The 53,152-nt window shown below is 32.8% G+C and carries 50 protein-coding genes (1 of these 50 running past the window's edge); 20 read left to right on the top strand and 30 right to left on the bottom strand.

Going from position 1 to position 53,152, the window contains the following annotated elements:
• Nucleotides 1–151: 151 nt before the first annotated feature.
• From ATO12_RS22860 to ATO12_RS22840, 5 genes are all read right to left on the bottom strand, one after another.
• Nucleotides 152–1,081, bottom strand: coding sequence for a DUF58 domain-containing protein (locus tag ATO12_RS22860; RefSeq protein WP_034247087.1), 930 nt, complete (start codon nucleotides 1,079–1,081; stop codon nucleotides 152–154).
• Nucleotides 1,082–1,220: 139 nt separating this feature from the next.
• A complete protein-coding gene (gene trxA / locus ATO12_RS22855; RefSeq protein WP_034247085.1) occupies nucleotides 1,221–1,538 on the bottom strand; it encodes a thioredoxin in 318 nt (105 codons plus the stop codon).
• Nucleotides 1,539–1,726: 188 nt separating this feature from the next.
• Nucleotides 1,727–2,413 (bottom strand): hypothetical protein, encoded by a 687-nt coding sequence (locus ATO12_RS22850; protein ID WP_034247082.1) that lies wholly within the window; start codon nucleotides 2,411–2,413, stop codon nucleotides 1,727–1,729.
• A gap of 264 nt (nucleotides 2,414–2,677) precedes the next feature.
• Entirely contained in the window at nucleotides 2,678–7,063 is a 4,386-nt protein-coding gene (gene dnaE, locus ATO12_RS22845) for a DNA polymerase III subunit alpha (protein WP_034247080.1), read from the bottom strand.
• A 216-nt stretch (nucleotides 7,064–7,279) separates the two neighbouring features.
• A complete protein-coding gene (locus ATO12_RS22840) occupies nucleotides 7,280–8,119 on the bottom strand; it encodes a DUF6252 family protein (RefSeq protein ID WP_034247078.1) in 840 nt (279 codons plus the stop codon).
• A gap of 343 nt (nucleotides 8,120–8,462) precedes the next feature.
• Between ATO12_RS22840 and ATO12_RS22835 the strand changes: the two genes are divergently transcribed.
• The 3 genes from ATO12_RS22835 to ATO12_RS22825 are packed head-to-tail and all read left to right on the top strand — an operon-like array spanning nucleotide 8,463 to nucleotide 10,290.
• Nucleotides 8,463–9,005, top strand: a complete 543-nt coding sequence (locus tag ATO12_RS22835) for a 30S ribosomal protein S16 (RefSeq protein WP_034247076.1) — start codon at nucleotides 8,463–8,465, stop codon at nucleotides 9,003–9,005.
• Nucleotides 9,006–9,019: 14 nt separating this feature from the next.
• Nucleotides 9,020–9,544 (top strand): ribosome maturation factor RimM, encoded by a 525-nt coding sequence (gene rimM / locus ATO12_RS22830; protein WP_034247074.1) that lies wholly within the window; start codon nucleotides 9,020–9,022, stop codon nucleotides 9,542–9,544.
• A gap of 32 nt (nucleotides 9,545–9,576) precedes the next feature.
• Nucleotides 9,577–10,290: a tRNA1(Val) (adenine(37)-N6)-methyltransferase gene (locus tag ATO12_RS22825; RefSeq protein ID WP_034247072.1), complete on the top strand. Its 714-nt coding sequence runs from the start codon at nucleotides 9,577–9,579 to the stop codon at nucleotides 10,288–10,290.
• Between the two features lie 110 nt (nucleotides 10,291–10,400).
• Here ATO12_RS22825 and ATO12_RS22820 read toward each other — a convergent pair whose 3' ends face one another.
• Nucleotides 10,401–10,718, bottom strand: coding sequence for a hypothetical protein (locus tag ATO12_RS22820; RefSeq protein WP_034247071.1), 318 nt, complete (start codon nucleotides 10,716–10,718; stop codon nucleotides 10,401–10,403).
• Between the two features lie 440 nt (nucleotides 10,719–11,158).
• On the opposite strand from ATO12_RS22820, the gene ATO12_RS22815 reads away from it, so the two are divergent.
• Nucleotides 11,159–12,337: an acyl-CoA dehydrogenase family protein gene (locus tag ATO12_RS22815; protein ID WP_034247069.1), complete on the top strand. Its 1,179-nt coding sequence runs from the start codon at nucleotides 11,159–11,161 to the stop codon at nucleotides 12,335–12,337.
• Between the two features lie 165 nt (nucleotides 12,338–12,502).
• On the opposite strand, the gene ATO12_RS22810 is transcribed toward ATO12_RS22815, so the two are convergent.
• The 3 genes from ATO12_RS22810 to ATO12_RS22800 all read right to left on the bottom strand — a co-directional run bounded on the left by ATO12_RS22810 (nucleotide 12,503) and on the right by ATO12_RS22800 (nucleotide 14,429).
• Nucleotides 12,503–12,745 (bottom strand): hypothetical protein, encoded by a 243-nt coding sequence (locus ATO12_RS22810; RefSeq protein WP_051576040.1) that lies wholly within the window; start codon nucleotides 12,743–12,745, stop codon nucleotides 12,503–12,505.
• Between the two features lie 351 nt (nucleotides 12,746–13,096).
• Nucleotides 13,097–13,843: a hypothetical protein gene (locus ATO12_RS22805; protein ID WP_034247067.1), complete on the bottom strand. Its 747-nt coding sequence runs from the start codon at nucleotides 13,841–13,843 to the stop codon at nucleotides 13,097–13,099.
• 1 nt (nucleotide 13,844) lies between these two features.
• Entirely contained in the window at nucleotides 13,845–14,429 is a 585-nt protein-coding gene (locus tag ATO12_RS22800) for an RNA polymerase sigma factor (RefSeq protein WP_034247065.1), read from the bottom strand.
• Nucleotides 14,430–14,655: 226 nt separating this feature from the next.
• Between ATO12_RS22800 and ATO12_RS22795 the strand changes: the two genes are divergently transcribed.
• From ATO12_RS22795 to ATO12_RS22785, 3 genes are all read left to right on the top strand, one after another.
• Nucleotides 14,656–15,333: a glycerophosphodiester phosphodiesterase gene (locus tag ATO12_RS22795; protein WP_034247064.1), complete on the top strand. Its 678-nt coding sequence runs from the start codon at nucleotides 14,656–14,658 to the stop codon at nucleotides 15,331–15,333.
• Nucleotides 15,330–16,544 carry a BaiN/RdsA family NAD(P)/FAD-dependent oxidoreductase gene (locus ATO12_RS22790; RefSeq protein ID WP_034247062.1) on the top strand — a complete coding sequence of 405 codons (1,215 nt, stop codon included), beginning with the start codon at nucleotides 15,330–15,332 and terminating at the stop codon, nucleotides 16,542–16,544. Before ATO12_RS22795 ends, ATO12_RS22790 begins: the two co-directional genes overlap by 4 nt.
• Nucleotides 16,545–16,705: 161 nt before the next feature.
• Nucleotides 16,706–17,494, top strand: coding sequence for a hypothetical protein (locus ATO12_RS22785; RefSeq protein WP_034247060.1), 789 nt, complete (start codon nucleotides 16,706–16,708; stop codon nucleotides 17,492–17,494).
• An 85-nt stretch (nucleotides 17,495–17,579) separates the two neighbouring features.
• Here ATO12_RS22785 and ATO12_RS22780 read toward each other — a convergent pair whose 3' ends face one another.
• Complete coding sequence (locus tag ATO12_RS22780) at nucleotides 17,580–18,149, bottom strand: TetR/AcrR family transcriptional regulator (protein WP_034247058.1); 570 nt, start codon at nucleotides 18,147–18,149, stop codon at nucleotides 17,580–17,582.
• A gap of 26 nt (nucleotides 18,150–18,175) precedes the next feature.
• Complete coding sequence (locus ATO12_RS22775; protein ID WP_034247056.1) at nucleotides 18,176–18,649, bottom strand: TspO/MBR family protein; 474 nt, start codon at nucleotides 18,647–18,649, stop codon at nucleotides 18,176–18,178.
• Between the two features lie 271 nt (nucleotides 18,650–18,920).
• Here ATO12_RS22775 and ATO12_RS22770 point away from each other — a divergent pair, with 271 nt between their 5' ends.
• The 3 genes from ATO12_RS22770 (at nucleotide 18,921) to ATO12_RS22760 (ending at nucleotide 22,007) form a co-directional block, all read left to right on the top strand.
• Entirely contained in the window at nucleotides 18,921–20,006 is a 1,086-nt protein-coding gene (locus tag ATO12_RS22770) for a diphosphomevalonate/mevalonate 3,5-bisphosphate decarboxylase family protein (protein ID WP_034247054.1), read from the top strand.
• Between the two features lie 145 nt (nucleotides 20,007–20,151).
• On the top strand, nucleotides 20,152–21,087 hold the full coding sequence (locus ATO12_RS22765; RefSeq protein WP_034247044.1) for a mevalonate kinase family protein: 936 nt from the start codon (nucleotides 20,152–20,154) through the stop codon (nucleotides 21,085–21,087).
• Between the two features lie 11 nt (nucleotides 21,088–21,098).
• Nucleotides 21,099–22,007 (top strand): geranylgeranylglycerol-phosphate geranylgeranyltransferase, encoded by a 909-nt coding sequence (locus ATO12_RS22760; RefSeq protein WP_034247042.1) that lies wholly within the window; start codon nucleotides 21,099–21,101, stop codon nucleotides 22,005–22,007.
• 56 nt (nucleotides 22,008–22,063) lie between these two features.
• Here the strand turns inward: ATO12_RS22760 and ATO12_RS22755 are convergent, their stop codons facing one another.
• Together ATO12_RS22755 and ATO12_RS22750 are read right to left on the bottom strand one after the other, a co-directional pair.
• Nucleotides 22,064–22,411, bottom strand: coding sequence for a hypothetical protein (locus ATO12_RS22755; protein WP_034247040.1), 348 nt, complete (start codon nucleotides 22,409–22,411; stop codon nucleotides 22,064–22,066).
• Between the two features lie 1,014 nt (nucleotides 22,412–23,425).
• Nucleotides 23,426–23,770, bottom strand: coding sequence for a hypothetical protein (locus ATO12_RS22750; RefSeq protein WP_051576039.1), 345 nt, complete (start codon nucleotides 23,768–23,770; stop codon nucleotides 23,426–23,428).
• Between the two features lie 451 nt (nucleotides 23,771–24,221).
• Between ATO12_RS22750 and ATO12_RS22745 the strand changes: the two genes are divergently transcribed.
• Complete coding sequence (locus ATO12_RS22745) at nucleotides 24,222–25,175, top strand: carbon-nitrogen hydrolase family protein (protein WP_034247038.1); 954 nt, start codon at nucleotides 24,222–24,224, stop codon at nucleotides 25,173–25,175.
• 51 nt (nucleotides 25,176–25,226) lie between these two features.
• Entirely contained in the window at nucleotides 25,227–26,111 is an 885-nt protein-coding gene (locus tag ATO12_RS22740; RefSeq protein WP_034247036.1) for a pseudouridine synthase, read from the top strand.
• Nucleotides 26,112–26,257: 146 nt separating this feature from the next.
• Here the strand turns inward: ATO12_RS22740 and ATO12_RS22735 are convergent, their stop codons facing one another.
• The 7 genes from ATO12_RS22735 to ATO12_RS22705 all read right to left on the bottom strand — a co-directional run bounded on the left by ATO12_RS22735 (nucleotide 26,258) and on the right by ATO12_RS22705 (nucleotide 33,137).
• Nucleotides 26,258–27,085 (bottom strand): alpha/beta hydrolase, encoded by an 828-nt coding sequence (locus ATO12_RS22735; RefSeq protein WP_051576038.1) that lies wholly within the window; start codon nucleotides 27,083–27,085, stop codon nucleotides 26,258–26,260.
• Nucleotides 27,086–27,098: 13 nt separating this feature from the next.
• Nucleotides 27,099–28,388 (bottom strand): mannosyltransferase, encoded by a 1,290-nt coding sequence (locus ATO12_RS22730; protein ID WP_240486171.1) that lies wholly within the window; start codon nucleotides 28,386–28,388, stop codon nucleotides 27,099–27,101.
• Between the two features lie 107 nt (nucleotides 28,389–28,495).
• Nucleotides 28,496–29,968, bottom strand: a complete 1,473-nt coding sequence (locus ATO12_RS22725) for a cellulose synthase family protein (protein WP_034247033.1) — start codon at nucleotides 29,966–29,968, stop codon at nucleotides 28,496–28,498.
• Nucleotides 29,968–30,660 (bottom strand): glycosyltransferase family 2 protein, encoded by a 693-nt coding sequence (locus ATO12_RS22720; protein WP_034247031.1) that lies wholly within the window; start codon nucleotides 30,658–30,660, stop codon nucleotides 29,968–29,970. The genes ATO12_RS22725 and ATO12_RS22720 overlap by 1 nt, the downstream gene beginning before the upstream one ends.
• Nucleotides 30,661–31,143 carry a toxin-antitoxin system YwqK family antitoxin gene (locus ATO12_RS22715; RefSeq protein WP_034247029.1) on the bottom strand — a complete coding sequence of 161 codons (483 nt, stop codon included), beginning with the start codon at nucleotides 31,141–31,143 and terminating at the stop codon, nucleotides 30,661–30,663.
• Between the two features lie 307 nt (nucleotides 31,144–31,450).
• Entirely contained in the window at nucleotides 31,451–32,908 is a 1,458-nt protein-coding gene (locus ATO12_RS22710) for a S41 family peptidase (protein WP_034247027.1), read from the bottom strand.
• A 37-nt stretch (nucleotides 32,909–32,945) separates the two neighbouring features.
• Entirely contained in the window at nucleotides 32,946–33,137 is a 192-nt protein-coding gene (locus ATO12_RS22705; protein ID WP_165583441.1) for a toxin-antitoxin system YwqK family antitoxin, read from the bottom strand.
• 268 nt (nucleotides 33,138–33,405) lie between these two features.
• Between ATO12_RS22705 and ATO12_RS22700 the strand changes: the two genes are divergently transcribed.
• On the top strand, nucleotides 33,406–34,671 hold the full coding sequence (locus ATO12_RS22700; protein WP_034247026.1) for a sensor histidine kinase: 1,266 nt from the start codon (nucleotides 33,406–33,408) through the stop codon (nucleotides 34,669–34,671).
• Between the two features lie 95 nt (nucleotides 34,672–34,766).
• On the opposite strand, the gene ATO12_RS22695 is transcribed toward ATO12_RS22700, so the two are convergent.
• The 3 genes from ATO12_RS22695 to ATO12_RS22685 form a co-directional block, all read right to left on the bottom strand.
• Complete coding sequence (locus ATO12_RS22695; protein ID WP_034247024.1) at nucleotides 34,767–36,368, bottom strand: 4Fe-4S binding protein; 1,602 nt, start codon at nucleotides 36,366–36,368, stop codon at nucleotides 34,767–34,769.
• Between the two features lie 55 nt (nucleotides 36,369–36,423).
• Nucleotides 36,424–37,731 carry an NAD(P)/FAD-dependent oxidoreductase gene (locus ATO12_RS22690; protein WP_034247022.1) on the bottom strand — a complete coding sequence of 436 codons (1,308 nt, stop codon included), beginning with the start codon at nucleotides 37,729–37,731 and terminating at the stop codon, nucleotides 36,424–36,426.
• A 247-nt stretch (nucleotides 37,732–37,978) separates the two neighbouring features.
• The gene (locus tag ATO12_RS22685; protein ID WP_165583440.1) at nucleotides 37,979–39,256 is read right to left on the bottom strand and encodes a T9SS type A sorting domain-containing protein; all 1,278 of its coding nucleotides are present in this window, start codon (nucleotides 39,254–39,256) and stop codon (nucleotides 37,979–37,981) included.
• 251 nt (nucleotides 39,257–39,507) lie between these two features.
• On the opposite strand from ATO12_RS22685, the gene ATO12_RS22680 reads away from it, so the two are divergent.
• From ATO12_RS22680 to ATO12_RS22665, 4 genes are all read left to right on the top strand, one after another.
• Nucleotides 39,508–40,218, top strand: coding sequence for a DUF547 domain-containing protein (locus ATO12_RS22680; RefSeq protein ID WP_034247018.1), 711 nt, complete (start codon nucleotides 39,508–39,510; stop codon nucleotides 40,216–40,218).
• Between the two features lie 106 nt (nucleotides 40,219–40,324).
• On the top strand, nucleotides 40,325–41,239 hold the full coding sequence (locus tag ATO12_RS22675; protein WP_034247016.1) for a hypothetical protein: 915 nt from the start codon (nucleotides 40,325–40,327) through the stop codon (nucleotides 41,237–41,239).
• A 43-nt stretch (nucleotides 41,240–41,282) separates the two neighbouring features.
• Nucleotides 41,283–42,284, top strand: coding sequence for a glycoside hydrolase family 113 (locus tag ATO12_RS22670; protein ID WP_034247013.1), 1,002 nt, complete (start codon nucleotides 41,283–41,285; stop codon nucleotides 42,282–42,284).
• Nucleotides 42,281–43,540 (top strand): POTRA domain-containing protein, encoded by a 1,260-nt coding sequence (locus tag ATO12_RS22665; protein WP_051576035.1) that lies wholly within the window; start codon nucleotides 42,281–42,283, stop codon nucleotides 43,538–43,540. The genes ATO12_RS22670 and ATO12_RS22665 overlap by 4 nt, the downstream gene beginning before the upstream one ends.
• Nucleotides 43,541–43,619: 79 nt before the next feature.
• Here the strand turns inward: ATO12_RS22665 and ATO12_RS22660 are convergent, their stop codons facing one another.
• Nucleotides 43,620–43,817: a hypothetical protein gene (locus tag ATO12_RS22660; RefSeq protein WP_034247011.1), complete on the bottom strand. Its 198-nt coding sequence runs from the start codon at nucleotides 43,815–43,817 to the stop codon at nucleotides 43,620–43,622.
• Nucleotides 43,818–44,119: 302 nt separating this feature from the next.
• On the opposite strand from ATO12_RS22660, the gene ATO12_RS22655 reads away from it, so the two are divergent.
• The 3 genes from ATO12_RS22655 (at nucleotide 44,120) to ATO12_RS22645 (ending at nucleotide 46,313) form a co-directional block, all read left to right on the top strand.
• Nucleotides 44,120–44,533, top strand: coding sequence for a nuclear transport factor 2 family protein (locus tag ATO12_RS22655; protein WP_034247009.1), 414 nt, complete (start codon nucleotides 44,120–44,122; stop codon nucleotides 44,531–44,533).
• Nucleotides 44,534–44,690: 157 nt separating this feature from the next.
• The gene (locus tag ATO12_RS22650; protein WP_081802142.1) at nucleotides 44,691–45,668 is read left to right on the top strand and encodes an alpha/beta fold hydrolase; all 978 of its coding nucleotides are present in this window, start codon (nucleotides 44,691–44,693) and stop codon (nucleotides 45,666–45,668) included.
• 162 nt (nucleotides 45,669–45,830) lie between these two features.
• Nucleotides 45,831–46,313: a hypothetical protein gene (locus ATO12_RS22645; RefSeq protein WP_131248884.1), complete on the top strand. Its 483-nt coding sequence runs from the start codon at nucleotides 45,831–45,833 to the stop codon at nucleotides 46,311–46,313.
• Here the strand turns inward: ATO12_RS22645 and ATO12_RS22640 are convergent.
• From ATO12_RS22640 to ATO12_RS22615, 6 genes are all read right to left on the bottom strand, one after another.
• Nucleotides 46,303–47,016 (bottom strand): TIGR04283 family arsenosugar biosynthesis glycosyltransferase, encoded by a 714-nt coding sequence (locus tag ATO12_RS22640; protein WP_316932941.1) that lies wholly within the window; start codon nucleotides 47,014–47,016, stop codon nucleotides 46,303–46,305. The genes ATO12_RS22645 and ATO12_RS22640 overlap by 11 nt on opposite strands.
• Nucleotides 47,017–47,266: 250 nt before the next feature.
• The gene (locus ATO12_RS22635) at nucleotides 47,267–48,016 is read right to left on the bottom strand and encodes a DUF547 domain-containing protein (RefSeq protein WP_081802141.1); all 750 of its coding nucleotides are present in this window, start codon (nucleotides 48,014–48,016) and stop codon (nucleotides 47,267–47,269) included.
• Between the two features lie 380 nt (nucleotides 48,017–48,396).
• Nucleotides 48,397–49,305: a DUF547 domain-containing protein gene (locus ATO12_RS22630; RefSeq protein WP_034247003.1), complete on the bottom strand. Its 909-nt coding sequence runs from the start codon at nucleotides 49,303–49,305 to the stop codon at nucleotides 48,397–48,399.
• Nucleotides 49,306–49,503: 198 nt separating this feature from the next.
• Nucleotides 49,504–51,009 (bottom strand): hypothetical protein, encoded by a 1,506-nt coding sequence (locus ATO12_RS22625; RefSeq protein ID WP_034247002.1) that lies wholly within the window; start codon nucleotides 51,007–51,009, stop codon nucleotides 49,504–49,506.
• 175 nt (nucleotides 51,010–51,184) lie between these two features.
• Nucleotides 51,185–52,303: a pyridoxal phosphate-dependent aminotransferase gene (locus tag ATO12_RS22620; protein ID WP_034247001.1), complete on the bottom strand. Its 1,119-nt coding sequence runs from the start codon at nucleotides 52,301–52,303 to the stop codon at nucleotides 51,185–51,187.
• 101 nt (nucleotides 52,304–52,404) lie between these two features.
• Nucleotides 52,405–53,152: the 3' portion of an inorganic phosphate transporter gene (locus tag ATO12_RS22615; RefSeq protein ID WP_034246999.1), read on the bottom strand. It continues 371 nt past the right edge of the window; the window shows 748 of its 1,119 coding nt (coding positions 372–1,119); its start codon lies beyond the right edge, outside the window; the stop codon is at nucleotides 52,405–52,407.

Below are 53,152 nucleotides of genomic sequence, written 5' to 3'. Positions count from 1 at the left end.
CGGGACTCGAACCCGCGACCCCCTGCGTGACAGGCAGGTATTCTAACCAGCTGAACTACCAGACCAAAGCCTTATTGCGGATGCAAATATACACCTCATTTTATTACCTGCAAATGTTTTTTTTGTTTTTTTTGTTTTTGAAATAGATGTATCATGTAAATTTCTGTCTTTCAACAAAATAAGTTGTCAGTATTTTATCAAAATCTTTTGTAGTATCAGCTTCAACATATTTTATACCATATTGGGCACATTTCATTTTTAGATCATAAAAATAAGAAGACACTGCTTTTTGATAATTGTCTTTTATGTTATCGGCATATACATTAATATGATCACCTGTTTCTACATCTACAAATCGAGTAGGTCGATTGCTGAAATCAAAATTTAACTCTTTCTCACTGTCAAATGTATGAAAAAGAATAACCTCGTGTTTGTTGTATTTAAGGTGTCTAAGAGCTTCAAATAGCTTTTCAGGATTAGAGGTGGCTTGTAGCATATCTGTGAACAAAAAAATCAATGATCGACGATGTATTTTTTCGGCAATCAGGTGTAGAAACTTAAACGTATCTGTATTCTTACTTTTGGATATACTCGTTATCGTTTGATTTAATTGGTTAAGTAACATTTGATGATGTCTCTCGCTACCTTTTTCGGGAGCATAATAATCATATTTATCACTATAAATACTTAATCCAATAGCATCACGTTGTTTTTTAAGAATATTCATTAAACAGGCTGTAGCTAATACCGAAAAACTAATTTTGTTTAAAGAATCCAAGTGATGCTCCTTTACATAAGGATAGTGCATAGAAGAAGAATTGTCGATAATAATATGACACCTTAGATTTGTTTCTTCTTCATACCGTTTGGTAAATAATTTATCTGTTTTGGCAAAAAGTTTCCAGTCTATGTGTTTGGTGCTCTCCCCATTATTATACACTTTATGTTCTGCAAACTCTGCAGAAAAACCATGAAAAGGACTTTTATGCATTCCAGAGATAAAACCTTCTACAACCTGTTTGGCAAGTAACTCAAGGTTAGTGAACCCTCCGGTTTTATTAATCTCTTTTTGAATGTCCATAGGTAATATTCTTTTATAAAAAACGAAGATCTATATCCTTAATATGTTAATGATAACAATATACGTATTACAAAATTAGTATTCATAAAAAAAGGTTTGACATATAGTCAAACCTTTTTAATTTTTTAATAATATTCTTCTACAAAAGAGAATCTAATGCTTCTGCATATACATTCTTAGGAGAAACTCCTACCTGACGTCCTACTACTTCTCCGTTTTGAAAAACCAATACTGTAGGAATATTTCTTACACCGTATTTTGCGGCAAATTCTTGATTCGCATCAACATCTACTTTACCAACAACGGCTTTTCCATCATATTCTTCGCTAATTTGTTCGATGATAGGGCCTACCATTCTACATGGACCACACCAAGCTGCCCAAAAATCAACCAATACAGGTTTGTCACTTTTAAGTACTACCTCATCAAAAGTAGCATCTGTTATTTCTAGTGCCATAGTTATTTTATTGTTTAAAAATTCTTATTTATTTTAATATTCACAAAATTAGTCAATAATTCTACCAAAGCTTACATCAGTAATATTTGTTTTGACTATTGGGTTATTTGATTTTCTGATACCAAATATAATATGAAAGTATTACTTTATAACAAATTACGTCTCAAAAATGATTGGAATAAGTTTAATTATTTTAGAATTTTAAGTTGTTTAGATAGATATTGTATTGAAACCAGATGAGAAAGTAATACAATAGGAACTACTACTGATGCTAACCAAACGAATGGAAAATACAACAAAGCAACATTGGGCTGATCAAAACCAAACTGCTGAAACTGGAAAGGAAAGGAGAGTATAGCATTTACCACTATAAATAATAATAAGAATAAGCACACCAAATTCCATCCTAATAGAAATTTAGGAGAGGCAATTTTATGTATATATCCAAAATAGTATACAAATGGAGCTGTTATTCCTGCAAAAATATCAAAATTTCTACCCGAAAAAGTCATGAGCTCTGGTATGGATTGGTGTAAAAATAACCAGTATAATACGAACTCTATCGGTATTCTTATACTATGAAGTAATGTGAGTATTTTAATATTAAGCTTACTAATAAATGCTTTTCCTTTTTGTGTAAAAAACAAGGAAATGATAAATAATACTGGTGGAATAATAGCTAAGCTAAAGCGAGGAGGTAGTGAAGTGTCTAAATAAAAAGATGAATATCCTAATATCGCTTGTATACTTGCCCATATTATAATAAGAGACAAAACTATTTTTGAACTATGTGATGCTTTATAAAATAAAAAAACAGTAAGACACGTGGTGATCATAAAAATAATTGAAATATAAGGAGCTAAATTTTCTAGCATAACAGAGTTTTATGCCTAACAAAATTGCTATGTATGATATAGTGTTATGAGCAATTGTGTTTGGTGTTGTTTAAGTATATGTTTTTATTACTAAATATACTCACAACAAATGTAGTAGGTCCCCAAATCAAAGTTCTTGACTTATGACAAGAAAAGCAGAAAGTTTCTAATGATTTTGTTGAAATAAGAAAATTATGTTTGACTTAACAGTTTTTTTGCACCTGTTTTTTTATTAATCACGAGCTACTTCTGTATATAAATAGTTTAATTTAACTTATAATATATAGATTCGTCCTCAAGAGCTATGAGTAATTCTTGAGAAATATTTACTTTTTGTTTTCGACTAGGCATGTGCAGCTTTAATTGTTCGGCCATTTCGTAGATAACAAAATTAAGTGTATGATTTCCAGAATGCTCTGTTAGTAGTTCTTTTAGATTGTCTATTCTAGAATCAGAAAGCTCATTAATATCCATCTGTATTGTAAGCTTTCTTGCATAGGTTTCCATCACATCGTGTAGCAGTTGAAAACTATTAAATTGTATCCTGGGATCTCCTTTCTTACCAGTATCACGGTTTACCCAGCCTTCTTTAATAAAAGCTTTTGCGTATACAAATGTACTTTTTACCAGGAAAGGGCGATGTTTTAAATATTCTTCACCAAAAATTCTGAATTCGTGTGCTGTATTATAATCTTCGATCACAAATGTAGCCCAACCTTTACCGTTTTTAGATGTGCGATGTTCTACGTTAGAAATTACTCCTCCAAAAGAAATTTCGCGATTAATATTGCTTTCGAGATCTGCAAAATTGAGCAAAGTGCCATTACAGAAATATTTCATTTCATATTTAAAGTCGTCTAACGGATGGCCAGAAAGGTATATGCCTACTACTTCTTTTTCGCGTGCTAATTTTTCCATTGTTCCCCATTCTTCGCAAGGTGGTACAACTGGCTCTGGGATTTGTACATCGCTCGACTCTCCAAATAAACTAACTTGCGAAGAATTTTCACTTTCCTGAAATTTGGACCCATATCGTACTGCTTTTTCTAAGAAAGTGACTCCATCTCCTTCTTCATGAAAATACTGTCCTCTATGAGTTTCAGAAAAGGAATCAAAACCTCCTGCTAAAGCTAAACTTTCAAATGCCTTTTTGTTAGCGGCTCTAAGATCGATACGTTTCGCAAGGTCAAAAATAGATCTGTATGGCCCGTCTTCTTTTCGGTTTTCTACTATGGTGGCTACAGCACCAGTTCCTACTCCTTTAATAGCTCCCATTCCAAAACGAACAGCTCCATCTTTGTTTACAGAAAATTTACGGTAGGATTCATTTACATCGGGGCCAAGTACATCTAGCTTCATGCGTTTACATTCCTCCATAAAGAAAGTGACTTGTTTAATGTCATTCATGTTGTTAGAAAGTACGGCTGCCATATATTCTGCAGGATAATGCGCTTTAAGATATGCTGTTTGGTATGCAATCCAGGCATAGCAGGTAGAGTGAGATTTATTAAATGCATAAGCAGCAAAAGCTTCCCAGTCTTTCCATATTTTTTCTAACTTATCTTCTGCATGACCTTTTTCTGAAGCTTGTTTTATAAACTTGGGCTTCATCTTATCAAGTACGGCTTTTTGTTTTTTACCCATTGCTTTACGAAGTACATCGGCTTCACCTTTGGTGAAATTTGCCAGCTTTTGCGAAAGCAACATCACCTGCTCTTGATATACTGTAATTCCGTAAGTTTCTTTTAAGTACTCTTCGCAAGCTTCAAGGTCATAAATGATTTCCTCGGTACCGTGTTTTCTATTAATAAAACTAGGGATGTATTCTAATGGACCAGGACGATATAAGGCATTCATTGCAATGAGATCTGCAAAAACTGTAGGTTTAAGTTCCTTCATGTATTTTTGCATCCCGGGAGATTCATATTGAAACACCCCAACAGTTTCTCCTCTTTGGAAAAGAGCATAGGTTTCTTCGTCATCAAGAGGGAAATTTTCGGGATCTAATTCTACTCCATGCTTTGCTTTTACAATCTTAACAGTATCCTTAATTAAGGTTAATGTTTTTAACCCCAGGAAATCCATTTTTAGTAGTCCTGCATTTTCTACCACAGAGTTATCAAACTGTGTACAGTACATGTCAGAATCCTTAGCTAATGCTACAGGGACAAATTTGGTAATGTCGTCTGGTGTAATAATAACACCGCAGGCATGAATCCCGGTGTTTCTCACCGAACCTTCTAATACCCTGGCCTGGTTAAGTGTTTCTGCTTCAAGATCACTACCTTCGGCAATATTAAGGAGCTCATTAACCTTTTCTAATTCATCACTTCTAAATTTTTTCTTTAATATAGCTTCATCTACACCAAAAATCTTTCCGAGTTTCGACATATTAGGGATAAGCTTTGCAATACGATCTGCATCACCAAGAGGAAGGTCTAGTACTCGTGCCGTATCTCGTATAGAAGATTTTGCTGCCATCGTACCATAGGTAATGATCTGCGCTACCTGATTGGCACCGTATTTTTCAATTACATAATCCATAACACGACCTCGACCTTCATCATCAAAATCAATATCAATATCGGGCATACTTACACGATCTGGATTTAAGAAACGCTCAAAAAGTAAATCGTATTTAATAGGGTCGAGATTAGTGATCCATAAGCAGTAGGCTACTGCTGATCCCGCTGCCGATCCACGACCGGGGCCTACAGAGACGCCCATATCCCGGGCGGCGCGAATAAAGTCTTCTACAATCAGGAAATATCCCGGATATCCGGTTTTTTCAATTACTTTTAATTCGAAATCCAGACGTTCATCTATTTCAGGGGTAATTTCATTATAACGAATTTTTGCGCCTTCATAGGTGATATGTCGTAGATATGCATTTTCTCCTCGTTTGCCACCATCGATTAAATCTTCTTCAGATTGAAATTCTTCTGGGATATCAAAAGCTGGTAACAATACATCTCTGGCAAGCTCAAAAGGTTCTATTTTATCTACAATTTCCTGAATATTTATGATGGCTTCAGGTAAGTCTTTAAAAAGACCTTTCATCTCTTCCTGAGATTTAAAATAATATTCCTGATTAGGTAATCCATATCGATATCCTCTACCACGACCAATAGGGGTAGCTTGTTTTTCTCCATCTTTTACACATAAAAGAATATCATGGGCATTAGCATCTTCTTTTTCGCAGTAATATGTGTTGTTAGAGGCAACGAGTTTAATGTTGTGTTTTTTGGCAAATTGAATCAATACCTGATTTACTCTATTTTCATCTTCTTGATTATGACGCATAATCTCGATATAGAGATCATCTCCGAATTCCTGGTGCCACCATAGTAAAGCTTCTTCAGCTTGTTTTTCTCCGATATTAAGTACTTTGCTAGGAACTTCTCCATACAAGTTTCCGGTAAGAACAATGATATCTTCTTTATATTGCTTGATAACTTCTTTGTCAATTCTGGGGACATAATAAAACCCATTAACAAAAGCGGTAGAAGACATTTTAGCCAGATTATGATACCCGTTTTTATTTTTGGCTAACAGTACTATTTGATATCCGTTATCTTTTCTGGATTTATCGGTGTGATTTTCACAAACAAAGAACTCACATCCTACGATCGGCTTCATTTCTATACCTTCGGGCTCTTGTCCATTTTCTATTGCGTCAGCATTAGCTGCTTTTACAGTTTTATTGTGATTAGAGACTCCCTGAACAAAATGAAAAGCTCCCATCATATTGGCATGGTCTGTCATGGCAACAGCATTCATCTTATGTTGTGCAGCTACTTTTATTAAATCAGGAATACTGGTTGTTGATTGTAATACCGAGAACTGAGTATGATTATGCAGATGAACAAAGTTAACTTTATCCAGAGCTGCAATATTATCATCGATCTCTTGTTGGGATAAATCAGAATCTCCTTGTTTTGTAAGTGCTTCCTGGATTTTTTGAGAAGCCTTTTTGAGATTGATGTGTTTTAAACCTATTACCTGAATCGTTTGAGGATTCGCCTCTGCAAAATTTTGAAAATAATCTGGCGCTACATCAAGTTCTTCAATGGTAAAAACTTGTTTACGGATCAATTCGAGAAAACATCGGGTAGTAGCTTCTACATCGGCGGTAGCATTATGTGCTTCGCCAAAAGCAGTACCAAATAGGTGTTGATGAAGTTCTGTAAGTGTAGGGAGTTTAAATTTACCTCCACGACCTCCTGGGATTTGACATAGTTCTGCGGTGACTTCGGTACAGGTGTCTAAAACAGGAAGTTCCTGTAAATTGTTTTCTAGGCCAAGACGATAGAATTCTGCACCCATAATATTTACATCAAATCCAACATTTTGTCCGACAACAAATTTGGTTTTGGATAGAGCAATATTAAATTTTTCTAATACTTCTTGTAGTGTAATCCCGTCTTGTGTTGCTAACTCAGTCGAAATACCATGGATTTTTTCTGCATCATATGGGATATTAAACCCATCTGGTTGTACCAGGTAGTCTTGATGTTCGATACAGTTCCCCATAGCGTCGTGTAACTGCCATGCGATTTGTATACATCTCGGCCAGTTATCGGTATCGCTAATAGGGGCATCCCATCGTTTGGGTAACCCGGTGGTTTCAGTATCAAAAACTAAGTACATAAAAAGAGGTGTTTCAAGAAAATTATCCCTTACAAAGGACTTTCAAAAATAACCAAAATGATACTTCGATTTTCGAAAAGTTATTCAGAATTATTAACTATAGTTATAAGTATTATCGATATAAGAAGGTAAGGGTATGAAAAAAGCGATCATTTTATAAATGATCGCTTTTTATGAGCAAAGTCGAGTAGGGTAATTATTTAGGGGTAATAAATATTAATAACCAAAATCAAAGGAGCCTTGTGATATTTGAGAGCCACTTCTGGTTTCAAATTCAAAACTTCCACTAATACATTTGGTTTCGATATCGTGATTTGTAATAATAAGAGTTCCTGACAATGCAGAGGACTTATCATTATTTACTTCGTAAGAAGCACTATAGTTTCCAGATCCAGTTAGTGGGTATGTGCCTGGTGCTACATTGGCCATAAATACAATATTAACTTCTTCGGTTTCATTGGTTGCAGTAATAAGGATAGAAGCATCATCTACGCCAAATAATTTAGCGGTATGATTATCAGTAATCATTTCTGTGTTATTTACCAAAGCAGTTAAAGATGCATTAAGTAAACAAGGGTTAATTTCCTGAGGTACTTCTTCCTCAATTGTACCATTCTCTAATGGTAACCTGTAAAACCATCCATTATTAAAATTTACTGGATTACCATTGTCATCTTTAAGATCTTTAAAATGAAAATTACCAGAAATTTCATTATTATATATTTCTGTTATGGATACTTCACCTTCGGTTTCTCCATCTTTAGAAATAAATTTTGTTTGATTTTTTTGAAAACTAACCTTACTTATAGTTTGAAGAGCTGTCTTATATGTTCCAACATTAGTAGATGTAGTTGTAAAGCTTATAGATTTATCTCCCGAGCTACCTGATATTACTAGTGTCCCGTCATCATAAATAACAGCTTTTTTAATAGATGATCTAAATAACTCACCATCAATTTTTGCTTGTAAAGCTGGTGTGTTTATTTCGATATCTGTAGAGCATGAAGTTAAAAAAAGGCAGATTACTGCCATTAGAGGGGTAATTTTTTTAATCATAGGCTTGGGGCTTTAATATGATTTTCTTACGGAAAAACCGTAAAAATATGTTTACACCTACAAACATATAATGAAAATATGAGGAAAACAACTTTTTTATCGAAAAAAAGCATATTTTATCGATGAAATACACAAAAAGATAATTTGTTACTTGTAAAACCCGGGATTTTGAAGTGTTTTTGGTTATAAAAACAGAGTTTATGAACTTGCTTTTTATACATTATTTATATAAATGATTATTTTACAGAGAATAAACTTTTATTTGTTGATTCTAATTGATTTAAAATAGCTACCTTTGCGCCCTTAATTATGAACAGGGTCGAGTACCCAAAAATTAATTTATATGCCTGTTAAAATTAGATTACAGAGACATGGTAAAAAAGGGAAGCCTTTTTACTGGATCGTAGCAGCAGATGCTAGATCAAAAAGAGATGGTAGATTTCTTGAAAAATTAGGAACTTATAATCCTAATGTAAACCCTGCAAGTATTGACTTAGATGTTGATGGAGCTGTAAAGTGGTTACAGAATGGTGCACAACCTACCGATACTGCAAAAGCTATCTTATCTTATAAAGGAGCTTTACTGAAAAATCACCTTGCTGGTGGAGTAAAGAAAGGTGCTTTAACAGAAGAGCAAGCTGAGGAAAAATACCAGGCTTGGTTATCTGAAAAAGAAGGATCTGTTGATGCGAAGAAAGAAGCATTAGCAAAGGCTGAAGCGGCGGCAAAAGCTAAAGCTTTGGAAGCAGAGAAAGAAGTAAACGCTAAGCGTGAAGCTGCGGCAAAAGCTGAAGAAGCAGAAGCTACTGCTGAAGCGGAAGAAGCTGCTACAGAAGAAACTGCAGAAGCAGAAGTAACAGAAAAGGCTAGCAACGAAGAAGAATAGTTGCATTATTGACGATGAAGAAAGAAGAATGCTTCTATCTAGGTAAAATCGTAAGTAAATTTAGTTTTAAGGGCGAGGTATTGGTTAAATTAGATACCGATGAGCCCGAAAGTTATACGAAAATGGAATCAGTATTTGTTAATTATAACAATAATCTGGTTCCATTTTTTATTGAAAGATGCTCACTACATAAAAGTGATTTACTACGTATAAAATTTGAGGATGTAGATTCTGAAGAAGATGCAGACGATCTCATGAAAGCAGAACTGTACTTACCGCTTACATTATTGCCAAAACTCGAAGGAAATCAGTTTTATTATCACGAAATAATTGGTTTTACTATTGTTGATACTGGTTTTGGAGAAGTAGGAATCATTAAAGCTATTAATGATACAACAGCTCAAGCTTTATTCGAGGTTGATCGTAATGGTGTCGAGATTCTTATTCCTATGAATGATGAATTTATTGATGAAATTGATAGAAAGTCAAAAACGATTACAGTTCATACTCCCGAAGGACTTATTGATTTGTACCTTTAATCTTATTTTACATCCCGATAAATATTAATAGTATGACTAAGCCTTTTGTATTTAAAGACTTTATGGTTCATCAAGATCGATGTGCCATGAAAATAGGTACAGATGGAGTTCTGCTTGGAGCCTGGGTTCCTATTAATGATGCCGTAACTTCTATTCTTGATATAGGAACAGGAACAGGAATAATAGCTTTAATGGCAGCACAACGTTCTCATGCAGAAGTGATCGATGCTATAGAAATCGATGCTGATGCTTATGAGCAGGCTGTAGAAAATTTTGAGGCATCGCCCTGGGGAGACCGACTGTTTTGTTATCATGCTTCTTTTCAGGAGTTTGTAATAGAAATCGATGATCAATATGATTTGCTAATCAGTAACCCTCCATTTTATGCAGAGGATTATAAAACGTCGGATTCTAAACGAGATATGGCTAGATTTGAAGATGCTCTTCCTTTTGAACATCTTGTAATCGGAGGATCAAAACTGTTATCGAATAAGGGGTTATTTGCAATGATTATACCCTACAAAGAAGAAACACGAGTTATTGATATTGCTGCACAGGTAAGTTTGTTTCCGCAAAAGATTACTAGGGTAAAAGGAACACCAACTTCAGAAATAAAAAGAAGTTTGTTATTATTTGGTCGGGATCAAATAAATTTTGAAGCTAATGAATTGGTTATAGAAACAAAACGGCATCACTATACAGATGCATATATAAATCTTACCAAGGCGTTTTATCTAAAAATGTAGTTCATAAAAAAAAAGGAAGATTTACACCTTCCTTTTTCTAAATTCAATCACTCTACAGTTTAATTTATATCACCAATAAATTAAACCTTTTCTTATATATCATTAAAGGTTTATCCCTTTTTAGAGATCCATTTTCCATCTGCATCACAAAAAACTTCCATTTCCTTGTCACCTTGTTTCAATATTAATCTAAATTCTGAAGCATCTTCTTTAGCTCCAGCGCTTTTGATAGTTGCGCCAGCATAATCTTTTGCAACTGCATCAAGAACAGGTTGAGGTAAGTTTTCTATAGCTAGATCTATATATTTTTCCTGAACAGGAGTAATTACTTCTGTGTCATCATTAGAAGCTACTTCCTGAGCATTCATGTTTTGAGTTCCTATTAATAATCCAAAAGCTAATACTGGTAATAAAAATAAATTTTTCATTGTTGTTATAATTTTAGTTTTAATAAATTTTAATTCTATATGAATGTATATATAGAATAATTATGCCAGAAGAAACAAGGGATGTTGTATTGAGCTTAAGATGTTGAAAAACAATTAATTACAAGTTTTTTAAGTTAATATTTTCTCTTTTATGGGCTTTGTTTGTGTAGAAAAAAGAGGGGGAACTGCGGAAATTATACACAAGTTTTTTAATAAACAGATACGGTTAATTTTAACTTCTGTAAAAAACTAAATTGGCTTTGTCATCAAAATGAATACAATAAAGTAACGTATTTGGATGTCTTTTTGATCAAAAAATATTAAATGTAATAGTAGAATGGTCAATCTCTTTAAAAATGTCAAAAAAATTGCTTGCTTTTTTAGCATTACCTACATTTGTTTTGCACTTATATGCAGTAATTTAGAAAATATTTTAAAAAATGAAACCAGATTTATTCCAGGCACCAGATTATTACCAGATTGACGAATTATTGAGTGATGAACATAAAATGGTTCGCGATGCTGCTCGTAGTTGGGTAAAACGCGAAGTATCTCCTATTATAGAAGATTTTGCACAGCGAGCAGAGTTCCCTACACAGATTATTAAAGGACTTGCAGAGATAGGGGCTTTTGGACCTTATATACCCGAAGAGTATGGTGGTGCTGGACTAGACCAAATTAGTTATGGTTTAATTATGCAGGAGATAGAGCGAGGAGATTCTGGAGTGCGATCTACATCCTCTGTGCAATCTTCATTGGTGATGTATCCAATTTGGAAATATGGCTCTGAAGAACAACGCAAAAAATACTTGCCTAAGTTAGCATCTGGAGAATTTATAGGATGTTTTGGTCTTACAGAACCTGATCATGGATCAAACCCTGGCGGGATGACTACCAATTTTAAAGATAATGGAGACCATTATTTACTTAATGGCGCTAAACTTTGGATTTCTAATGCGCCTTTTGCTGATATTGCAGTGGTTTGGGCTAAAAATGAAGAAGGTAGAATTCATGGACTTGTAGTAGAACGTGGTATGGAAGGATTTACGACTCCAGAAACACATAATAAATGGTCACTTCGTGCTTCTGCAACAGGAGAACTAATCTTTGATAATGTAAAAGTGCCAAAAGAAAATATATTACCAGGTAAAAGTGGGCTTGGAGCACCACTGGGATGTTTGGATTCTGCACGATATGGTATCGCCTGGGGGGCAATTGGTGCTGCTATGGATTGTTATGATACCGCTTTAAGATATGCCAAAGAACGTGTACAATTTGATAAACCTATTGGAGCAACACAATTACAACAAAAGAAACTGGCAGAAATGATTACCGAAATCACCAAAGCACAATTATTAGCATGGCGATTAGGAGTGTTGCGTAATGAAGGTAAAGCCACTAGTGCGCAAATCTCTATGGCAAAACGTAATAATGTAGAAATGGCGATTAATATTGCAAGAGAAGCCAGGCAAATTCTTGGCGGAATGGGAATCACTGGGGAGTATAGTATCATGCGTCATATGATGAATCTCGAAAGTGTAATTACCTATGAAGGAACACACGATATACATTTACTGATTACAGGGATGGATATCACCGGGATGCCTGCTTTTAAATAAGAAGCGCTGGAATTTCTTATATCGATATAACTGAGTTAATCTGAACCAGCCAAAGATCATTTGGCTACCCTCTTTCAAATGACTTCGACTGGTTCAGTGTGACATCTAATTATAACATGTCCATTTTTTGTAAAGAATGACCTAATTTAGTAGATCATGATTTTATCATCCTACAGAAGAGTGTAATTCCTTTGTGCTTCTTTCTTTTATAAAGAATCCAAATTTAAAACCTACAGATTTTACATAGACATAACTTTGTAGATCGATGTCATACTCTAAAGGAGCATTTAGTTCCTTCATGATGTTGATGATACGATAGAGTTTTGTTTTTGAAATTCCCAATCGTTCTGCTAGCTCTACAGGGTTTCCTGTAGCTTTTAAACGAATTAGTTGGTCGATTCGATTCATAAGCTCAACGTGTTTGATGATAACATTCATAATTATTTCTTTAGAGTGAAGATTGAATTATTAGATTAATCAATATATATGGGGTTCATATATTTATGTCACGACATATAATTTTGTTACCTCGCATATCCTATTTTTTTAACGGATACTTTTTTTAGTTTGATTGGTTATAAATGTTTTGTTCTGAGTGCTATAGTTGTGAATACGATGTGCCGAAAAACAAGTGCTTTGACTGTAGTATATAGTGTGAGAGAAAAGAGACTAGTGTTTTTATAGAGTTGTGTTGGTTTTGTTTTAGAGCTCTTTCTGGTCGTCTGTACGGTTCAATATAAATTGATATGTTATAAAATATTACCTGTTTTTTTCTAAGGCTTTAAGTAGTTTTGTAGCTTTATCCTTATAAGCCCCATTATAAGTAATAATTTCCTTAAGAAGTGGAATACTTTTTTTAGGAGTATTTAATTTTAAATAGGTGAGCGATAAATACCACTTGGCAACTTCATAATACTTACCGTTACTATTAATGTCTTTAAACGAAGAAACAGCTTTTTCTTCCTGATTAATATTTAAATAACTATTGCCCAGGTATAACCGTAGTTGGTTATCTAAATTTGGTTGTTTTTCTAACATAACAGCGACAGAATCATAAGCACCTTTGGCATAGTTTTTTACAATGTTCTGCATTTCTTCATTATTAGTATTACCTCTCATTGCATCTTCTACAGGAAAGGGCTCATAATAGGCGCCATACAAATCTTGAGTATTGTTAAACGAGTTGATATAGGTATACCATAATAACATTCCTACACCCAATAGTATAGCAATAGATGCTGCAATTTTCCAATAAGGAGCAGATATCGAAGTAGAGGTGGTGTCTTGTTCTTCTTTGATGGTAGTGCTAATCTGCATTAATTTTTCTTTGAAATCTAAAGTATCCTGATCGCTTAAGGTTTTATGCAGAGCTCTGTGCTTTTCAACTTCTTCATGCAGTTCTGGATTAGCAGCTAATTCTTTTTCAAAAGCAATTATTTCTTCTTCAGGTAACGTATGTGAAAGATACCCTTCTATTTTATCGAATATTTCTGGAGTTCTTTCCATACTATAATTCTTTTTCAGGGTTTAGTTGTAATTCTTGATAGGCATGATCTTTTTCGATCATTTCTATTAGATATCGTTTACATTCAAATTTTTTCTTTCGGGTATATCCTTCAGAATATCCTGTGATATGTGCAATATCTTTCATGCTATTTCCTTGAAAAAGTAAGCTCAGTACTTCACGACACGTATCACTTAGTTTTAAGAAGTGCCTGCGATACACATGCTCTCGTTCTTTATATTCTATGTCTTGAATCACTGTAGGAGTAATTATTTCTGCATCTTCAGGTAATTTTTCTGTGATGATCATTTTTTTGTTTTTTCGTAATCGGTTTCTCCACATATTTTTACAAATCCCATAAAAATAGGTTCGTAATGAAGAATGTAACTCCAGAGAATCTGTTTTTAATTTCTGATATACCAAAATCAACGCATCCTGAAACACATCTTCGGCATCCTCTTCATTACCAGAATTTTGTAGAACGTATTGCCTTATATAAGGCAGGTTTTTTCTATAAAATGTAGTAATGACAACCTCATTTCCGGTAACGATACCTTCCAAAATTTTGTGATCCTCGGTAGTATTCATAGGTTCATGTACTATAATAACAGATTGTTACCTTTGGGTGATGTTAAGTTGTCGTAAAAATAACAATTTTAGTTTCTTTGGTATTAATATAATAACATATAATTAAGGTTGTAAAATAATAAATACACTCTTTGATGTGCTTAAGGGAGCATAGATAACAATTATAATGGTCTAGACAGAAGCTGTATTGAACCTGTAGAAAGACTGAAAATTAATTAGATAACTCATGAAAGTATTCGGACATCGTGGTGCAGCAGGTTTAGTTGCCGAAAATACAGTAGAATCAATCGCTGAAGCTTTGCTTTATAAAGTAGATGGAGTTGAGGTAGATGTACATTGCTGTAAAAGTGGAGAATTGGTAGTTATTCATGATGAAACTCTGGATAGAACTACCAATGGTACAGGAAATGTATCAGAGTTTACTTTGCAGGAGTTACAACAGTTTGAAACAAAAGAAGGATTTATGATACCTACATTGCGTGGAGTGCTGGATATGATCGATGGGCAATGTGAACTTAATATAGAGTTGAAAGGAAAAAATACGGCTCTACCCACGATTAGATTACTAGAAGAATATATCGAAAATACAGATTGGGAATACGATCATTTTATCATTTCTAGTTTTGATCACTCTCAGTTATTCGAACTAAAAGCAGCTACTTCTAATTTTAAAATAGGGGTGTTAACTGAAGAAAATATAACCCAAGCTTTAGCTGTAGCAGAGAGGTTAAAAGCATTTTCTATACACCCTCCAATTTTCTCATTAACCCAGGATGAGGTAAATCTTGCCAAAGATCGGGGATATCACATATACGTATGGACTATAACTACAACAATGCAAATTGAGCAATCAAAATTATGGAAAGTTGAGGGTATCATCACAGATTTTCCGAATTTTGCATGATGAACTATGATTTAATAATTGTTGGTGGCGGTGCAGCTGGTTTTTTTACAGCTATTAATGTAGCAGAAAATGACCCAAAACTAAAAATAGCTATTCTGGAACGAGGAAAAGAAGTACTGTCCAAAGTTCGAGTATCTGGTGGTGGGCGATGCAATGTTACTCATGCAGAATTTATTCCTAATGAATTAAGTAAAAATTACCCAAGAGGAGAAAAAGAACTCAAAGGTCCTTTTCATACATTTATGACAGGTGATACGATGGAATGGTTTGATCGTCGTGGAGTAGCACTTAAGATAGAGGATGATGGTAGGATATTTCCGGTTTCAGATTCTTCAGAAACGATTATCAATTGTTTTCTGTCGGAAGCAAAACGATATGGGGTTGAAATTTTAAAAAACCATGCTGTTAAAAATTTCTATCAAGAAGATAAACAATGGCTTGTAGAAACCAGTCAGGGAGATTTTAGGACTACCATGTTAATGATTGCTACTGGGAGTAATCCTAAAATCTGGAAGATAGTTCAGGATTTAGGACATCAGACTGTTGATGCGGTTCCTTCGTTATTTACCTTTAATAGTAAAGATTCAAGAATTGTAAATCTACCTGGTGTGGTAACAAATGCCTCGGTACAAGTCAAAAACTCGAAGCTATCGAGTGAAGGACCACTGTTAATTACACATTGGGGGATGAGTGGACCGGCAATTCTAAAACTTTCGGCCTGGGGTGCTATAGAACTCAATGCATGTCAGTATCATTTTGAAATTATAGTGAATTGGCTTCAGTACTATTCACAGCAAGAGGCTTTTGAAGAACTTAAAGCGTTAAAAAATAAATATCCAAAACAGCAGATAAGTAAATACACTCAATTTGAATTACCAAAAAGACTTTGGCAGAGTTTGATTTTGGCTTCAGAAATAAGAAATGATACACGCTGGGCCGATGTAAGTAAAATGCAACTTAGAACATTATCAGAACAGCTTACACAAGGGGTTTTTGTGATAAAAGGAAAAAGTACATTTAAAGAAGAATTCGTAACTGCAGGAGGGATTGATCTTAAAGAGGTTAATTTTAAAACTTTTGAAAGTAAGAAGTATCATAATTTATATTTTGCAGGAGAAGTATTAAACATAGATGCGATTACAGGAGGGTTTAATTTTCAGAATGCCTGGACCGGAGCTTTTATTGCAGCAAAAGCAATCACATCTGGGTAGTTTTTGAAAAAATAAAGTATAATCCCATTGTCAAAAACTTCAAGAAAACAGTAATTAAGGTATTGGAATTAAGTAATTTGAGATAAATAATAGTGCGCTAATATTAGCGATTCTGAGTAATTTTTCGTATCTTAATAAGGTTTAACTAATACCCCACCACTATGAAAAAAATTACTTTTATTCTTACCCTTATATTTTTATTTAGTAGTGTTCACTTGGTTAAAGCATTTAATGAGAATGATCCCATAAAAGAGTTATTAGTGGATTATATCAATAAAATGAATGCATTAACCCAGGGAACCCAAAAAGAAGATGTACTGAATTTGTTTGACGAAAAATATAGAGGGAATACTGTCTATGTTAACTTGTCTGGAGCTTTAGTGAGAAAAAATTACACCAAAAAAGATGTTTCTTCTCAATTAAGTGATATTGTTAATGATAATAATTATCAATTTAGATTAACCATAGATAAAGTCGTTTTTCAAAGTCAAAAAGAAAGAGCAGGAACTATTTCTGCAGTTATTAGTTTTGAATCATTTGTCGATAAAAGACTTGCCGAAAAAGGTACTATGTTAATGGATGTGGTTGCTATACGTGTTAATGGCGGATGGAAGATCGTACAAAATAATATGGTTCGGGTCTCTGAAGCAAAAGATATAGGAGAATGTGTTTGCTATTTTTATGAGAAAGGTACAACTAAGTTTATTGCCGAAGTATATTTCCCATCTGGCCTCGAATATAGCCAGGAACTTAATGCTTTTCAAGTAATGATAAAAGACAAAAAACGCATTATTAAATCTGATAGTAAAGAGTATTATTGGAATGAAGATACAGGAAAACTTACTTATAAAGGAAGATTAATAGGGCAAACGAGTAACTCTCGAAAAGCGGTAGAATTTGCACTAAAGAACCTGTATAAAGACTCTTGTGTAAATATTGTATTTAATTAACTGTATTAAACAAGTTTAATACTAACTTAAACACATCCTTCTGAAAAGTAGGATGTGTTTTTTGTATTGTTTCTATCTATTTGTATTAAATAATGGTTTGATCCTTCAAAAAACCTCTCCAGGAAATCTCTATAGCTTGATTGATATGTTTTTCCTGTAATTTTACTTGCTCATTCTCATGAATCTTTACCAGCGATACTACATTACCAAAGAAGAGTTCTTCCATAATTAGGGTGTTATAGGATTTAAAGACCTTTTGTTTTACGCCCTTTTTAAAATAGCTTTCGATTTCGCCATAGTATTGCCTTGCTCTATCCTTTAAGGATTGAGGGATTTCTGGGGAACGCGCAATCTGTTCAGAAAATATAAAAGCAAGAGGATTATTAACAAAATAATAGAACAGATTAAGCCACATTACGGTAAATTGCTTCTTTATGTCGTCTTCTGGGGTATTACGCATAACAACAGTGCCAAAATCCTGGGTAAGCATTAAATAGAGTTCTGTAATGATCTCTTCTTTGTTTTTAAAATGGTGATATACAGTTCCGTTTGCTACGCCTGATTCTTTGATAATTTGAGAAAGAGATGTGGCATGGATGCCTTGTTTAGTTATTAATTCTAGAGTAGTCTGTAAGACTATTGCTTTTTTACTCATAAAAAATCATATTCCTTATTCCTGGTTTAATTTAGTTGCCATATGCCAAAATTTAAAGCAGTCGCAAAAGCAACCCAAACAACATAAGGGATAAGTAGGTAGGCAGCGGTAGAATTTACTACAGTAAACCATTTAATGGTAAACAGCAATAGGATAAATAGGGCAATTATATCCAATAGTGCAATCAATGGGTTTTGTAGTCCAAAGAAAAAAATAGACCACGCAGCATTGAGTAACAATTGAAATCCAAAGTGATATAACGCAGTTTTTACCCATTTATGATAAAAGCCTTTGCTCCAAACAATTCCGGCTGCAATTCCCATCATAATATACAGCAGAACCCACATTGGTCCGAAGATCCAATTTGGTGGAGTAAAAGAAGGTTTATTTAAAGCAGCATACCACGTATTAACAGAAGTTTGGGTAGCAATACTACTCAAAAATCCGATCAAACCACATACCAATACCGCAATACCAATACGAAATAACTTTTTTTTCATTGAAACAAGTTAGCGCAGTACTAAAATAGCAATTTATTTTTACTACCAATACGCTTAAACCCGCTTTATGCATTAGAATTTTAAAAGTATAACAAGTATTTGTACTTTCTTAATTTTGGTATTGCACGATTATCGATAATCCTGAATTAAATTAAAAAATAAAATAAAGTAATAATGGTTCATATAATTTCGATCCATACCAGATTTTCTAATGTATAAAACAGATTAAAATATAGGATACACTTATCTTTGCTTAAAATCATTGTATACTATGTCGGATTATCCAGAGTTTACCTTACCTATAGTTTCGAAATTACCCGAAGAAGGTATAATCGCTTGTACCTCACCCAGTAATATTGCTCTAATTAAATATTGGGGGAAAAAACCTGTGCAATTACCTGAGAATGCATCAATTAGCTTTACGTTGGACACTTGTAAAACAACAACAAGTTTAGCATATAAAAGACGAGATAATGCAGGAGGAGGTTTTGATTTTGAACTCCTTTTTGAAGGAAAACCTAAACCAGATTTTAAACCTAAGATTCAAAGTTTTTTCGAAAGGATTCAAGAATATCTTCCTTTCCTGAAGCAATATACATTCAGAATAGAAACCAGTAATACATTTCCGCATAGTAGTGGGATTGCATCATCAGCTAGTGGAATGAGTGCATTGGCATATTGCCTGATGCAGTTAGAAAAAAAGATAAACCCAGATATTTCAGATTCAGAATGTCTTCAAAAATCTTCTTTTTTAGCTCGTTTGGGCTCGGGGAGTGCATGTCGAAGTATAGAAGGACCAGTTACCGTTTGGGGAGAACATTCAGATATAAATGGGAGTAGTGATGCATATGCAATACCGTTTCCGTTTCCGGTTCATCAAAATTTTAATGATTATCAGGATACAATCTTGCTAATCGATAAAGGAGAAAAACAAGTAAGTAGTAGTGTAGGTCATAACCTAATGTACGGTCATCCTTTTGCAGAAAAACGATTTGAACAAGCAACGAGTAATATTACTAAATTAAAAGAGGTATTAATTTCTGGAGATTTAGATACCTTTATCGAGATAGTAGAAAGTGAAGCATTGACACTACACGCAATGATGATGACTTCTTTGCCTTATTTTATATTAATGAAACCCAATACGTTATCTGTAATTCATAAAATCTGGGAGTATCGGGCAACAACAGGATCAAAAGTTTGTTTTACTCTAGATGCTGGAGCAAATGTTCATGTGTTGTACCCAAATACCGAAAAAAATCAAGTTTTAGATTTCATTACCAACGAGTTAGTTGCGTATTGTCAGAATGGACAGTATATTTGTGACAAAATAGGATTAGGTGCAAAAATAGTGTAACTTTATCCTGGTAAGGCGACAAATTAGATATAATTACTTATAGAGATGATAAAATTAACCCGATTAAAAAAATCTTTAATCATACAAAGCAATGATTATTGTAATCGTTAAGGTTTTTATCTAATCTCTAAAACAATATAAATAAATGAAAGGACCGTTATTTTATTCTAAAATACTTTTGTTTGGAGAATATGGTATTATTAAAGATTCTAAAGGTCTTTCTATACCTTATAATTTTTTTAAAGGTGCATTAAAAGTGTCAGAAACTCCTGATCAGGAGGCTATACAATCTAATGAAAACCTTAGAAATTTTGCGACCTATCTCGAAGAGATTCAAGATAAAGGAATTGTAAAATTTGATTTCGAAAAACTTCATTCAGATATCAATTCTGGGATGTATTTTGATAGTAGTATTCCTCAGGGATATGGAGTAGGAAGTAGCGGTGCATTAGTAGCGGCTATTTATGATAAATACGCAGCTAATAAAATTACAGTGTTAGAAAATCTTACCCGAGATAAATTATTAAAACTGAAAGAGATTTTTGGACTTATGGAATCTTTCTTTCATGGAAAGAGTTCTGGACTAGATCCTTTAAATAGTTATCTTAGTTTACCTATTCTTATTCATTCTAAAGATGATATCGAACCTGCAGGAATTCCTTCGCAAAGTGTAGAGAATAAAAAAGGCGCTGTTTTCTTATTAGATAGTGGTATTGTTGGTGAAACTGCACCAATGGTAAGTATTTTTATGGAAAACATGAAGCAAGAAGGGTTTCGTAGTATGCTCAAAAATCAGTTTGTAAAATATACAGACGCCTGTGTAGACGATTTCTTAAAAGGAGATGTTAAATCACTATTCTCTAATATAAAAGAGCTATCTCATGTGGTTTTAGATAATTTTAAGCCGATGATACCAAAGCAATTTCACACTTTATGGAAACATGGTATAGAAACCAATGATTATTATCTTAAGTTATGTGGCTCTGGCGGTGGTGGTTATATTTTAGGATTTACGCAGGATTTTGATAAAGCACAGGCTTCACTTAAGGATTATAAGTTAGAGGTAGTCTACAATTTTTAATAAGCATTGTTATGCTTACCAGAAAAAATAAACTCATTTTTCTCAAACTATTGAGTTTATTTTCTGTAGTTAGAGGATATAATATCCTGATTATTGTATTTGCGCAATATCTTACCTCAATATTTATTTTAGCACCTCAGATCAGGTTGCGAAATGTTCTTCTGGATCCAAATCTATTTGTTATTGTATTAGCTTCTTCCGGTGTGATAGCAGCAGGGTATATTATTAATAATTTTTATGATAAAGAAAAAGATTTAATCAATAGGCCGCAAAAAACCATGCTGGATCGATTAGTGAGTCAACGTACAAAACTCACAGGATATTTTGTCCTTAATTTTCTCTCTGTAGTATGTGCCAGTTATGTTTCTTTTAGAGCAGTTGTTTTTTTCTCTTTATATATTTTCGGGATATGGTTTTATTCTCATAAACTAAAGAAATTTCCTATTGTTGGAAATATTGTTGCTTCTCTATTAGCAATAACTCCATTTTTTGCTGTATTTATTTATTATAAAAACTTTGACGAAGTTATTTTCGTTCATGCAACATTTTTGTTTTTAATGTTGATCATGAGAGAAATGATTAAAGATTTAGGAAATTTAAGAGGAGACTTGGCCCAGAACTATAAAACAATACCTATTGTGTATGGAGAGTTAGTCTCAAAAAGAATAGTTAGTATTTTGATTCTGGCTTCTTGTGTTCCTATTTATTTATTGCTCACCCGATATGAGATAGGATTTATGTATCTGTATTTTTATGCGTGTATTATACTCCTTTTTGCCTTTTTATTTGGTTTATGGAGATCAAAAGGAAGAACACATTATGTTTGGTTGCACAATATTTTAAAACTTATTATTGTCGCAGGGACATTTAGTATTATTCTAATTGATGTACATATGATTCTGGATAGAATTCTCTGGTAAAAAAAGCAGCTGTACATATATACAACTGCTTTATTAATCATGTTTAAGAAGAAAGTTTATACTCCTTCTGACTTTAAGATTTTTAAAGAAATCTTAAATACTTTGTTCCCTATGTTTGTTATTTTTGAATCTACTTTTTTGTAGTTTAGTCTTGATTTTACGAAACTTTCTACATCAAGATCTTCAGAGTCTACAGTTAATACTACAATCTCTCCTTCGCCGTTTAAAGTAAATTCGATATTTGCCTTAAGTTGCTGCTTGTCTAATTTAAATTCTGGGTTTTCTAAGAGAGTGGCAATTTGATTTCTTAATTGTTGTTCAGAATTAATAAGGTTGTTGTTTGAAGCAAAAACTTGCATTGATCCTAATATGAATACTGCAAATAAAACGGTTAACTTTTTCATTTTTTGTGGTTTTAAATTAAGTTTATAAAATATTGGTTACTATGATATTGCATGTCAAATGTAGAGTCGAATGTTTTGTTATTTTGATTTTTAGCGTTACTATAATGTTTCATAATTGTTAAGTTAAGGTTAATTGCAAAGGAATTTAACATTAATTAAGCTTTACAGAATAAGTACTTTTTTACGCTTCTTTTTTGGGAATGGATATGAAATGGATTGTTGATTAGTAAATCTTTAATATTTGTACTATAATAGTATTGATTCTTAATTTTTTGATGGATTTTTAATGTTACCTTAATGTTAAGTTGTGGTTTTTCCGCAAGACAATTTTGGTATTTAATGCATTGAAAATCAATTTTTTATATGTTAATTAATTGTTAACTATATGTTGGGGATTTCCTAAAAACCGGATTGTCGATGACATAGATATATTATCATTAAAACACTTTAATGAAAAATCAATTACTCATTCTTACATTGACCCCAATCTCTAATAAGGTAAAAGCTGCTGTTAAAAATCGAAAATTATATTATCCTGGCGGTTTATAAAGAAGCAGAACTTATTGTTTTTGAACAGTGATTATTATCAAGCTATTTGTTTTGGATATCACTAACAGATAGAAAATATTCGACAGTAAGATTCAAAAAGAAATTCATCCCCATTATGTCTAGAATTCGATTGTTATAGAAAATTGTGGATACCATGCATGAACTTACTGCGAAATATAATATTGTAATTTATTTTGAGAACATAGAATGATAGATGGATCAGGGAGGTATTTTTGTTCATGCAACATTTTTGTTTTTGATGTTGATCATGAGAGAAATGATAAAAGATTTAGAAAATTTGAGAGGAGATTTAGTTCAGAATTATAAAACGTTACTCTATTGTGTATAGAGAATTAGTCTCAAAAAGAATAGTAACTATTTTGATTCTGGGCTTCTAGCGTTGATAAAAAAAAAGCAGCTGTAGATATATACAACTGCTTCCTTAATCATGTATGGGCAGAAAGTTTATACTCTTTCTGGCTTTAAAATCTTTAAAGAAATTTTAAATACTTTGTTTCCTATGTTTGATATTTTTGAATCTACTTTTTTGTAGTTCAATCTTGATTTTACAAAACTTTTTACATTAAGATCTTCAGAATCTACAGTTAAAACTACAATCTCTCCTTCACCGTTTAAAGTAAATTCGATATTTGCCTTAAGATGTTGCTTGTCTAATTTAATTTCTGGACTCTCTAAAAGAGTTGCAATTTGTTTTCTTAATTGTTGTTCAGAATTAATAGGGTTATTTAAAGCAAAAATTTGCGTTGACCCTAATACGAATACTGCGAATAAAATTGTTAACTTTTTCATTTTTTTGTTTTTTAAGATTTGAGCTTGAACTATTATTTTGTTTTAATTGTACAGGGCAAATGTAGAATCGAATACTCCAATATTTTTGTTTTTTATTTTATTAGAATGTATTACAATGATTACGATTATGTTAAAAGGCATATGTTTTAACGTAAATTAAACTTTGCAGAATAAATACTTTTTATATGTTTACTTTTTAAGAATGGATATAAAATTGGTTATAGAATAGTAAATCCTTAACATTTGCATGATAACAATGCCGATTTTTAGGTTTTTAATAGAATTCTAATGTTACCATAAGGTTAAATTAAGGTTTTACCATATCACTTTTGTGATGTTTAATGTGTTGCAAATCAATTTTTTAGATGTTAACTATTTGTTAATTATATTTTGAAAATCTTTTAAAAACATGTGATCATTAAGAATAAATATATACCATTAATACATTTTCATGAAAGATCAATTACTAACAGTTGCATTGGCTCAAATCTCTCCGGTTTGGTTAGATAAAACAGCTACAATTAAAAAAATTGAAAATTCTATTGCTGAGGCAGCTTCTAAAAAAGCAGAACTTATCGTTTTTGGAGAATCGTTATTACCAGGATATCCGTTTTGGGTGTCATTAACAGATGGTGCAAAATTCGATAGTAAGATTCAAAAAGAGATTCATGCGCATTATGCTCAGAATTCTATTGTTATCGAAAATGGAGATTTGGATACCATATGTGAACTTGCTGCCGAATGCAATATTGCAATATATTTAGGAATCATTGAACGACCGATAGATCGGGGAGGACATAGCTTGTATGCGTCATTGGTATATATTGATCAAAAAGGAGAGATTAAATCTGTACACCGTAAACTACAACCTACGTACGAAGAACGATTAACCTGGGCACCGGGAGATGGTAATGGATTGCTGGTACATCCATTAAAGGCTTTTACCGTTGGAGGATTAAACTGTTGGGAAAATTGGATGCCATTACCCAGAGCAGCATTATACGGACAGGGAGAAAATCTACATATAGCAGTATGGCCTGGTAGTGATTATAACACCAAAGATATTACTCGTTTTATTGCCAGAGAATCTCGCTCGTATGTGATTTCGGTTTCTAGTTTGATGCGAACAGAAGATTTTCCTAAAACTACACCACATTTAGATGAGATTTTAAAGAAAGCTCCTGATGTTTTAGGTAATGGAGGCTCATGTATTGCAGGTCCTGATGGAGAATGGGTAATGAAACCTGTATTACATAAAGAAGGCTTGTTAATCGAAACGTTGGATTTTAGCAAAGTGTTACAAGAACGTCAGAATTTTGATCCTGTTGGGCATTATTCGAGACCAGATGTGACCCAATTACATGTAAATAGAAAGCGCCAAAGTACAGTTCGGTTTGATGAATAATAGATGTTGTACCTATGCTATAAACAATTATCTTTGCACAAAATTTAAGATATGAGTCGCGGAGATAATTCTGGTAAAGGGAAAACTAGCAGAAGACAGGAAGGAAAAGGAAAGAGTAGATCGAATGCAAATGATAAAGGTAAATCCAATTATGGAAATAAACCTTATGTAAAGAGTAAGTCATTTGCAAAAAAGGCTAGTAATACAGCACCAAAAAAACTCACTGATTCTGATGAAATAAGACTTAATAAATATGTAGCTAATTCTGGGGTTTGCTCAAGAAGAGATGCCGATCTATATATTAAAACAGGAAGTGTATGGGTAAATGGTAAGCCAGTTACCGAAATGGGATATAAAGTAAAACTTACCGATGAGGTTAAGTTTGATGGACGACTCATTACTCCTCATAAAAAAGAATATGTGCTCCTTAATAAACCTAAAGGTTTTGTAACCAGTACTAGTCCCGAGAAAACGAGAACAGTAATGGATCTAGTGGCAAATGCCTCTAAATCTGTATTAAAACCAGTAGGTAGACTAGAAAGAAATACAACCGGATTATTACTTTTTACCAACGATGTAGATTTAGAAAAGAAACTAACACATCATAAAAGTGGAGTTCGTAAGATATTTCATGTAGAATTAGAACGTAACCTAAAATATGAAGATCTTCAGAAAATAGAGAATGGAATCAAATTAGAAGAAGGTTTTATAAATGTAGATGAAATCTCTTATATAGAAGGTGCGTCTAAAAATGAAATAGGAATTCAATTGCAATCTTCTAAAAATGGAATTATCCATAAGCTTTTTGAACACCTTAATTATAGTGTAGTCAAATTAGATAGAGTGATCTTTGCAGGATTAACCAAAAAAGATTTACCTCGTGGCCACTGGAGAATACTTACAGAACAAGAAGTGATTAATCTTAGGATGATGTAGATGGACTTTTAAAATAAAGGAAATCTCTAATAAAATAACCTCTTTATAATTTAGACCTCACAGATCTCTAAGATCTGTGAGGTCTGGTTTAATTTTACAAAACTTGTTTTTAAACTAAAGAGAACCTGCCTTGAGATACATCTTTATTAATACCGTTCTAACAAATTCTTGAGCTCATCATAGTATTGTTTTGTGATATAGATACCATTATGACCAGCACCTTTGATCATTGTATGTTTGATTTTTTCTGGATATAAGGCTTCTAGTCGTTTAGAATTTTCTTCTGGTTTAATTAGAAAATCATGAGTACCATGAAAAATCTGAATAGGACAGGTTACTTCTTTTAAAAATTTATAAGAAGGTATCTCATAATTGATAAGCATTTTGGGCACCGGAGCAATACTTGCTATAAAATCATTCCAGGCATAATAAGGAGCTTCGAGTATAAGGAGTTTAGGTCTGTTTTTTGCTGCAGTATAGGCAGCAAACCCTGTTCCCAGAGAAAAGCCTAAAACAATAATGTTTTTTTCGTCATATCGTGTCTTTGCATAATCATAGACTTTTTGCGCATCGTTATATAGTTCTGATTCTTCTTCGTAAAAACTGTCGCTTTTTCCGTAGCCTCTGTAATCAACAAATAGAATATCAAATTTGTTTTCGGTATATAAAGAAGCACGTGTTCCCCATTCATGAATTGCTCCGGCATTACCATGAAAATATAGGATAAGGCCTTTGCTAGTAGTATTGGTTTTAAAAAGCAAAGCATTAAGAGTAATGTCCTTTTCTACGTTGATATTGATCTCTTCAAAAGGTTGATCAAAAGAATAAACGTAATCTTTTTCCAATGTTTTTGGGTTAAAGAAAAAACGCTCTTGCCTTAGGTATAAAAACAAGTATCCAGAAAGAATAAGAATAACAATAAATACTATAAATCTTGCGAATCTACGACCTATTTTCCTGAAATTAATTTTCAAAATTGATATGCTTTTATAAGTTGTTTTCTAATGTATTATGAATTCTGTTTTGGTAGGCCTTTATAATCTCTTTACTAAAGATAGTAAAAACAATAAGATACTCTAGCCCTACCATCCATAGGTTTTCTTTAAAATCAGGATGAAGATACGCAGTGTAGCTAAGAATAACTACAAATGACCAAACGATAGGAAATCTGTAATTTGTAAATATACAAAGTGATAATGGTACGGCGATATACCAGGGATGTACTGTAGTTGATAAGAAATAGTAGACGCAAATACCTAAAAGCATACCTGTAATTAGCTGTGGAGTACTTCGGTTATTTTTAAAGAAAGTTAAGCCTAAAAGAACCACTATGACCACCAGGGGTAAAATTTTACCGGTAGTTTCAATAATATTCCATCCTACTACTTGATATCCAATCCAGCGAATAATAAAATAAATACTTGCATTAAATTCGAAAGTCTGAAACCAAAGGGTAATTGTTTTGCTAAAATTGGCTAAAAATTCTCCTGATAAGAAAGGAGCAAAAGTTAGAAAGCATGTGCCTATAACAATACTATAAAAACCCATTAGTTTTGGTAATCCTGTAATAAGACCAGATGTATTGAAACTCTTTTGTTTATTAAGAATAAATTTCTGAAAAAATAAAGGCAAAAATAATAGAGGGATTAGTTTCACTGAAACAGAAAGTGCCAGTACAACTGCGGCCCAGTACCAATAACCTTTGTGCAAAAGATATAATGACCATATGATAAAAAATACCATAACTGCTTCAAAGTGAAGGTTACCGGTAAGTTCTATAATGATAAAAGGATTAAGAATATACCAGAAGATTCTTTTTTCGGGAAGATTAAATAATTGTAATAATTTTCTTCCGAAGAAAAATGTACCGATATCTGCTAAAATGATAAGTATCCTAAATACCATTGCTGACCCTAAAATACTTTTACTGGCAAATAAAGCTGCAATAAAATAGCAAAACTGACTTACGGGAGGATAATTAGTATAATGGCTTCCGTTAAGCGTACCCATACCGGTGTACAACTCTTGCGCTTGTGCAATTGGAGCATCCCCTTGTGCTATCCATGCCTCGGGAAGGGATAAGTAAGGATTAAAACCTTCGAGGAGCATACGCCCATCCCATATAAATCGATAAAAATCCTGCGATAAATTGGGTATAGCAAACAAAAATACCATCCGAAATAATAATGCTGTAATGGCCAGTAGTTTCCAATTACCAGGATTGAGTTGAATGATTTTATAAGAAACAAAAAATAAGGCAGCCCAAAGACTGATCATTTTAGTAAAATCTGTGCGCTCTAACTGATAAGAAAAACTCCAGTAAAAAAGTAACCCAGCAACAATAAGTAGAATGGAAAATCGGTTATATTTCCATTGCTGAAACATTAAAATTTAGATGTTACAGATTTAAAGAATACAAATCCAAATCCGAGAAATAACATAATATGAAACAAGAATAGCCCAAAATCCTGGAGCTTAAAAGCGCTATATAAGGCAAAACCAAAATATCCCATGAGTAATGCTTCTATAATAGTGTTTCCAGAGATATTCTTGCTTACATACTTATTTCCTTTCCAGGAATCTTTTAGCGTATTGATATTAAATTTTGGAGTACGTATAAATTCACTCTTTTTTCCAAAATGCCCTTCGAGAACCGCCATAGAATTATGAACAGAGAAGCCCATCGCAATAGAGAAAAAGGTGAAGAACATTTTTATATATTCCATAAAATTCCAGAATCCTTTACCATGAATCTTTTTAAAAGTAAACCAATAGCAAAAGAAAAATATAACTGTACTTAAAGCAAAAAATGCAATTACATTAAAATACCAGCTAAATAATGGATTACTATTCTTAATATACATTACTGGGACGCTTAACACAGCAACCAATAGCACTAATAAGAACATACTACTATTTAGTAAGTGAAAAAAGCTATGAAACTTAGTTTTAAAAGGAACGGTTTTATCTCTAAGCATTTTCCAGTATAGTTTCTGAAAGTTCTCTGCAGCACCTTTATTCCATCTAAACTGTTGTGATCTGGCTGCACTAATAACTACTGGTAGTTCTGCAGGAGTTTCTACTTCTTCGAGGTATTTAAACTTCCATTTTTTTAATTGTGCTCTATAACTTAGATCAAGATCTTCGGTTAATGTATCTCCCTGCCAGTTTCCGGCATCTTCAATACAGGTTTTTCTCCAAACACCAGCTGTACCATTAAAATTAATGAAGTGATCTTTATAATTACGACCTACCTGCTCCATAGTAAAATGAAAATCCAAAGCAAATGCCTGAATTTTGGTAAGCATCGAATAATCTCTATTAATATGTCCCCATCGGGTTTGTACCACACCTATATTTTGATCTTTAAAATATGGGATGGTTTGCAATAACCAATTCTTACCAGGTAAAAAATCTGCGTCAAAAATAGCTATAAACTCACCTTTGGCAATCTTAAGCCCTTCTTTTAGCGCTCCGGCTTTAAATCCGGTTCGATCTTCACGACAAATGTGTTTTATATCTAGACCTGTTTGTTGCAGCTTTTCTATATGTTTTGCTGTAGTAATAACAGACTCATCTGTAGAATCATCCAGCACCTGAATCTCGAGTTTATCTTTTGGATAATCAAGTTCGGCAATATTATCCAGTAAACGATCCATTACATATAACTCGTTAAATACTGGTAGCTGAACCGTTACATGCGGAATTTCTTCTTTTTTAGAAAAATCAAAAGTTGGCGAAGTATCAGCTTGTTTTCGAGATTTTAGATAGTTGAAAAGCAAATTGAGCTGTGCCAAACTATACATAAATATGATTAGTAAGGCTAATGTGTAGGTTATGATGATAGCAATATCCATTACGTAAAGCTATATTTAAAAATCCAACTTAAAATCTTAACGCCTGCAAATATAGCACCTTTTATGGTTCCTGAAACTTTTGAGACGCCAATTCTCTTTTTGTAATGCACTGGGACTTCGGTATAATTATAACGTTTTTTTAACACTTTTAATTGCATTTCTACTGTCCAACCATAAGTTTTATCAACCATCTCAAGGGCTAATAGTTTGTCATACTTAATGGCTCTAAAAGGCCCGAGATCTGTGAATTTTGCACCAAAAAAAAGTTTCATTAACCCTGTGGCAAGCCAGTTTCCGAAAATTTGAGGAAATGTCATAGATCCAGATTCACGTAGATGCTTGACTCTAGATCCGATAACTAAATCAACATTTTGCTCTATAATTGGTGCAACTATTTGGGTAAGTTCTGCGGGGTAATCACTATAATCACCATCTAAAAATACAATGATATCTGGTTTGGTGTCTTTTGATGCTATGTACTCCATCCCTTTCAAACATGCATAACCATATCCTTTTTGCTTTTCTTGTAGTACTGTTGCTCCCGCTTTTTTGGCAACATTTTCGGTTTGATCTGTAGAACCATTACTTACCACAATAATTTCAGAAACGATATCAGGTATTTCTTTGATTACATGTGCTATGGAATCTTCTTCGTTAAAAGCAGGTATGATTACGTTTATAATGGGAGGCATTTATAAGGAAGCGTTAGGATTGTCTCTTTTAAAACTAAAAATATCAGTCCATTCACCGGTTTTTTTATCATTGATATAGCGTTCGGCTTTAAAAAGTTTATTGTTTTTATACAATAGACAATACCCTTCTTTTTTATTATTTTTATATTGATATTTTCGAGTTATTTGGGCTGCAATATCGTAAATAATCCACCATTTCTCTGCTTTATCGTTTACAAAATGCCCTTCTTTCAATAATTTACTGTTTTCTGAGTAAAAATACCAATACCCATTTTTTTTATTATTTCTGAAATGTCCTTCTTTTGATACTTTTCCGTTAGGATAATAAAAATGCCAAAAATCTACTTTGTACTCTCCTGATTTCCATCCTTCAGCTTTAAGTACACCATTAGGATAATACTCATAATGATATTCTTTTTGAGCTATGATTTGATTTCCAGAGAAGGAAAACATAACTAAAAGGATACAAAGCTTTTGAATCATGGTTACAATTGTATATGAACTCTTAGACGAAAGTAAATGCCCATACTAACATTTTTTTAAAATTATTTGATAAAAAGACTGCATCAGAGTTAGACTCTGGATATAATCATTATTATCTTAATATTTGAAATGCTTTGTTACGGTTTCATAGATTTACAATGATGAGAACCTATGCATATTAGTTGTCATGTAGACTTTGTATAGTGTTGAATCTATATAAACTGATGATTTCGAGGTGTTGTTTTGGGGCCACACCATAGAATCAGACTTTTATTCTAACTCTATGATGTGATAAATACTACTTGTTTTAATGCAAATACGTATCAAATAAAAATTGTATTTCGGGATCTTTTTCTAAAAGAGAATACTCTAAATATTTTTGTATAGGAATTTTGTTGTCAGGTATAATTCCATGTTTTGATGTTGTGTTCTTGTCAAAAAATAATTCTGTTATAGGAATTCTTACCTGTAACTTTGTTTTTGGGAGTTTATAAGTTAAAAAATACCCTGCAAAGGTTGAATTTTCATTACCTCCGGTTTCTTCTCCGATAGTTTTTCCTCTATTGTGATCTTTAAATAGTTTAGCAAAATAAACAGCAGCAGAAAAAGTTTGTCCACCAACAATTAGGTATACATTACCTTTAAAATTGTCTTTATCTGCTGGGAAATTTTCTAAAACTCCTTCTTTTAGTCGATCATTACCAATATAGAGGCTGTCTTTTGTTTCGTTAAATCTTTGATACAAGAAGTTTTCAAAACCTCGTACTTCATCTTCCCCGGCAGGATTGCCATAATCATTAAGCAAGTTTTCTTTTTCAATTTTAATACTAGAAGCTCTATAATTAAATACATTTTTAAAACTAGAATCCGTAATAAATGAAAATAACAAAGCAGCTATATTGGGATTACCTCCTTCATTATTTCTTAGATCAATAGCAATGTTATTGTACTTTTCTTTATTAACTCGCTTAAAAAACTTGCTAAACTCTTCATATGCATAAGTTTCTGTAAGATCGAAAGAATTTACAGTGAGCACACCAATTTTTTTCTCTTTATAATAATGAGGGTGTATGGTACTCTCTTTTTCTAATTTATTAATAGGTAGAATAGATAGTTTGTCTATTCTGTATAGTTCGTAATAATCGATAGAGGATAAGGTTATCGTTTTTACGTCTTTGGTCTTTATATCTAAATATTCAATTTTAAATGTTTTTGGGTTTCTCTCAATAAGATTAGAGAAGTATAAAGGGAACGAAGAGGTAAGTTCTGACGCTGTTTTGGTCACACTATAATTATCTCCATGAATATGTTTATTCATTCTGTCTACTAATTCTTGTGTAGTAATATTTTGAATCCTAGTTATTTCTGTGCCATAAGGAAGTATTTTGCTTTTTATATTGGTAAATATTCTATGGTCTTTAACAAATACAGGAAAAGGAAAAAAAGATGAGTTTTCGATCATGTCGTAGGTAAATTCATCAGGAGGACCATATGCCAAATGCCCATCACCAATTCTATTAATACATTTTAGGAAATTAGGATATGAAGGCGTTTTTTTTAAGAGAGTTAGAGCCTGTTTTTTTTCCTTTAATTGCTCTTTTTCAGAGATTATTTTATAAGGATTTGGATGTTGCTTTTTTATAAGTTGATTTAGTACAGACAAATCAGACAGGTAATCATCTGATGTTAATTCGTCTATTTTTAAGGTTTGCGAAACGCAAGGAATAAAACATAAAAAAAGAAGTAAGAACAGAGAGTTTTTCATAGGGTATAATACATGTTTAAATTAGTGAGAGGAATCCTCAAGAATTATACCAATACACATTTTTTTTATTATTTCTGAAATGTCCTTCTTTTGATACTTTTCCGTTGGGATGATAAAAATGCCAAAAATCTACTTTGTACTCTCCTGATTTCCATCCTTCAGCTTTAAGTACACCATTAGGATAGTACTCATAATGATATTCTTTTGTAGAAACCATATGCTGTGTCAAAACCGGAAATATTAATATAGATATGAAAAGTTTAAATATCACTTTGCACTCTTTAATTTTATACTTAGACGAAAATAATTGCTAATCCCAACATTTTTTTTTGGGAGGATAAGAATTAAAGCATTTTTTAGCTAAAAGATGTCCGTGTTAAGTGTTTATGGTAGTGGGTATTATGATTTTTTTTAGTATATTTAACTATAGTGCAAAAATCTTTTCGTAATCATCTCTATCTTAAAAAAAGGCTGTTTATAATCAAATGATTATATATATGGATAAAGAAATAGAAAGAAAATCTTCTTATTTTCCGTTTGATGCAGTATTAGCACCTGTTTTTCTTATTGTAGTCGGTATTGCTTTTCATGGGCTTATAGAGTTTAGTATTGAAGAGTACAGTATATATTTTTTTAGGAACGTTATTCTCATTTTTGGGATTGTTATTTGCTTTTTATTATTTAAAAACAATATTGTAAATAGACTTTTTGTTTTAATTTTTACAACATACTCCATCATGTTAGCAATTATAGCTACTTTCTGGATCGAGTATTATATACCTAATCATAATTTTGAAGTACTATTTCTTAAAGTAGAATTAGTTATTGTTTTACTGATCTTTACAATTGGCATATTAGTGCATTTTAAACATATCATAATTTTAATAGGAATAAATATAGTCTTAGCTTTCTTATGCTACTTTACGGTAGGAAAAGATTACTCTAAAGAAAACTTTATCTTCTTGGTTTTTCTAGTATCTTCTTCTGGATTGATGGTATATTTCTATCAAAAAAACTATATAGATTTAAGGAGAAAAGTAAAAAACATCAATCATCTTCTTTTAATTAAGAATAAAAATTTAAAAGAAATAAATCAATCCAAAAACCAACTTTTAAGAATAATAGGACATGATTTAAGAACACCTTTTCATCAACTTAAATCATTGGCAGAAATGATACAGGAAGTAGATAGTGAAGAAGAGAGATTAGAAATAGAAAAATTGATAAAAGAATCGGCAGATAAAGGATATCAATTATTAGAAGATTTATTAAGCTGGAGTATTTATGAAGATGAATCCAAAATATTGTTAGAACAACAATCTCTGTTTGTTATAGTTGAAAACGTATTTAAATTTTCAGATCAAGAAAGAAAATCAAAGAAAATTGATTTAATAAACAAAATCCCAAAGAATTTAAACCTTATGCTTAATACTATTATGATGGAGACAGTGTTAAGGAATCTAATATCTAATGCAATTAAGTTTTCAAATATAGAATCTAAAATAGAGGTTTTATGCCAGCAATCGGATACCAGGGTAAAAGTTTCTGTCATAGATAATGGTATTGGAATGACAAGAGAATACATAGAGAAACTCTTTTTAGAAGAACAAAATATATCTATGCCAGGAACCAATAATGAAGCAGGAACAGGTTTTGGATTGAGTATTGTAAAAAAACTGGTTGAAAAACAGAATGGAGTTCTAGAAATAGAAAGCAGCCCTAATAAAGGTACAGCAATACATATGTTTTTTTATTTAAACTAAAAGAAAAATCTTAAGAAAGATAAAACCATACTGTTTAATACCATTTTGAGCGATACCTAAATAGTTAGGATCGCTCAAAATGATAATAGAATACGTTATTTTTTATTTACAAAATCCATTAAGTCTACATCATTACCTAATAAAATCTCATTAGAATTGATACGGCCGTCTAGTGCATCATTTTCAAGCTTTAGTACTCCACGTGGGCAAACTGCAGAGCAAACCCCACAGCCAACACAGCTGGATCGTACTATGTTTTCACCTTTTTGAGCATAGGAACGTACATCGATTCCCATTTCGCAATAAGTAGAACAATTACCACAAGAGATACATTGCCCTCCATTAGTGGTAATTCTAAATCTAGAAAATAAACGTTGTTGAAATCCAAGGATTGCTGCCATAGGGCAACCAAATCTACACCATGCACGGTTACCCAAAATAGGATAGAAGCCAGTACCGATAACACCAGAAAATATAGAACCAATGTATAAACCATAGGCCGATCTAAGACTTCCTGATTTAATAAAAAACACTTCATTTGTAGTACCTGTATAGTGCATTACCAGAAATGAAATTATAATTACAAAGTATCCAATTGCACCATATCTGGCATCTTTACCTAGTTCTTTTCTTTTAAAAATCATCACTATTGCAAAAACAAGAGTTAGAAAAATAGCCGCCCCTGCAAGAAAAGTACCTCGGGTTAACCAATATTTATTCGGATCACTTCCCAAATATGTATATATCATTGCTATGGTCATCACTACAGAAAAAACTAAAACAGTATGTATTAACCAACGCTCTATTCTCCATGCGCTCATTTTTTTACTGGATAATTGTCTAAATGAATCTCCTGCAGTCTCTGCTAATCCACCACAGCCGCAAACCCATGAGCAATACCATCTTTTTCCAAATTTGTAGGTTAAAATAGGAGTTATTACAAAGATAGATACCACTCCAAAAATTAGCATTCCCAGCCCAAGATTTTGTGATGATAAGAGGCCATCAATAGACCATCCATCAAACAAATAATAATTAAGAGGCCATACACTTTTTAGGTCATAATAAGGAAGATTATAATCTGGACTAGTATTTAGTCTTGCCATAAATTCTGGAATCAGGAATGCGAATCCAAGTTGAAAAAACATTACAGAAACGGTTCGTATTTGCTGGTAGCGATTGTGCCTGTATTTTAGAATAAACTTATACCCAAAAGCAATGATGGCTACAGTATAAAGAGTTCCGTATACAAACCATTGGCTGGCAGGGTTACCACTTAAAATTCTACTTAAAGGATCGAATAAAGCCACTAATCCCGTATTGGCTTCACCATTAGTACCTAATCCCAGTAGTTCTGCTTTAAAATATAACACAATATAAAAAGCAGTTAGTCCTACCCCGGTGAGCCACCCTAAAACACCTCTCGAAGAGATAGACTTAAACCAGACTCCATCATTTTTGATTCCTTCTAGTTTTTTTAAGTATAAGTCGTTTGCAAATAATAGGGTACCTGCTGTAATTAGTACCAGAGAGAGGACTAAAAACACTCCTTGATTTGGGAAATTAGTATTAAAAATGGCAAGGACTAAAATAAAGAGCCCAACCAAGCCTATGGCTAAAGCTATTTTTTGCTGTATTGAAACCCCCTTGGTATTAGGATTTGCAAGAGACATGCTATGATCTAATTTATTACTCATCGTATATTTTTTTTCAAACCTTGAAGGTTTTCAAAACCTTCAAGGTTTATGTTTTTTAAACGGTTTTGGTTTGAAGCTGTGATTTGTTATAAGCCGAAAGAATATCAGACTCATAGGCCGAATAGAATTCTGGATCAAAATTGGCTTCAGCAAGATGTTGCATCACATAATTCACATCTCTTTTTTCGGTAAGCCAACGATCAAAAACTTCGTGTCTCATTCTGATTCCGAATGTATTGATTCCTAAAAATTCTGAGGTTTCTTTATGATAGGATACTGTAATGCACTTGGTATCATCCTCGTGTATCCAATGAAACTGCTGTTCATATTCTTTGGGTTTACCAAATACCCAACCATAGGTTTGATATTCGATATCAAGAAATTTGGCACTATTAAACCAATGTCCGGGTTTGTATTCGGTTCTGTTTCCGCAGATAGTTTGTGCTAATGTTTCTCCCATCATACGACCGGTATACCAAACGGCTTCAATAGGACGGCGATTTCCTATGGCTTCATGTTGTTCTGCACAATCACCAATAGCATAAATATTAGGGATATTGGTTTCGAGAAATCTATTCACTTTTACACCTCGACCCAGTTCGATACCAGAATCTTTTAGAAAGTCTACATTAGGAGACACACCTGGGGTTAATCCAACGACATTGCAATCAATAACTTCTCCTGTTTCTTGTACGACTATAGCTTTGACTTTGCCGTTATCATCAGCAACTATTTCTTTTAGGTTTACGCCTAGTCTAAGATCAATATGATGATTTTGGATATGTCTATTAATCATCCCGCTTTCACCGGCAGGTAGGACGGCATTCCAAAAACTATTTTCGCGTACCAAAAATGTAACTGGTATATTACGAGAATGAAGCATTTCTGCTAATTCGATACCGATTAATCCTCCTCCAACAATTACGGCACGTTTGCACACTTGATTATTGGGGGCATGTTTTTCTAAATTTTCAAGGTCTTGTTTGTGGTACATACCCATAACCCCATCGAGATCCTGACCTGGCCAACCAAATTTATTAGGTTTAGAACCTACTGCAATAATCAGTTTGTCATAGCTCATAGTTTCTCCACTCGCAAATACAAGCTCATTAGCCTGGTGATTAACTTCGGAAACAAAACCATTTTTAAGTTCGATTCTGTTTTTTTTCCAAAACCAGTTTTCATAAGGTTGCGTATGTTCAAATTTCATATGTCCCATATAAATGTACATAAGAGCAGTACGCGAAAAGAAATAATCGGTCTCGGCAGAAATGATAGTAATTCTCTTATCAGACATTTTACGTATATGCCTGGCAGCAGTAACTCCTGAAATTCCATTTCCGATAATTGCAATGTGTTCCATAAACGATAATTGTAGGTTGTCAATATTTACTAAGAAGTGAACACTTCGGTCAGTAAGTCGTATATAAATATAAGAACTTAAATAGCTGGATTAATTTAGAATGAATCTAAAAACTAACGGTTTTGTAAGGGTTACCACTTTATATCGAACGAGGGAGATGTGTTTTTGGTAAAATAAAAAACTGCCTGAGAAAAGCTTCTCAGGCAGTTTTACTTTTTTTGTTTACCCTGTATTTATAATACTTCTTTTATTGCTTTACTATTTTACGAGTGATCACTCGATCTTTGGTTATTATTTTTATAGTATACAATCCTGTTTTGTAAGCACTCATATTAATAGAAACTACACCTTTGTTATTTGGGATATGTTTTTGGGTACTACTTCTCCCATTATTTAGAGATGTTAATGCTATGGTTACAGATGATTTTTCTACCTGGCCAGTTTGTATGTACAGTATGTTTTGAACTGGGTTAGGATACGTTGTGATCTCTTTTTGATAAAGACCTTCTTTTTTTGCTGTTCTGGAAATAACTCTGGATTTTTCTGGGCAAAATTCTGTTTCAGGATCTTTTAGCCATGTAGCTCCATTTGCAGGATGTCCTACGATACAATCAATAGAATTGTATCGAGCATTCATATAATCTAATTTACTGTTATTGGATGCTATCAGGTTAGTTAGATTATTGCTGTTACATGTTAAAATCTCCAAAGTAGTGTTTTTACTTACATCTAAACTCTTTAGCTTATTACTATGACAACGTAATTGTTTCAATTTAGTATTCTTACTTACATTTAGACTTGTTAGATTATTAAAGGAAGTATACAAGTAAACTAGTTTAGTGTATTTGCTTGTGTTTAAGCTTTTTAATTTGTTATTAGAACAATATAATCCCTCTAATTTAGTACTGTTATTTATATCTAATTGTGTTAATTTATTATATTGGCAATTCAACGTTTTTAATTCTTTTTGTCTGCTTAGTTTTAGTTCGGTTATCCTATTGTTATGACAATTCAGTTCTTGTACTTTCCTACTGTTAGGTAAAAACAGTTTGCTTAACTTATTATAGCTACAGTCTAGTAAAGTTAAGTCACGGCTGAGTATTGTTAGTGATTCTAGGTTATTTCGGCTACATCTTATACTTTCTAATTTAGTATTTTTGCTAAGGTCTAAATCGGTCACTTTATAGTTTTTATAGAAAAACAATGCTATTAATTTTGTGTTTTTACTAAGATCGATTTCTCTGATTCTAGTTTTGCTAATTGATAAGCTATTAATGTTTTTAAAAGCTTCTATACCTTTAAGATTAGATATTTGACTTCCGGAGACAAATATATGCTGCGCATATGCCTGGGCTTCGCTAACTTCTATTTTGCCGTTGTTATTGGTGTCAATATTATGATCTTCGAGTAATGCTCTTTTAAATCGGGCATCAGGAATAATAACTTCCTGCGCTTGTAAGGAGAGGGTAAGTGTTACTAATGCAATACAACTACACACCCATTTTTTTTGTGTTGGTACTATCATGATTTTGGTTTTTTTGTTGAACGGCGAATTTAAATAGGTGGGCGATGATGTATGTCCTGATTTCTTGATTATAAAAGAATCAGGATACATTTATGCTTATAGTTGGGAAGCTATTTGGAAAAATAAAATCTAAAATTGTTTGTAAGTTGATGATTTTCCATTCGACTGAATGCCCATTACCAAGGTAAATTTTAACAATTTAAAATACGATAAATTCAGTTTTTTGATAGAACTGATCAATAAGGTAAAGGATGAAAAAAATAACAATTCTATTAGTTCTTCTCTCAATTCAATTTGGGTTTTCGCAAAGTAGTACAGCATTTTTTACTAAAGCAGATAGCTTTTTTAAAACCTATGTATCTAATGGGAGAGTGAATTATAAAACCATAAAAAAAGACCCATCTTCGTTAGAAGAGTTATTAAAAATAGCTGCGAATGTAAAGGTTACAATAAGTGATGTTAAAACCTATCAGGCTTTTTATATTAATGCGTATAACTTGGCAGTAATAAAAGGGATAGTAGATAAATACCCAACAAAATCACCATTAGATATTAAAGGGTTTTTTGATAAAACTACGTATGTATTAGGAGGCAAAAAAACAACACTTAATGATCTGGAAAATAAGATCCTTCGCAAAAATTTCCCTAAGGAAGCTCGATTTCACTTTGTGTTAGTTTGTGCAGGTCTAGGTTGTCCCCCTATTATCCCCTCTGCTTATAAACCGTCAACATTAGAAGATCAATTGCAACGACAAACAGTAAAAGCTTTAAATAACCCTAATTTTATTAAAGTGAAGGGAAATAAAGTACAATTATCACAAATTTTTGAATGGTATAAGGTAGATTTTACTCAGAATGGATCAGAAGTAGATTTTGTAAATAAATTCCGAAAAGAGAAAATTCCGGCAAAAGCCAAAGTATCATATTACTCCTATGATTGGAGCTTAAATCAAACTAAATAATCACAATTATTTCAAAATAATCTTTAACAATAAATAAGAATTTTTATCAAAGTTTTTTATATCAAAGCTGCTTTGAAAGAGGATACTTATGTAAAAAAAAGCAATAATGAAAACCAAAAGAATACTAATAACAACAATAAGTCTTTTTGTACTAGCTATAGGATTTGCGCAGGATGAGGATTCAGGAAAATCAAATATTCAAGAGTTTACACCTTCAAAACTTTTAAAGAAAGGGCAATGGGATATTAAATTTTTTAATAGTATATATACACAAACAGAACAAACTGATTCGGGATCTAAATCGGTAACTATAGACAGACAGACTTTTTTTACAAATACTACCGAAATATTTACGGGGATTAGTAAAAATTCGAGAGTAAATGTTGGACTTATCTTTCAGGTGAGAGCAAATACGTATGGAGGAGCAGGAGCGTTGGAAGTATTGAGCTTTAAAGATAATACTACAGATGCAAGAAGTGGACTTACTACAATAGCACCGTCAATACGAATACAACCTTTTAAAAACATAGCAAACTTTTCTTTTACCAGTTCATTTTATATCCCTGTATTTGAAGATGTACCAAATGCACCTTATTTAGATAAAAGAAGTTTTTTCTGGGAGACTAAATTTTTCTATGATAAAACTTTTGGAGGTAACAAATGGCAGATTTTTACAGAAGCAGATTTCGGATATAATTTTGGAGAAAAGTCAGCAGATGCTGATCCGGCTAGCGAAAACGTATCAGAGCGATTCGCAAATAATAGTTTGTTTGTACCATTAAGTGCTTTTTTAAGTTATTTCCCAAGTTCAAAATCTACAGTTTTTGTAAATGCCCAACAGGCTTTTTTGTTTGATTTAGGAAATGATTTTGATCAGGATTACACCCAGTTAGGATTTGGAGGTAAATATCAGCTTACTAAAGTTCTTAACCTGGAAGCATCTTTTGGTAAGATCGTTAGAGGAAATAATTTTCAGGGATTAGGGCAAACATTTAGTCTAGGTTTAAGAGCGTTATTCTAGAATACTAGTATAAAAATTGTATTTTCAGCAGTAAAAAAATAGCATGAAAAATATTTTTCTACTGTTGTTAGCCTTTATTTTTTGTACGTGTGCTGGACAAGGACCTAAGATTAATGGAATTAGTTTTGTAGGTGCTCCAGAGGAGATTACTGCTGCAGAAATTGATCCTGTCGTAGAAGTTAATGCCAATTGGGCTGCAGTGATGCCTTTTGGATTTATAAAAAATCTGGAAACCCCAACTGTAGTTTTTAATATCGAGAGGCAATGGTGGGGAGAGCGAAGAGATGGAGCTAAAAAAACGATTGAGTTATTGCATGACAGAGGGATTAAGGTAATGCTAAAGCCTCAAATTTGGGTGTGGAGAGGAGAGTTTACAGGAAATATCAGTATGAAATCTGAAAAAGACTGGAAAACACTCGAAAAGTCATACGAGGATTTTATACTGCTTTATGCAGTATTGGCAGAAGAAATGCAGGTTCCTATACTTTGTATCGGCACAGAGTTGCATACGTTTGTTCAGACAAGACCCGAGTTTTGGAATCAATTAATTACTAAAATACAATCGGTTTATAAAGGAGAATTAACTTATGCAGAAAATTGGGATCAGTTTGATAAAGCACCCTTTTGGGATCAATTAGATTATATAGGTGTAGATGCGTATTTTCCGGTTTCACATAGTAAAACACCAACGGTAGAAGAGCTTAAGAAAGGATGGCAAAAACATAAAAATAATATTATCACAATACAAACCAAAATGAAGAAACCTGTTTTATTTACAGAATACGGTTATCGAAGTGTTCATTTTACAGGAAAAGAACCCTGGGATTCTAGCCGTTTTGATGGTAAAATTGATCTCGAAGGGCAAAATAATGCATTGACCGCTTTGTATCAGGAATTCTGGAATGAACCCTGGTTTGCAGGAGGATTTCTGTGGAAATGGTATCATAATCATAATGAAGTTGGAGGAGAGCGTAATAATCGATTTACGATACAAAACAAACCTTCAGAACAACTAATAAAAGAGTTTTACTCAACAAAAAAATGAATTTTTCTAGACTAGTTTTTTTCATATTTTTTACCACTTGTGTTGCTTTTGGGCAAAACAAAGTGGTTTCCGAAATTCGTATACAAGGAAATAAGAAGACCAAAACCTCTGCTATAACCAGACTCACTAATATTGAGCAAGGTAAGGCTTTGGATTCTTTACAGATCGAGAAAGATATTAGAAGATTAAAAAGATTACCTTCTATAGCACATGCCTATTACGAAGTTTATGAAAAAGAAGAAGGCTATGAGGTTGTTTATGGAATAGAAGAGAATTTTACGATCATTCCTTCTGCCAATCTCTATACCACCAATAATGATGAGTTTGCTTTTAGAATAGGATTGTATGAGTTTAATTTATTTGGCCAAAATATAGTTCTGGGAGGATTGTATCAAAATGATATTTATAGCTCTTATGGAGCAAATCTAAGAGCACCATTTTTGTTTAGCAAGAAATTAGGAGTAGCCTTTAATTATAGTAATCTTACTACCGAAGAACCTGTATTCCTCGAAAGTGGTACTGCAGATTATAAATATAATAATACCTCCTATGAAGTATTAGGACTGTACCAATTTAATTTTCAGAATCGTATTGAGTTGGGGGTGAATTATTTTAATGAAGATTATACGTACAAACGTGGAGCTACCGAAGCAGGAGTGCCCCAAGATTTTGATGTAAATAAGCTATTATATAAGCTAATATACGAATACGATAACCTGGATTATGATTATCAATATGTATCGGGATTTAAAAGTACATTAAATGCACAATATGTGGTGAGTACCGAAAACGTCTTACCCGATTTTCTTATAGGGTGGAATGATTTTTTATACCATAAAAGAATAGGTAAAAAAGGAAATTGGTCTTCTAGACTACGATTAGGGTTAGCAAGCAATGATGATTCTCCATTTGCACCGTTTGCAGTAGATAATAACCTTAATATTAGAGGAGTTGGTAATACTATTGATCGAGGAACGGGAGTAATTGTCCTTAATACCGAGTATAGACACACATTGTATGAGAAAGATTGGTTTGTATTACAGAGCAATGTCTTTGTAGATGGGGGAAGCTGGCGTAATCCCGGAGGAGATTTTGGAGATTTTGGAGATTCTCAAAATTTTAGAATATATCCTGGTGTGGGCTTACGTCTTATGCATAAACGAATTTTTAATGCCATTTTTAGAATTGATTATGGGCATGGAGTTACAGATGATGCTACCAAAGGATTTGTGTTTGGGATCGGGCAATATTTTTAATACTCTGGTTTTATCTAATATAGAAAAGGGCTTGACTTTACATAAACCAAACCCTATTACTTAATTGGATAAGTAGTTACTAAAAATCATTTAAGCATTGATGTACTAATGGAGATCCCAGACAACAGCCATTGGGTAATGAACCACCACCACAAAAGGCACATCTTTCAGGGGGGTATGTTGGGCAATTTCCTATGTGACGACCTCCATAAACAGATTGTTGTTCATTTTTACTTAGTTTATGAGCACCACTTAAATTCAAAATGTTTTTTAACATAATTAAGGTTTTAAAAATATAACTCTCCCGAACAGTTAAAGACATTCAGGTATATGTCTATTCTAACAAGAATTTTTTTGATATTATTTATTGGCTTAAGATTATATTTAGCTTTTAAAAAAGTTAATTTTCTATTCAAAATCGTCTTTTTGTACCCATACGCACGTATTCGTTAAAAAGAAGTTAATTAATTACCGAACGTTTGGTAAAAAACTATGTATTTCTATATTTGTACTCGTATTAGAAGTTAAATACGAAGTTTAGTCATAGAAAAATATAAACAACAAAAAAACCAAATTGTTATGGAACAGAAATTTCCACTACCTCCGTTTTCAGAAGAAACAGCAAGACAAAAAGTACAAATGGCCGAAGACGCCTGGAATACAAAAAATCCAGAAAAAGTTAGTCTGGCCTATACTAGAGATAGCGAATGGAGAAACAGAGATCAGTTTCTGAAAGGAAGAGATGAAATCGTTACGTTTCTTACCCAAAAATGGGAAAATGAACTTACCTATAAACTAAAGAAAGAGTACTGGGCACATACAGATAATCGCATTGCGGTAAGATTCGAATATGAGTATGAGAATAAAACAGGAGATTGGTATAGAGCCTACGGAAATGAAATGTGGGAATTTGATGCAAATGGTTTAATGAAAAAAAGATATGCAAGTATTAATGACGTTGCTATAACCAAAGAGGAGAGGAAGTATATTTAGGAATTCTAAAATTTATTTTTGTACCGTATCAAGGCTAATATAGCACGTATTGAAGTAAAAAAGAAAAGAAAATTATAATAGTATTATTTTTTTATATAAAAAAATTACCGAACGTTCGGTAATAAAAATAAATTAGTAACATTACACTTTTGAAATCATGAAAATAATAAAAATCACACTAGGAATTGCAGTATTTGCAATGATTACGTTAACCACGTATTCTTTTACGAAGAATTTAGAAATAGAAAATAAGGATAAAAAATCACTAGTTACACCAACACGATATAAAACTGTTAATGTACATGGGGTGGATATATTTTACAGAGAAGCAGGCTCAAAAAGTAAACCTACTATCGTATTGTTGCATGGATACCCCACATCATCCCATATGTTTAGAAATTTGATTGTTGACCTGGCAGATGATTATCATATTTTGGCACCAGATTACCCAGGATACGGAAGGTCGGAACAACCATTACTATCAGAATTTGACTATACTTTTGATAATATGGCTACTATTATTGAAGGTTTTTTGACTACACTGAAGGTAAAGAAGTTTAGCATCTATCTTATGGACTATGGTGCTCCTGTAGGGTTTAGAATTGCTGCTAAATATCCTAACCGTATCGAGTCACTAATCATTCAAAATGGTAATGCTTACAATGAAGGTATCAGAGAGTTTTGGGACCCTCTTAAAACATACTGGAATGACCCATCTGTTAAAAATGGTAAAGCTTTAGAAGGTTTTCATAAGATAGAAGGATTAAAATGGCAATATACTCATGGTGTTAAAGAAGTTAATAAGATTAGTCCTGACAACTGGGAAATCGATTTACAGCATTTAACACGAAAAGAGAATAATGAGATTCAGTTAGCGATGTTTTATGACTACAGAACTAATATTCCGTTGTATCCCAAATGGCAAAAATACTTAAGGGATTACCAGCCGCCCACATTAATTGTTTGGGGTAAAAATGATCGTATTTTTCCGGCAGAAGGTGCGTATCCCTATAAGAGAGATTTAAAAAATATAGAATTTCATTTATTAGATACAGGGCATTTTGCTCTAGAAGAAAAAGGAGATGAAATAGCAGGTTATATTCTTAATTTTTTAAAGAAAAATAACATTAAATAGAGTGTCTAAACCTATAAATGATGCAAAACGACTTTTATATTAATCTATATAAAAGTCGTTTTTTTCTATTGAATGTAGTGCTATTTAATCCTGATTCTGATATTTGGATATACGCAACCATTTTTTATATCTGTTATCTACTAAGTATAAAAATATAAACAGATGAAATCATTTTACTTCATTTTAATTCCCTTTTTGTTTTTGTCCTGCAATAATGATGATGATACTACTACAGAAAATACTATTGAATCTTTAGTTTTTGGAAAATACACAGGAGAATGTCTTGAAAATTGTTTCACTGTATTTAAAATAGATACAGAAAAAATAACAAAAGATACTACTGTAAAGTATTATAGTAATGATTTTACATTTAAAAGCTCTTTTGAGTATTCTAAAGAAGTATTTGAAAAATATAATTCATTGTTATCCAGTATTCCTAATGAGTTAAAAAATGGTACTGGCAAAACGTATGGGTGTCCGGATTGTGCAGATCAGGGAGGGTTTTGTTTTGTATTACAAATGTCTGATGGAAAAATAAAGAAATATAATGTCGATGTAGATCATACCGAAGATCAAAGTACAGAAATTGTAGTGTTTAAAAATAAGATTGCCAATACTATAGAAGAACTAAACGTTATAGATTAACAACTTTTTCTTTATAGTAACGATATAGATCTTCTGATGAGGCTCCCATCCATCTTCGCATATGAATATTTAAAAAATGATATTGCAAACGCCAGACACCAATCTCTTCATAACGTCTGGCAGAAGTAATCACATATTTAGGGATGATTACAAATTGTTTAATTGCAAATAAACGATCGACAAGGTCATTATCTTCATAAACGATAAAAGATTCGTCATAGCCGTCGATTTGCCGAAATAGAGTTGAGGTTATAAATTGACTCTGATCACCACCTCGACATCGCTTACTTTTAAATTGTGTTAACCACCCAAGAAAACGTAACCACCAATGATTAGAGTCAAATTTCATCCTAAAACAACCAGCATTATTTCCTTTTCTAACTTCTGCTATGATATCATTATCAAAACCTTGCGGAGGGAAAGAATCTGCATGAAGAAAGTACAGAATATCACCTTTTGCAGCTTTACCTCCCGTATTTAATTGTTTGGCACGACCTTTTTCTGAGGTAAGAAGTTTAATCAAAATTGATTCATTTTTTAGTGCCGTATTTACAATATCTTGAGAACCATCAACACTACCGCCATCTACAATTATAATTTCTTTTATATTTTCTTTAGTATCACAAGATTTAATTAGATGAGAAATCAAACGACTAATTGTTTCTGCTTCATTTAATATGGGGATAATAATGGATATTTTCAATTTTATTCAGAATTCGATTATATTGTAAATTTACTCATTTAACCTGCATTATACATTAGAATTTCGTTATGAGGCTTGAAACTACTAGAAAATATGACATTTTCTTAATTTTAGCATAGCATCGCTACGGTTAAATTGAAAAATGTAGTGCAACGGTATATTTTGAAGTGGTTTCAATACGTAATAGATTTTCTAATGTATAATGCGGGTTTAAGCTCCCAATCATATTCTTTATTCTCTTTTTTGTTTTCTAATCCAGTACAACTGCCGAAGGATAATCTTTTGACTGTTCATTTAATCCCCAATTGTATTCTTTATACCCTTTTTTGGATTGTTTTTCAATTTTTATTGCAGAGTATCTGTTAATAAAGTCCTTAACATCACCACCATTTACTTTAAAATCTCTTTTATACCAGCTAAATATTTTCGACACTATGACTTTGTCTTTTGTAATTGTATTTCGGGTAGGGTCATTAATAAATTTTTCGGTTTGACTATCAAGAGCAGTATTAAGGTTCTCTGCAGTATACGCTCTGTTCCATACCACGGGACAAGAAATCGATGCACAGTTGATAGCAAAGTGGATTCTTGGGTCACCAAATTTTCTTAAGATTTTGTGTTCTAACTCACCCAAACTATACCATACTCCATCAATTTTGAAGAATTTTTTACCCCAGGGATCTTCAAGATCTTTGATACTTTTTAACGGGTAACTATCTATTACAAGCTTTATCGTATATGCATTATAGGCGTTGATCCAATATGCTAATTTCTCTTCTCTTGTCCAATTTTCCTGAGGTGGGTTTTCAGAAAGTTGTTTAAAATATCGGTATAATTGAGAGCTATCTCTCATAAATCCATTATAATCCACTTTTCCGTCATCAGACACATTTAGGAGTAACGCTTGATCCCAAATGATGTGATCAAAACTGTTTTGTGATTGAATCTGATTTAAAGATAATATGGCAAATAACATTACTATAATTTTGGGAGCTTTCATTTTCTTAGGTTTTAGAATGGTTATTATTTAATTTTTATAAACTCTTCTTTTAAAATCTATGGTTTTAGTAGAGAATCAGGAAATGAACTTACAGTTAAAATTCAGTTTTAGTTGATTTTTGGGTGAATGATTAGAAGTATAAAATATAAAGAGAAGAGATAGCTTGTGATTAAATAAAAGATGTTAAGTATTTGATTATCAATATTTAATAGTGATGATGGTTTTTTAAATAATTAGAGTAACTCTGCCAGTATTAGATTAAGGTTTTTAGGTAAAATTTAACTTTTTAAAAAGCCATAATCAACTACTTATTTTCCCAGAAGTTTTACGTTGGAATAAGAATTTAGACAATAAATGAGTAAAACATTATAAGAGTTTTACTATTCGTTTAAGCTCCAATTGTATTTTTTAAAACTCTTTTTTGCATTAGAATTAATAGTAATTCTAGAGTATTTATTTAAAAAATGAATTAAAGAACCTTCGGTTTTAAAATCTTTTGCAAACCAGGTAAATATTTTAGAAAGTTGAACGCTATTAGCAGTTATTGTATTCCGTTTAGTATCGTTAATAAAGTTAATCGCTAATTTTTCTAATTCATGATCTACATTTTGAGCGGTGAACGCTTTGTTTAATAATGAAGGGCAAGAAATAGAGGCACAATTTATACCAAAATGAATCCTGGGATCTCCCATTTTTCGTAAAATTCTATGTTCTACGTCATTAAGAGTATACCACTTACTTCCTAGCTTAAAAAAACGCAAATCCCAAGGATCCTTAATGTCTTTAATACTTTTTATAGGATAATTGTCTAGAATTAATTTTATAGTAAATGCATTATATACATTTATCCAATATGCTAAGACATCAGATTTACTCCAGTTTTCTGCGGGGATATTTTTACTTAATGCCTCTAGATATAATTTCAATACAAAGTAATCTTGTTTAAAACCGATATAATGTACAGTACCGGTAGCAGAAACATGTTTCTGTAGTAAATCATTCCACGATTGATGATTAAATGCTTCAATGATACCAGCTTTTGGTTCTTCTTTTGGTGTAACAACGGTCTCTTTTTGTTGTTGTGAAACTTCTTCAATTTCTTCTTCTGGTTCTACTTTTTCAATCGTTGTATCTGGTGCTTTTTCTTCTATAGGAACAGTAACTGTAGGAGTATTTTCTTTTTCTTCAGTTGTAGTATGCTCTTCGGGAGTTGTATTCTGAATAGCTTTTTTACTTCCGCCGCAGGCAACAGATACACAAATTAATACGATAAAAAATAGGTTCCTCATTTGGCGATCACTTTTTAAGCTAACTAAGATACATTTCCTGTTGGATAAAATTCTGAGTATGATGAAGATTCTCTAAAAAACTAAATAGTGATCTACTTTTTGATATTAAAATTAGCCAATTCAAGTACTTCGTTTTTAGAAGAAATACTTGAATTGACACTTTTTAATTTAATCCTACCAAAATAGGATTATAGATGATCAATCAGTATGAATCTCTAAAGGGTCTACTAAGTTATCTGTAGTATCATCATTAGGATTTGTTCTAACATAGAACCCATAATCAGCCTCTACGCCATGTACATTAGGAATCTCCATAATACCTTTCTTTAATAGTCTACCCAATTCTTCAGGATGAAGTCGATATCCGCTAGCCAGGTTAATCATTCCTACCGAAGAACCGTGGGCTCCTTCTATTTCGAATACATCATGTTCTACATTGTCTATTTCATCGCGATTAAGCCCCGAAAAAGCAAGAATACTATGCGTGTAATGTCCATTAAGAACCCAGGAATCTTGTCCGAAATCCATAAAAGGCACTTCATCTTCTCCAGAGAGCCCTCCGACGTTACCAATCATATCCCGAAGTGCTTCACCAACCTCTTCTCTAAAAGCTCCTCGTACAAGATCAGGCGCTTCGTCTGCCTCACTAATTTTTGGAGCAATCAAAGTAGCATCAAGTATCCAGCCAATAGGCCCTAAAACGAATAAAAATGCTCTTAGCAGTTTGATATACCAAGGAATATCTACATCAACATCAATCCCGCTGGTAAATACATTTACAAATCCATCATGCCAGCGAATAGAGCCTTTTACATTGTAGAATTTTCTAAAAAACAGAAGTAAAACACCATCCCATTCTATAGTTGCTCCCGATTTTTCGGCTTCACCACTTATCTCAATTCCTAAATCATGCATACTCATTTGCATAGCATTTATGGTAGCTCCTTCGATGCTTTCTCCTACTTTTTCTTCTGCTTTTTTGGCCAATACAGTATCCATAGCATCTCTGGATATGATAATTTGAATTCCAGTATTTTCTGGAACTATAGAGTGATTTTCAGGCATTTGAGCAGATTCTCCAGGTAATGCTAATGTGGCGATTAGTGCAGGAGTAGTGTCCAACATCGTACTATTGTTTACTTGTGGGTTTTGTGGTTGTCCCGGCGGAAACCCAACCTGTACATGTTCTATTTGTGAGGTAGCTCCCAGGTAGAAATCGGTATTCCAGGTAGATCGATTAGGGATTTCATCTTCTTCAAAAACAGAACCCTCTATTCCCCCGATCAACGAATTATAAATAGGAATATCCATGTTTTGTAAAATATCATCGATTAAACCGGTAGCAAATGTACCTACGAGTCCACCAATATCTTCTGGGGTAGCTTCTTCTACTTCATCAACAGATAATGCTGCAACGGGAGATGACCCAGAAACACTTCTTACAAAAGGTCTAAGTTTCATCCAAATATCAAACGGAGAAGCATCAGAATCTCCATTCTTAAACTCACCGGTAATATGTAAACCTATCCTGGCATTGTTAGTAGCAGGCTCTCTAACCTCTATTGTTGGTTCATTGATTTGGATTTGAATATCTCCAAATTCAAATGATGAAGGAATAACTTCTGTAGCATATAAATGAGTAACAATCCCTTTAATAATATCTACATTGATACCAACTGCAATTTTTACTTCTCCTAAGTCCATACTCGTTTTTTTTGTTGTTAATATTAGGACTTAAAATATAGTATTATACAAAAGTGATCAAGGGGTAAAAAACTAGTGTTTAGGGGGTTAATAGACTATTTGTAGCGCGTTATATGATTTGTTTTTTTGTAAAATGATAGTTTTAATGTAGCATCTAATCTGTAATAGTGCCATATTACTCATAAAGACTGGCTAATGCCTGGGTGAATAGTGTAACCTCTTCGATGGTTCCTGTACTTATTCTACACCAATCAAAAAAAGGAGGAAACGGTCGCCCTATTAAGACTCCTTTTTCTAACATTTCTTTATGTAATGTACGTATATTTTTTCCAGATTTAAAGAAGATAAAATTGGTATGCGATTTTACATAAGGGAGTTTAAGAGTATCCAGGGTTTTATAAATCATCTCTTTTGCTTCCCAGGTCTTTTGTAGGCTGAAGTTGTAAAACTCCTTATCATTCAATGCTTCTTTAGCAGCGGCAATAGCAGGAACATTACTATAAGCTACCATGTTTCTTCGAAGTTTTTCTGCCAAAGCTGGTTTTGCAATAAGATAACCAATACGAAGACCTGCCATACCATATACTTTTGAAAATGTTCTGGATACGATCACATCTTTTTCTTGTTTTACAAGTTCGACCATCGAAGGATAATTAGGATCTTCGATATAGTCATAATAAGCTTCATCACTAAATAGAATGGTCTTATTACTAATAGTATCACAAAAATCCATTAGCTTTTTTGAAGGAAGAATAGTAGAAGTTGGATTATTGGGATTACAGAGAAAAACTAATTTTGTTTTTGAAGAAATTCGTTTTTCGATCTCTGCCATATCATATCCTTTATCATCATCTACCGGTACCCAGTTTACGACTGCTCCCCATTGCTTGGCATATGTCATCATCGCCAGAAAAGTAGGCTTCCCGGCAATAATTTCTCCTCCATTTGCAGCAAAAGTAAGCCCCGTAATTTTTAAGCCTTCTGTAGAGCCACCGCAGATGATAATATGATCTTTGGTTACTCCTTCTTTTTGAGCCAAAATTGTAGCTAATTCATCAGCATATGCATACGGGTATCTACAACTATGGTCAAAAGCAGCTATAATCGCTTTTCTTACCTTTTCTGAAGGTCCATAAGGATTCTCATTAGAACTTAATCGTATATGTTTTGATAACGGTCGGGGATTGAATGTATTGATTTCTTCTAATGTCAATGCATTGGTGATACCTAAACCTCCTAGTAATGCAAAGCTCCCTCCCAACGAAGTAGATTTTAACCATTCTCTTCTATCCATGATGTTTTATCTTTAAAATGATTTGCTTTCTAAAGATAACAATTTATTGATTTTAAAGCTCTTATGGGGTTAATCAAACTTCGTAAATTTTTAAAACCTGGCTATAGAATACTTTGAAGCAATTTAAATAATAATCCACTTGCAATAGCAGCTATCGGAAGTGTAAGTACCCAGGATAATAATATTTTAGAAATCATCTTAGGATCTGCTTTTTTAGTTACCGTGCCAATTCCAAATATAGAACCAACAGACACATGTGTTGTAGAAACAGGTAAGCCATGAATACTTGCTGTAGTTACCAATAAACCTGTAATCATATTAGCCGTAAACCCTTGTCCAGAATTCATAGGAGTGATTTTTTTGCTCATGATAACACCAACTTTTTTGGCGTTTATAAGTCCTCCTAATGCCATGGTTATGGCAACTGCAATCATTCCCCATTTAATATCCAAAGTATTAATGATTAACAGTAAGCCTACAATTTTAGGAGTATCGTTAAGCCCTCGTGCAAAACTAACAATCCCTGCACTTAGATAATGTAAACTGTCTAGTACTTTCTGAGAATTAATACCTAATAGTTTTCCATTGTAGGTCTCTAATTTGGTGTGGTGAATAGAAGTTTTGATTTTGGTCTCTTTAGCGACTGTACTCATATGGTGTGCAGCAACTGGTATCGCTTCAGCTTCTTGTTTTTTATCAATATAGATACCACTGTTTTTTGTGATATTAAGTTTTTTCCTGATATACCTAAAAATGATATACAATACTAAACTTAATACGGCAGCCATTAATGGGCTTACAATAAGAGGAACTAAAAACGTTTTCCCAAGTTTTGCAAAATTAAACTCT

The organism is Aquimarina atlantica, from assembly GCF_000626715.1.
GTDB lineage: Bacteria > Bacteroidota > Bacteroidia > Flavobacteriales > Flavobacteriaceae > Aquimarina > Aquimarina atlantica.
This window is presented reverse-complemented; position numbering and strand designations above follow the sequence as displayed.

Excerpts from the sequence above, each read along its gene's own strand:
- ATO12_RS22750 (WP_051576039.1), bottom strand. The coding sequence starts at position 23,770 with ATGAAAAAGTTAACAATTTTATTCGCAGTATTCGTATTAGGGTCAACG.
- ATO12_RS22670 (WP_034247013.1), top strand. The coding sequence starts at position 41,283 with ATGAAAAATATTTTTCTACTGTTGTTAGCCTTTATTTTTTGTACGTGT.
- ATO12_RS22805 (WP_034247067.1), bottom strand. The coding sequence starts at position 13,843 with ATGGAAAGAACTCCAGAAATATTCGATAAAATAGAAGGGTATCTTTCA.
- ATO12_RS22815 (WP_034247069.1), top strand. The coding sequence starts at position 11,159 with ATGAAACCAGATTTATTCCAGGCACCAGATTATTACCAGATTGACGAA.
- ATO12_RS22665 (WP_051576035.1), top strand. The coding sequence starts at position 42,281 with ATGAATTTTTCTAGACTAGTTTTTTTCATATTTTTTACCACTTGTGTT.
- ATO12_RS22700 (WP_034247026.1), top strand. The coding sequence starts at position 33,406 with ATGGATAAAGAAATAGAAAGAAAATCTTCTTATTTTCCGTTTGATGCA.
- ATO12_RS22625 (WP_034247002.1), bottom strand. The coding sequence starts at position 51,009 with ATGGACTTAGGAGAAGTAAAAATTGCAGTTGGTATCAATGTAGATATT.
- ATO12_RS22760 (WP_034247042.1), top strand. The coding sequence starts at position 21,099 with ATGCTTACCAGAAAAAATAAACTCATTTTTCTCAAACTATTGAGTTTA.
- ATO12_RS22795 (WP_034247064.1), top strand. The coding sequence starts at position 14,656 with ATGAAAGTATTCGGACATCGTGGTGCAGCAGGTTTAGTTGCCGAAAAT.
- ATO12_RS22785 (WP_034247060.1), top strand. The coding sequence starts at position 16,706 with ATGAAAAAAATTACTTTTATTCTTACCCTTATATTTTTATTTAGTAGT.
- ATO12_RS22775 (WP_034247056.1), bottom strand. The coding sequence starts at position 18,649 with ATGAAAAAAAAGTTATTTCGTATTGGTATTGCGGTATTGGTATGTGGT.
- ATO12_RS22770 (WP_034247054.1), top strand. The coding sequence starts at position 18,921 with ATGTCGGATTATCCAGAGTTTACCTTACCTATAGTTTCGAAATTACCC.
- ATO12_RS22730 (WP_240486171.1), bottom strand. The coding sequence starts at position 28,388 with ATGATCAGTCTTTGGGCTGCCTTATTTTTTGTTTCTTATAAAATCATT.
- ATO12_RS22840 (WP_034247078.1), bottom strand. The coding sequence starts at position 8,119 with ATGATTAAAAAAATTACCCCTCTAATGGCAGTAATCTGCCTTTTTTTA.
- ATO12_RS22790 (WP_034247062.1), top strand. The coding sequence starts at position 15,330 with ATGATGAACTATGATTTAATAATTGTTGGTGGCGGTGCAGCTGGTTTT.
- ATO12_RS22660 (WP_034247011.1), bottom strand. The coding sequence starts at position 43,817 with ATGTTAAAAAACATTTTGAATTTAAGTGGTGCTCATAAACTAAGTAAA.
- ATO12_RS22650 (WP_081802142.1), top strand. The coding sequence starts at position 44,691 with ATGAAAATAATAAAAATCACACTAGGAATTGCAGTATTTGCAATGATT.
- ATO12_RS22810 (WP_051576040.1), bottom strand. The coding sequence starts at position 12,745 with ATGAATCGAATCGACCAACTAATTCGTTTAAAAGCTACAGGAAACCCT.
- ATO12_RS22755 (WP_034247040.1), bottom strand. The coding sequence starts at position 22,411 with ATGAAAAAGTTAACCGTTTTATTTGCAGTATTCATATTAGGATCAATG.
- ATO12_RS22800 (WP_034247065.1), bottom strand. The coding sequence starts at position 14,429 with ATGAATACTACCGAGGATCACAAAATTTTGGAAGGTATCGTTACCGGA.
- ATO12_RS22635 (WP_081802141.1), bottom strand. The coding sequence starts at position 48,016 with ATGAAAGCTCCCAAAATTATAGTAATGTTATTTGCCATATTATCTTTA.
- ATO12_RS22685 (WP_165583440.1), bottom strand. The coding sequence starts at position 39,256 with ATGATAGTACCAACACAAAAAAAATGGGTGTGTAGTTGTATTGCATTA.
- rimM (WP_034247074.1), top strand. The coding sequence starts at position 9,020 with ATGAAGAAAGAAGAATGCTTCTATCTAGGTAAAATCGTAAGTAAATTT.
- ATO12_RS22725 (WP_034247033.1), bottom strand. The coding sequence starts at position 29,968 with ATGGATATTGCTATCATCATAACCTACACATTAGCCTTACTAATCATA.
- ATO12_RS22675 (WP_034247016.1), top strand. The coding sequence starts at position 40,325 with ATGAAAACCAAAAGAATACTAATAACAACAATAAGTCTTTTTGTACTA.
- ATO12_RS22655 (WP_034247009.1), top strand. The coding sequence starts at position 44,120 with ATGGAACAGAAATTTCCACTACCTCCGTTTTCAGAAGAAACAGCAAGA.
- ATO12_RS22720 (WP_034247031.1), bottom strand. The coding sequence starts at position 30,660 with ATGCCTCCCATTATAAACGTAATCATACCTGCTTTTAACGAAGAAGAT.
- ATO12_RS22680 (WP_034247018.1), top strand. The coding sequence starts at position 39,508 with ATGAAAAAAATAACAATTCTATTAGTTCTTCTCTCAATTCAATTTGGG.
- ATO12_RS22860 (WP_034247087.1), bottom strand. The coding sequence starts at position 1,081 with ATGGACATTCAAAAAGAGATTAATAAAACCGGAGGGTTCACTAACCTT.
- ATO12_RS22740 (WP_034247036.1), top strand. The coding sequence starts at position 25,227 with ATGAGTCGCGGAGATAATTCTGGTAAAGGGAAAACTAGCAGAAGACAG.
- dnaE (WP_034247080.1), bottom strand. The coding sequence starts at position 7,063 with ATGTACTTAGTTTTTGATACTGAAACCACCGGGTTACCCAAACGATGG.
- trxA (WP_034247085.1), bottom strand. The coding sequence starts at position 1,538 with ATGGCACTAGAAATAACAGATGCTACTTTTGATGAGGTAGTACTTAAA.
- ATO12_RS22645 (WP_131248884.1), top strand. The coding sequence starts at position 45,831 with ATGAAATCATTTTACTTCATTTTAATTCCCTTTTTGTTTTTGTCCTGC.
- ATO12_RS22715 (WP_034247029.1), bottom strand. The coding sequence starts at position 31,143 with ATGATTCAAAAGCTTTGTATCCTTTTAGTTATGTTTTCCTTCTCTGGA.
- ATO12_RS22820 (WP_034247071.1), bottom strand. The coding sequence starts at position 10,718 with ATGAAAAATTTATTTTTATTACCAGTATTAGCTTTTGGATTATTAATA.
- ATO12_RS22620 (WP_034247001.1), bottom strand. The coding sequence starts at position 52,303 with ATGGATAGAAGAGAATGGTTAAAATCTACTTCGTTGGGAGGGAGCTTT.
- ATO12_RS22765 (WP_034247044.1), top strand. The coding sequence starts at position 20,152 with ATGAAAGGACCGTTATTTTATTCTAAAATACTTTTGTTTGGAGAATAT.
- ATO12_RS22690 (WP_034247022.1), bottom strand. The coding sequence starts at position 37,731 with ATGGAACACATTGCAATTATCGGAAATGGAATTTCAGGAGTTACTGCT.
- ATO12_RS22835 (WP_034247076.1), top strand. The coding sequence starts at position 8,463 with ATGCCTGTTAAAATTAGATTACAGAGACATGGTAAAAAAGGGAAGCCT.
- ATO12_RS22710 (WP_034247027.1), bottom strand. The coding sequence starts at position 32,908 with ATGAAAAACTCTCTGTTCTTACTTCTTTTTTTATGTTTTATTCCTTGC.
- ATO12_RS22630 (WP_034247003.1), bottom strand. The coding sequence starts at position 49,305 with ATGAGGAACCTATTTTTTATCGTATTAATTTGTGTATCTGTTGCCTGC.
- ATO12_RS22825 (WP_034247072.1), top strand. The coding sequence starts at position 9,577 with ATGACTAAGCCTTTTGTATTTAAAGACTTTATGGTTCATCAAGATCGA.
- ATO12_RS22780 (WP_034247058.1), bottom strand. The coding sequence starts at position 18,149 with ATGAGTAAAAAAGCAATAGTCTTACAGACTACTCTAGAATTAATAACT.
- ATO12_RS22850 (WP_034247082.1), bottom strand. The coding sequence starts at position 2,413 with ATGCTAGAAAATTTAGCTCCTTATATTTCAATTATTTTTATGATCACC.
- ATO12_RS22745 (WP_034247038.1), top strand. The coding sequence starts at position 24,222 with ATGAAAGATCAATTACTAACAGTTGCATTGGCTCAAATCTCTCCGGTT.
- ATO12_RS22695 (WP_034247024.1), bottom strand. The coding sequence starts at position 36,368 with ATGAGTAATAAATTAGATCATAGCATGTCTCTTGCAAATCCTAATACC.